The organism is Nocardia sp. NPDC059154 (assembly GCF_042755705.1).
Taxonomy (GTDB): domain Bacteria; phylum Actinomycetota; class Actinomycetes; order Mycobacteriales; family Mycobacteriaceae; genus Nocardia.
Map to the genome: position 1 here is coordinate 1 of NZ_JBHZCS010000052.1, position 55,283 is coordinate 55,283.

The window sequence follows — 55,283 nt, forward strand, 5'->3', positions numbered from 1 at the left end:
TGGACCCCGGGGTGACCCCCCCCTCCCCCCCCCCCACCACCCTTTGGTGGGGGGTTGTCCACCCCCAGGGAGACCCCCGGGGGCAGCCCACACCGTCATTTCTCGAAGTAGCGGCGGGGGTTCCGCACCAGGATGGTGTCGATATCGTCCTCGGTGAGGCCCTTGGCGAGGAGGGCGGGGAGGACATCCTCGCTGATGTGGCGGTAGTTCCACTTCGGGGCGATCTGGGCCTTGGCGGCCGGATCGAACCAGTCCATGAAACAGGCGGCGTCGTGGGCGATGACGATCTTGTCGCGGTAGCCGCGGCGGACGAGCTCCACGATGGTGTTCACGCGGTCCTCGAACGGCAGCAGCACGTCGATGCCGAAGCGGTCCATGCCGAGATAGGAGCCCGCATCGGCCAATTCGGCGAGGTAGTCCAGATCGGTGGAATCACCGGAGTGGCCGATCACCACTCGGGTCAGGTCCGCGCCCTCCTCCCGCAGCACCCGCTGGGCCACCAGCCCGGACCGGGTGTGCGGGTTGGTGTGCACGGTGATCGGCGCTCCCGTTCGCACCGCCGCCTGACCGACCGCCCGCATCACCCGCTCCACACCCGGAGTCAGCCCGGGTTCCTCGATGGCGCACTTGAGGAATCCCGCGCGCACCCCGGTCCCGGCGATGCCCTCGGTGAGGTCCTTGACGAACAGCTCCACCATGGGCTCGGGCATGTCCATCATCAAACCCGGTCCGTTGTAATGGAATTGGAACGGCAGGTCGTTGTAGGTGTAGATGCCGGTGGCAACGACGATATTCAGCTCGGTGCGGGCCGCGATCTGCTGGATGCGGGGGATGTAGCGGCCCAGCCCCAGCACGGTCGGGTCCAGGATGGTATCGATGCCAAGCGATTTCAGCTCGTCGAGCTGCTTCACGGCGTCGTCGACGCGGGCCTGCTCATCCCAGTCGGCGTAGTTCTGCCGGTACTCCTCGCCGAGCACGAAGACGTGCTCGTGCACCAGCACCCGGCCCAGCTCGCTGGAATCGACGGTGCCGGTGACGGCGGGGACGATGCTCATCGGGATGCCTTGTCTGTGAACAGGTTCGGGTCGATGGCGCGCTTGAGGATCTTGCCGGTCGCGCCCTTGGGCAGCTGGTCGGTGAAGGCGAAGCGGTGCGGCACCTTGTAGGCGGACAGGCGCTCCTTGGCCCAGGCGCGCAGCTCCCCGGCATCGAGTTGGACGCCGGGCGCGGTGGCCACCACCGCGCCCACCTCCTCGCCGTAGTGGTCGTCGGGCAGGCCGATCACCGCCACCTCGACAATGCCGGGGTGCTCGTAGAGCACCTCCTCGACCTCGCGTGGATACACGTTGTACCCGCCGCGAATGATGAGATCCTTTGCGCGGTCGACGATGTAGACGTAGCCGTCGGCGTCGACGCGGCCCAGATCGCCGGTGCGCAGCCAGCCGCCGGACAGATCGGCCGCCGTCGCGTCGGGCCGCTGCCAGTACCCCTTCATCACGCTGGGCCCGCGCATGAACAGCTCACCGACCGTGTCGGCGGGCAGCACCGTGCCCTCCGGATCTCGCACCTCGATCGACGTGCCGGGCAGTGCGGTACCCACCGACCCGGCCCGCTGCTCGCGATCCAGGGGGTTGTAGGTCGCGGCCCCGCTGGACTCGGTGAGCCCGTAGCCCTCGAGAATGGTGCAGCCGAAACGTTCCGTGAAGGACCGGATCACCTCCGCGGGCAGCGACGCGCCACCCGAGCAGGCCAGCCGCAGGCTCGCGAAATCCTCCGGACCGTAGTCGCCGGCGCTGTGCAGCATGGCATTCCACATGGTCGGCACGCCCGCCACCACGGTGAGCCGGTGATCGCGGATCGTCTCGATCATTGCCCCGGGGACGAACGGCGACACCATGGAGAACGAACTGCCCGCGTGCAGGGTGGTGATCAGGCACACCGCCTGCCCGAACACGTGGAACAGCGGCAGCCCGGTGCCGAAGCGTTCCTCGGGTGTGAGTCGCAGCTGATCGATGAAAATACGAGCGGTCTCGATCAGATTGGCGACGGTGAGCTCCACGCCCTTCGGTTTGCCCGTGGTGCCCGAGGTGTAGAGCAGGATCGCGGTGTCGTCGGGTTCGCGCCGGACCGGTTCGGCGGTCGGCTGGGCGGGGGAGGCGTGCGCACCGGGTTCGAGCACCTGCACCGGGATACCGCGCTCGGCGGCGGCCTGCTCGGCCGCGGTGCGGGCCAGATGCCAGGCGATGGCATACCGGGCGCCGGAATCATCGAGCACATAACCGATTTCGGGTGCGGTCGCCATGGTGTTCACCGGAATGGCGACGGCTCCGATCAGTTGGGCGCCCAGGTAGGCGATCACGAACTCCGGCACGGTCGGCGCCACCAGCAACACGCGATCTCCCACCGCGACACCGGATTCGGTGAGCCGGCCGCCGAAGGCCGCACTGCGGCGGGCCAGCTCGGCGTAGGAGAGGGTGTCGTCCAGGTGGCGCAACGCAATGGCGTCGGGGCGTTCGGACGCGTGCTGCCAGATACGGTCGGCGACATTTGTCATGGAACATCCAGTTATGTAGAGGTCGGATGAGACGGGGTCGGAGTGAGCGGCGTCACGACCCTGTGCGCGACCATATCTGAATCCGGTGTCAACTTCAATGACGGTCGGCCGTCGTTCCGGCCGCGCGAGCGAGCGGGTCGAAGGCCGTCGGCGTGGGACGATATGTGCTGGTATGCGCGGTGATACGGTGGCAATCGGCAGCCGTCCCCGTGACCGAGTGAGTGATCCGCCGTGACGTCCGAACCCATCGACCGCCAGGCCGCGCCTCGCCGGGTGCCCCCGCGCACCAAGCGCGGAGAGCGCACCCGTGCCGCCCTCATCGCCGGGGCGCGCGAGGTGTTCGAACGCGACGGCTACCTCGACGCCAGGATTGCCGACATCTCCAAGGCCGCGGGCGCTGCCGCCGGCTCGTTCTACACCTACTTCGACAGCAAGGAAGAGATCTTCACCGCCGTCGTCGAGGAGGTGCAGGAGGAAATGCTGCACCCGCACGTGCGGGCCCGCACCGGCGTCACCGACCCGCGCGAGCTCGTCGAGGCCGCCAACCGGGAATACCTGCTGGCCTACAAGCGCAATGCGCGCCTGATGGGGGTGTTCGAAGAGGTCACCCAGATCAACGAGAACTTCCGCGCGCTGCGCCTGGAACGCAACCGTGCCTTCATCCAGCGCAATGCCAGGATGATCCGCGAACTGCAGGAATCCGGGCAGGCCAGCGCGGATCTCGATCCGCTGATCACCGCTCAGGCGCTGTCGGTGATGGTCAGCCGTATGGCCTACATGGTCTTCGTCCAGCACCAGCGCATCGCCTTCGAGAAGCTGGTCGGCACCCTGACCCAGCTGTGGGTCAATGCCCTGCAGGTGAAGTCCGAATAGCTAGCGACCCGCCTGATAGCTCGCGACCCCGCCTGATGGCTCGCGACCCCGCCTGCGCGGATCGTGGCGGTAGCTGCCGCGAGGGTCCGACAATATGAATCCGGGTTCGAGTTCGTGTCGTTTTCTCCTGCATGACCTCGGCTTTCGAGCGCACTGTGTGCCGTATCACAGGAATTCGACCCCCTCGGCGGTATTGACCGCGACGGGAGTTTGGCGCAAGGTGGCGGAAGAAAATAAGCGCTTAGTAAGTTCCCCGCTCGGGGTCGGCCCCGGGTCGCGGCGCGAGACCGCCGTGGCCACGGGCGACCTGAAAGGACCTGTCCGTGAACAGATTCGAAGGCAAGACCGCCATTGTCACCGGCGCCAGCCGGGGTATCGGCCTCGGTATCGCGCAGCGCCTGGTGGACGAGGGCGCCAAGGTCGTGATCACCGCCCGCAAGCAGGAGGCGCTCGACGAGGCCGTCGCGGCGCTGGGCGGGCCGTCGAAGGCGCTGGCCGTGGCGGGGCGCGCCGACGATGCCGCGCATCAGGCCGAGACCCTCGAGCGGGCAGTCGAGACCTTCGGAAGTGCCGACCTGCTGGTGAACAACACCGGGATCAATCCGGTGTTCGGGCCGATGGTGGAGCTCGATCTCGACGCGGCCCGAAAGATCGTGGAGGTCAACTGCCTTGCCGCCCTGTCGTGGGTGCAGCACGCCTACCGGGCGTGGATGAAGGACCATGGCGGCGCGGTCGTGAACGTCTCCTCGGTCGCCGGGCTCAAGCCCGCGCCCGGCATCGGTTTCTACGGTTCCAGCAAGGCGATGCTGACCCACATCACCCAGGAACTCGCGGTCGAACTCGGCCCGGACATCCGCGTCAACGCCGTCGCGCCGGCGGTGGTGAAGACGAAGTTCGCCACCGCGCTCTACGAGGGCCGCGAGGAGCAGATCGCCGCCGCCTACCCGCTCAAGCGGCTGGGCGTGCCCGAGGACATCGGCAGCGTGGTCGCCTTCCTGCTCTCCGCGGACGCGGCCTGGCTCACCGGCCAGCTGCTCGTGGTGGACGGCGGCCTCACGCTGACCGGGGGCGTCTAGAGTGGCGGACATGCGGGCCTGGCGGGTCCACGAACTGGGCGAGCCTGCACAGGTGATGCGGCTCGACACCGTGGAGCGCCCCGAACCCGGCCCACGTCAGGTGGTCGTGCAGGTCACCGGCGCGGCGGCGAACTTCCCCGACGTGCTCATGTGCCGCGGCCTGTACCAGGTGAAGCCGCCGCTGCCGTTCACGCCCGGTGTCGAGCTGTGCGGGGAGGTCGTGGCCGCGGGTGGCGAGGTCACCGGGATCGCGGTCGGTGACCGCGTGCTCGGCGGCAGCTCGCTGCCGTACGGCGGTTTCGCCGAGTACGCGGTCCTGGAGGCGGCCCAGACCTTCACCGCGCCGACCGCTTTGGACGATGCGGAGGCCGCGTCACTGTTCATCGGTTACCAGACGGGATGGTTCGGACTGCATCGCCGTGCCGCGCTGCAGGCGGGGGAGACCCTGCTGGTGCACGCGGCCGCGGGCGGGGTCGGCAGTGCCGCCGTCCAGCTCGGCAAGGCGGCCGGGGCCCGCGTCATCGGCGTGGTGGGCGGGCCCGAGAAGGCCGAGTACGCCCGCGCGCTCGGCGCCGACATCGTGATCGACCGCAGGAGTGAGGATTTCGTCGAGGTCGTCAAGCGGGTCACGGACAATCGCGGCGCCGACGTCGTCTACGACCCGGTCGGCGGCGACACCTACACCCGCTCGACCAAGTGCATCGCCTTCGAGGGCCGCATCCTGGTCGTCGGCTTCGCGGGCGGCGACATCCAGAGCGCCGCACTGAATCACGCACTGGTCAAGAACTATTCGATCGTCGGCCTGCACTGGGGGCTCTACAACGCCTACGACCCGGCCGCGGTCGCCGACTGCCACCGCGAGCTGACCCGGCTGGCCACCGCGGGCGCGATCCGCCCCCTGGTCAGCGAACGACTCGACTTGGCGGACATCGCCGATGGCGTCCAGCGCCTCGCCGACGGCAAGACCGTCGGGCGCGTGGTCTGCACGCCCTCGGCCTGATCGACACCGACCTGATCGCACCACAGAGGAGAACATCGTGAGCACGCAGACACCGCGGGTAGCGGTCGTGACCGGCGCGGCGCGGGGCATCGGCGCCGCGATCGCACGGCGACTGGCGGACGACGGAATGGCCGTCGCCGTCCTGGATCTCGACGAGCAGGCCTGCAAACCGGTCGTCGCGGAGATCGAGGCGGCCGGCGGCCGCGCCCTCGCCGTCGGCGCGGACGTGTCCGACGAGCAGGCCGTGACCGCGGCCGTGGACCGGGTGGCCGCCGAGTTGGGCGCGCCCACGGTGCTGGTCAACAATGCGGGCATCCTGCGCGACAACCTGCTTTTCAAGATGAGCGTCGCGGATTGGGACGCGGTCATGGGCGTGCACCTGCGCGGCGCGTTCCTGTGCACGCGGGCGGTCCAGCGCCACATGATCGAGCAGGGCTTCGGCCGCATCGTCAGCCTGTCCAGCACCTCGGCGCTGGGCAATCGCGGCCAGGCCAACTACTCGGCCGCCAAGGCCGGATTGCAGGGCTTCACCAAGACCCTCGCCTTCGAGCTCGGCAAGTTCGGCGTCACCGCCAATGCCGTCGCACCGGGCTTCATCGAAACCGAGATGACCCAGGCCACCGCCGAGCGCATGGGCGTCTCGTTCGACGACTTCCGGCAGGCGGTCATCTCCACCATCCCGGTGGCCCGCTCCGGCAAGCCCGAGGACATCGCGCACACGGTGTCGTTCCTGGCCAGCGAGGGCGCGGGATTCGTGTCGGGACAGGTCATCTACGTGGCCGGCGGGCCGAAGAACTAGTCGCGCAACGGAATCGAACGGAAGGACGCGAACAATGCGGGTATTCCAGGGGCTGCCCGAACTGGAGAAGGCAGTCGGCACCCATCTCGGCTACAGCGACTGGCACACCGTGACCCAGGAGCAGATCGACCGGTTCGCCGACGCGACCGGCGATCACCAGTGGATCCACATCGATCCGGAACGGGCCGCCGCCGGTCCGTTCGGGACGACCATCGCGCACGGCTTCCTCACCCTGTCGCTGCTGCCCATGCTCACCGCGAGCGTGTACACCGTCGAGGGGCTGTCGATGGGAGTCAACTACGGGGCCAACAAGGTTCGCTTCCCGTCCCCGGTCCCGGTGGGCTCGCGGCTGCGCGCCGGGGTGGAACTGGTGTCGCTGACGCCGGCGAGCATGGGGTTCCAGGCGGTCAGCCGGGTCACCGTGGAGATCGACGGTGCGGCCAAACCGGCCTGCGTCGCCGAAGCCGTCTCCCTGCTGGTGCCCTGAGACGAAGGAGCACGACCGATGAGCGATACGGTTCGCGACGACCTGCGCCGGCGGGTGGAATCCCTGCTGGCCGAGCATGATCCGGCCACCACCGACCCGGTGACCTTCCACCGCGCCCGCTTCGACGCCGGCCTGGCCTGGGTGTACTTCCCTGTCGGGCTGGGCGGCCGCGGCGCCGACCGCGACCTCCAGCTGTTCGTCGACGAGCTGTTCGAACAGGCGGGAGCTCCGGGTCATCAGGCCGAACTCAACGGCATCGGCCTCGGGATGGCGGCGCCCACCATCGCCATCCACGGCACCCCGGAACAGCGGCAGCGCTACCTGCGTCCGCTGTGGACCGGCGAGGAGATCTGGTGCCAGCTGTTCAGTGAGCCGGGCGCCGGATCGGACCTGGCGGCGGTCGGCACCCGGGCCGTCCGCGACGGTGGGGACTGGATCGTCAACGGGCAGAAGGTGTGGACGTCGGTGGCCCACAAGGCCGATCTGGCGATCCTGCTCGCGCGCACCGACCCGGACCGCCCCAAGCACGCGGGCCTGTCCTTCTTCATCTGCGATATGCGCCATCCCGGCGTCGAGGTGCGGCCGCTGCGCCAGATCACCGGCGAGGCCGAGTTCAACGAGGTCTTCCTCACCGACGTCCGCATCCCCGACGCCCAGCGCCTCGGCGGGGTGGGGGAGGGCTGGCGCGTCGCCACCACCACCCTCAACAACGAGCGGGCGGCCATCGGCGGGCGCGCGGTGCCGCGGGAGAGCGGTGTGCTCGCCGCGGTCACCCGCACCTGGCGGGAGAATCCGGACCGGCACACGCCGGAACTGCACGACCGGCTGCTGCGGCTGTGGGTCGAGGCCGAAGCCGGGCGGCTGGCCGCCGCGCGCATGCGGCAGCGGACCTCCGCCGGTCAGCCGGGGCCCGAAAGTTCCGCGCTCAAACTGGCTTTCGCGCGGTCCAACCAGCAGCTGACCGGTCTCGAACTGGAGATCCTCGGCGAGGACGGCCTGCGCTACGACGACTGGACCATGGTGCGGCCCGACCGCGTCGACTTCGCCGGCCGCGGGCCCGGCTACCGCTACCTGCGCGCCAAGGGCAATTCGATCGAGGGCGGCACGTCCGAGATCCTGCGCAATATCGTCGCCGAACGGGTCCTCGGCCTGCCCGCCGAGGCGCGCGGGGACAAGGACACCGCCTGGAAGGACCTGGCCCGATGAGCGACGACATCCTGCTGCTCGATACCGACACCGAGGCGGCGCTGCGGCACGCGGTGCGCGATCTGCTTGCGGCCCAATGTGATCCGGCGGCGGTCGCGCGGGCCTATGCGGGCGATCGGTCGCTGACGCCGGGATTGTGGAAAGCGCTGGCGCGGGACCTGGGACTGGCCGGACTGCTCGTCCCCGAGGAGCGTGGCGGCGCGGGCGGCTCCGCTCGCGACGCGGCGGTGGTGCTCGAAGAACTGGGGCGGTCCGTCGCGCCCGTACCGTTTCTCACCAGCAGCGTCATCGCCGCCACCGTGCTGCTCGCCGGTGATTCCGACCTGGTCGGGCAGCTCGCCGACGGTGCGGCGACGGTCGCGCTGCTCGCGCCCTTCACCGCCGCCTCGCCGGACGCGGTCCCGTCCTTCCGGAAGGATGCCGACGGCCGCCTGTCCGGCAGCGTGACCAGCGTCGCGGGCGTCCTGGACGCCGATGTGCTGCTGGCCGCGGTCGACACCGCCTCCGGCACCGAGATTCACGCCGTGCCGCTGGCTGCGGCCACGGTGACGCCGGTGGTCTCGCTCGATATGACCCGGCCGCTGGCCGATGTCGTGGTCCACGCCGCGCCCGGTCAGCTCGTGGTCCCGGCCGACGGGGGAGCGGCCGCGCTGCGGACGGCGCTGGAGACCGGCGCGGCGCTGCTGGCCTCGGAGCAGGCGGGTATCGCGGCGTGGTGCCTCGAGGCGACCGTCGGCTATCTGAAGATGCGCCGCCAATTCGGCCGCGTGGTGGGCGGATTCCAGGCGCTCAAACACCGTCTCGCCGATCTGTTCGTGGAGGTCGAGGCGGCGGTCGCCAGTGCCCGCTACGCGGCGGGCGCGATCGCTGCGGGCGATCCCGACGCCGCCGTGGGTACCGCGGTCGCCGCGGCCTACTGCGCGGACGTCGCGGTGACATCCGCCGAAGAAGCGCTCCAATTACACGGCGGCATCGGCATGACGTGGGAGTATCCGGTGCATCTGTATCTCAAGCGCGCCAAGGCCGATCAGCTCGGGCTCGGCAGTCCCGGCCGGCACCGCGCGGTGCTGGCCGAACTGGCCGACCTCGGCTCGGCCGCCGGAAAACAAAGTTGAATCCGGGTTCAAGTATAGTTTCGCCTGCGCGGCACAGACTATTTCGAGGAGTGAGCATGTTCGACATGACCGATCGGGCCCAGCGCTACCGGGACGATCTACTCGCCTTCATGGACGAGCACGTCTACCCGGCCGAGGCGGTGTACGAGGAGCAGATGGCGGAGTCCGGGGACCCGCACTTCCAGCCGCCGATCGTCGAGGAGCTCAAGACCGAGGCCAAGAAGCGGGGGCTGTGGAACCTCTTCCACCCGCATCCGGAGTGGGGCCCGGGCCTGACCAACCTGGAGTACGCGCCGCTGGCCGAAATCATGGGCCGCAGTGCGCATCTCGCGCCGGAGGCCACCAACTGTGCCGCCCCCGACACCGGCAACATGGAGGTGCTCACCCTCTTCGGCACACCCGAGCACAAGGAGCAGTGGCTGCGCCCGCTGCTGGACGGTGAGATCCGGTCCGCGTTCGCCATGACCGAGCCCGCGGTCGCGAGTTCCGACGCCACCAATATCCAGCTGCGCATGGACCGCGACGGCGACGACTACGTGCTCAACGGCCGGAAGTGGTGGACCTCCAACGCCTTGCACAAGAACTGCAAGGTCCTCATCGTCATGGGCAAGACCGATACCAGCGCGGCCACACACCGCCAGCAGTCGATGATGGTGGTCCCGATCGACGCCCCGGGTGTGACCGTGCAGCGCGGCCTGCCGGTCTTCGGCTACCAGGACCGCGAGGGGCACGCCGAGGTGCTCTTCGAGAACGTGCGGGTGCCCAGGACCGCGCTGCTCGCCGGTGAGGGCGACGGGTTCATGATCAGCCAGGCCCGCCTGGGTCCGGGTCGCATCCACCACTGCATGCGCGCCATCGGCATGGCCGAGCGGGCCCTCGATCTGATGATCGACCGTGCGCAGTCGCGCGTGACCTTCGGTGAGCCGGTGGCGAATCGGGCCAATATCCAGGACTGGATCGCCGAGTCCCGCATCGAGATCGATATGGCCCGCCTGCTGACGCTCAAGGCCGCGCACCTGATGGACACCGTCGGCAACAAGGCCGCTCGCACCGAGATCGCGGCGATCAAGGTGGCGGCGCCCAATGTGGCGCTGAAGGTCGTGGACCGTGCCATCCAGGTGCACGGCGGCGGTGGCGTCTCCGACGACTTCCCGCTCGCCAGCATGTACGCCCACCTGCGCACCCTGCGCCTGGCCGATGGACCGGACGAGGTGCACAAGCGTTCCATCGCGCAGTGGGAACTGCGCCGCCGCGACCCCGAGTGGGGCAAACGCGGCTGACCGCAACGAGTTTCGACACCATCCATTCTCCGAGGAGGATCCCATGGCCGATCCCTGCGTCGTCGTCGCGACCATGATCGCCAAGCCCGGCCAGGAAGACCTGGTCGAGAAGACCCTGCGTGCGGCCGCTCCGGCCGTGCACGCCGAGCCCGGCTGCCTGCGCTACGCGCTGCACCGGCATGCCAAGAACCCCGGGCAGTTTGTCATGATCGAGAAGTGGGCGTCCCGGGACGCGCTGCGCGAACACGGCCAGGGCGCGGCTCTGCGCGAAGTCGGCACGGCCCTGGCCAATGCCCTCGCGGCACCGCCGGACGTGCAGGTCTTCGAACCGCTGCCCGCCGGCGACCCCGACCAGGGCGCGATCTGAGGAGATCCCCATGACGAAGACACAGCAGGTACGGCTGGCCCAGCGTCCCACCGGACTGCCCGGCGTGGGCACCTGGAAGGTGACCACCGAGGAACTGCCCCCGCTCGGCGCGGGGCAGATCCTGGTGAAGATCGACTTCATCTCGCTCGATCCGGCCATGCGCGGCTGGCTCAACGATGTGCGCTCCTACCTCCCACCGGTCGGGCTGGACGAAGTGATGCGGTCGCTGGACATCGCGACCGTCGTCGAATCCACCCACCCCGATTTCGCCGTCGGCGACAACGTGAGCGGCACCTTCGGAGTGACCGAGTACGCGATCAGTGACGGCCGCGGCGTGCAGCATGTCGACCTGGGCGTCGCGCCCGGGCCGACCTGGCTGGGTGCGCTCGGAATGCCCGGCATGACAGCGTATTTCGGGCTCCTGGAGGTCGGGAAGCTGAAAGCCGGTGAGACCGTGGTGGTCTCGGCGGCGGCGGGCGCGGTCGGCAGTGTGGTCGGCCAGATCGCGAAGGCCAAGGGCGCCACCGTCATCGGGATCGCCGGCGGGGCGGAGAAGTGCCGGCTGCTCACCGAGGAATTCGGTTTCGACGCCGCGATCGACTACCGCGGTGAGGACGTGCTGCAGCGGCTGCGGGAGCTCGCGCCGAAGGGCATCGACATCTACTTCGACAATGTCGGCGGTGAGATTCTCGATGCGGCGCTGGCCAATCTGCGTCGCGGGGCCCGCATCGTGCTGTGCGGGGCGATCGCGGCGTACAACGACGACCAGCTGCGGCCCGGGCCGTCGCGCTACATGTCGCTGCTGGTGTTCCGGGCGTCCATGACCGGCTTCGTGGTCTTCGACTACGCCGACCGCTACGGCGAGGCGGTGGCCGACATCGCGAAGTGGCTGACCGAGGGCATGATCAAGAGCCGGGAGCATGTCGTGCAGGGTGGGGTGGAGCATTTCGGTGAGACGCTGAATCTGCTGTTCACCGGCGGCAACACCGGAAAACTGGTGCTCGCGCTCTGATGTAAGACTGTCCAGGTGACCGAATCAGAGGATCGCTCGCGCGCGGACGAGACGCGGGCCCGACTACTGGACGCCGCGGTCGCCGCTTTCGCCGAGCGCGGCTTCCACGGCGCCACCACGCGCGACATCACCTCGATCGCGGGACTGAGCACGGCGGCCATCTACGTCCACCACCGCTCCAAGGAAGAGCTGCTCTACCAGGTTTCGCACACCGGGCACCTGGACACGCTCGAGCGGATGCGGGAGGCGGTGGCCGCTTCGGACGACCCGGTCGAGCAGTTGGTCGCGGTCATCCGGCAATTCGCGATTCACCACGCCCGCGCGCACACCGTCGCCCGGGTCATCAACTACGAACTCGCCGCGCTGAGCCCCGAGCATCAGCGCGAGATCAAAGAGATCCGCCACGTCATCGACACCGAGATGCGGCAGTTGATCGAGCGCGGGGTCGACGCGGGCGTGTTCGACAACCCGAATCCGCGCATGGCGGCGGTGGCGCTGCTCTCGCTGGGCATCGACCTCGCGCGCTGGTACCGGGAGGGCGGGCCGCTGTCGCCCGAGGAGATCGGCGACTACTACGTGGATCTGGCGCTGCGGATCGTCGGCGCACGCAAATAGCCTGCGCCACATGGTATTTTCTGTTCTTCGCCCGTTCCGCTCCACCCTTGAAGCCGACATCGGATTCGGGTAAGCATGTGATGACGCACGTCACATCCGGTCGTCGCGCGGCGAGCGCCACACGGCGACAGCCGGGTCCGGCGTCCTCCACGCAATGAGACATGGGAGCGATCTCGTGAGCACGCTTTCCCCCGCCACCGCCCGACTGACCTACCGCGCCCTGGAACCGGTGCACGGCATGATCTACTTCAGCCCGCACGGGCCGCAGGTGTATCGGGAGCTGGGTATCACCGATCCGCGCATGATGTATTTCGCGTCCCGCTCGGCCGCTTTCGGGCCGGTGCCGGCCGAGGTCACCATCGCGACCTTCTTCAATTTCAATCCGGCGGCGGTCCGCGCGGTGCTGCCCGCCGCATGGAACATCGCCGCTCCCACCGACATTCTCCATGCCCGGCTGGCAGCCGCCGACCGCTCACTGCGGCAGGCCTGGGGCGTGGACGTCGACGGGCCGGAAGTACGCGAGGCCGCCACCCTGGCGCGGCAGGCGGCCGAACGCGCCTGCGAACGCGCACACGGACGCCCCCTGTTCGCGGCACACGCGGCCCTCCCATGGCCCGCCGAACCGCATCTCGTGCTCTGGCACGCACAGACCCTGCTGCGAGAATTCCGCGGCGACGGCCACGTCGCCCTCCTCCTGACCGAGGGCCTCAGCGGCCTCGAAGCCCTGATCACCCACGCCGCCGCCGGCGAGATCCCGCCGGAAGTCCTGCGTATCAGCCGATCCTGGACCGAACAGGACTGGGCCCAGGGGGTGGCCGCACTGCGCGACCGCAACTGGCTGACCGATCGCGATCTCACCCTGAGCACCCACGGCTCCGCGCGCCGCGCAGCGATCGAGACCCGCACTGACGAACTATCGACCCACCCCTACGAGGCGATAGGGCCGGACGGCTGCGAACGCCTGCGAAAACTCGCCTCGGCCTTGACAATTCGCATCATGGACGCCGACCTCGCCTTCCCGCCCATGCTGTCACAACGCTACCGCGACACGGTTCGGTAAAGCCGGCGGTCCGGGTATCTGAAAGTCGGTCAGAGCGCCTTCAGCAGTTCTGCGGCCAGCGGGACCGAGGAGGCGGGGTTCTGACCGGTGCAGAGGTTGCGGTCCACCTCGATGTGCGGGGCGAACGGCTCGGCTTCGCGGTAGTCGACGCCGAGGGCGATGAGGCGGTCCTGGAGGAGCCATTGGGCCTTGTCGGCGAATCCGGCCTGTGTCTCTTCGGCATTGGTGAACGCTGCCACCCGGTATCCGGCGAACGGTGACCTGCCGCCGGCGTTCACCGCGAGGTCCTCCATCGGGCCGTGGCCGCCGCTATAGATTCTCCGATACTCGCCAAGATTCTCCGATACTCAGCGGCCGTGGGAGCGTTCGCCTCGCAGGGTGGTGACGACGCTGGTCACCGTGGCGACCGGCTTGCCGTCCGCGCGGGTGATATCGCACTGGTAGTGGGTGATGGTGCGGCCGGAGTGGGTGGGGAAGGCGGTGGCGCGCAGCGTGTCCTGCCATACCGGGCGGAGGAAGACCGCGCGGAGATCGATGCTGGTGAACGTTTCGCCGGGACCCACGACGGCGGAGTGGGCGGTGCCGATGGCGGCATCGGCCAGTTCGGTGAGCAGGCCGCCGTGGACGGTGCCCTGCTGGTTGCCGTGCCGGGCGGGATCGGTGTCCATCTCGACGGTGGCGCGGCCGGGGTCGATGGCCACCAGCCGGATGCCCAGGGTGCGGGAAATGGCGGTGGGGTAATGGAATTGGCAGGTCAGGCCGTCGGTTCCGGTGCCGTCGAGCTGCGCGCGCAGGTAGTCCAGCACGGGCACTTCGGTGGTCGCGATCGTCATGGGAACGGACGGTAGGACGCCGGGTCAGGACGATCAAGAAATTGTCCTAGGTACAGTCGGATGATGCGGACCTACACCGATGTCGCCGCCGCCCTCGCCGGGCAGATCCGGGACGGGCGCTGGGCGCCGGGACAGCGCCTGCCGACGCATCGGCAGCTGGCGGCCGAGCACGGTATCGGGGTGGCCACCGCGACCCGGGTGTTCGCGGAACTGAAGCGGGCGGGGCTGGTGGTCGGCGAACCGGGGCGGGGGAGCTTCGTGCGCGATCGGTCGGTGCGGCTGGCCGCGGTCGCGTACGGGCCGGGCGCGGAGACGGTGTGGGCGGATCTGGCCTTCACCCAGCCGCTGTCGCCGCGTCGGGAGGAATTGCTGCGCACGGGTTTACGCGAGCTGGCGGCCTCCGGCGATCTGGACGCCCTGCTGCGGCAGCAGCCGCCGGGCGGGCGGCCGCACGATCGCGCGACAGTCGCCGGGTTCCTCGGGCGGCGGGGAATCGAGGTCGATCCGGCGCGGGTGGTGGTGACCGCCGGGGCGCAGCACGGGCTGGATCTGATTGTGCGAGCGATGTTCTCACCCGGCGACGTGATCGCCGTGGACGAGCTCACCTACCCCGGATTCAAGCTGCTGGCCCAGGCGCACGGGCTCACACTCGCACCGGTTCCGGCGGCCGGGAACGGCCCGGACCCCGACGCCCTGGCACTGTTGTGTGCGAAAAGGCCGGTGCGCGCGGTCTATACGATGCCGACCCTGCACAATCCGCTCGGCTGGGTGATCGACAGCGACCGCCGGCGAGCGCTCGTTTCCGTTGCGCGCCAGCATGATCTGTTCCTGATCGAGGACGCCGCCTACGCCTTTCTCGCCGATCCGGCCCCGCCACCGCTGGCGGCGATCGCCCCGGAGCGCACCTTCTGGGTGTCGAGCCTGTCCAAGAGCGTCGCGGCCGGACTGCGTTTCGGCATGCTGGTCCACCCGCCCGTGGCCGCGCCCGCCCTGGCCCGCACCCTGCGCGCCACCATGGCCGGTCCGCCCGGGCTGACCAGCGCCCTGGCCACCCGCTGGCTTGCCGACGGCACCGTCGACACTCTCGAACAGGCGAGTCGCGTTGCCGCGCAGGAGCATCAGCGGATCCTGCACCGGGAGCTCGGCGATCGGAATCCGATCGCCCACCCGCGCTCGTTCTTCGCGTGGCTGCCCATCGATCCGGACCAGCGCATGGACCGGATCGCCGCCGAACTGTCCCGGCGCGGCATTCGCGTCTGCACCGCCGAGGCGTTCGCCACCACCGCGCACGTGCCGCACGGGCTGCGCATCGCGCTGGGATCGCCTGCCCCGGAAGGACTTCCGCTGGTGCTCGCGGAAATGCGCGCGGCCCTGGACAGCGTGCCACTGTGACACCAGGACCGCGCGAGATCCGGGCCGAGCCGGGTCAGGGCCGGATGACCGTGACCAGATTGATCAGCGACTGCTGTCGCGGATTGTCGGGCGGAGTGCCGCCGAGGTCGTGAATGTAGTCGGTGAGATTGACGCGCTCACCGGTCCAGCCGCGGGCGGTGAACCATTCGGTGGCGTCGCTGCGCGGCTCGTTGTAGATCATGTCCACCCAGTCCGCGCCGGTCTCGCCCTCCCCGGTCATCTCGGCGACCGACTCCGCGGGCAGCGGATCCATCTGCTCGATGGCGACCCGGCTGCCGTGCGCGCTGAGCCCCACGATGGCATCGAAGAGCTGGTCCTGCGCAGCCGGCGTCAGATAGATCAGCAGGCCCTCCACCAGCCACGCGGTCGGTGCGGCGGGATCGAATCCGCTGTCGCGCAGGGCCTTCGGCCAGTCTTCGCGCAGATCGACCGCCACCTCGTGCCGCTCGGCGCGGGGCCGGTGCCCGGCCGCGGCGAGCGTGTCCCGTTTGAAGTCGAGCACCTGCGGGCGGTCGAGCTCGTAGATCACGGTGCCGTCCGGCCACGCCAGCCGGTAGGCGCGCGAGTCCAGGCCGGCCGCCAGAATCACCACCTGACGCACCCCCGCATAGGAGGCGGCGGCCATGTAATCGTCGAAATATCGGGTGCGAGAGATCTGATGCTGCTGGAACTGCACCCCGAACTCGGGTGCCAGCAGCGGGTGTTCGGGCAAACGGCCCGCCAGCAGCTCGGCCCATTCCCCGCCCGCGGCCCGCACGAACAGCTCGGCGAACTCATCGTGCGCTGGCGCATCGATCGCGCGGCCACCCAGCACCCGGGCAGCCGCCACGAACAATGCCGTGGATCCAACACTGGTCTTGATATCCCAGGAATCACCTTCGGTGCGCATATCCGCCAACGTACTCACGCGGGCGCACAAGGTCATTCCGCCGCGCGAAGTCAGCCGGAATCCACCACGGATCCATCATCTGGCTGCAATTCACAGCGTCGAATATCCTGTCCGCGATCGATCTGATCATCCTGATCGGCTGGTACCTCGTAGATCCGCCGCGCACCGTGCACCTTTTCGAAGCGGAACCCTTACCGTTCCGGGGCGTCGGCATCAATGCCGGCGGTCCATACCTGTGCCGCGCCGGTCTCCGATCGGGGAGGGACGGTGGCGGGAATATCGGGCTGTGGCACGGTGGTTCCGGACGACGACAGAACGCACGCCCGGGACCCGGATCCGGCAGCTGTGCTCGGCAGGCAGCGGAGGAGGCCCGGTGAACGCCGGATTCGACCTGTTCGGTGAACACGTCCTCTGGACCGACGCCGTCGGCAATCTGTTGTCCCTCGCGGTGGTGTGGCTGGCCATGCGCAAGACCATGTGGACGTGGCCCGTGCAGCTGGCCGGTGCGGTCCTGCTGCTGGCGGCGTCGGTGCACGCCCACGTGCCCGGTAATGCGCTCAAGCAGCTGTTGTTCATCGGGCTCGCGGGCTACGGCTGGCTGGCCTGGCGGCGCGGCACCTCCGAGCACCGGGATCTGATGGTCCGGCCCGCCACCCGCCGCGAACGCCTGACGCTGCTGGCTCTGCTGGCGGTCGGCACGGTCGCGGTAGCCGAGGCGTTCGCCCACCTCGGCTGGCTGCACATCGCCTGGTCCCCGTGGGCCAATGCCTATGTCTTCGTCGGCAGCGCCATCGCGACCTTCGCACAGAGCCGGGCCCTGACCGACTTCTGGATCATCTGGATGCTCGTCGATCTGGTCGGTGTGCTGCTCGCGATGAAATCCGGCCTGTACGCCTCGGGCGCGGTCTACGGTCTGTTCTTCCTGCTCGTGGTGCTCGGGTTCCTGCGCTGGCGGGGCGAATATCGTTCGCGCCGAGACCTTCCCGCCGCCGCGGCGGCCGTCGCCGCGCCCGCGGGCGGCGAGTGAGTCGGTCCCGATACTGGTAATTCGCTGCTCTGCCCCTATTTCTTCCGGATTCTCGATTTGCCGACAGGAGAGCAGGCTGCTAGGCAGTAGCCACTGATCGAGGTCCATCCAGGCGGGTGGAATTTTTTACGGGGCGGGATATGGGTGACGTGACTTCCGGCGATTCCGGGTCGGTGTTCGGGCGGGTGGAACCGCCGAGCTTCGGCAGTACGCTGCGGCGGCTGCGGGAACAACGCGGCGTCTCGCGTGAGCGGCTGGCCTTCGGCTCGGGTGTCAGCGTCAGCTACATCACGCGCATGGAACGCGGCGACCGCGACCACCCGACCGAGCAGGTGCTGACGGCCATGGTGCGCTATCTGCACAAGGTCGGCCCGGTGACCCCGGTCGAATACCGGCATCTGCTCGAACTGTCCGCCCTGCCGCAGCACCCGGCCGCGGTCCGCGGCCCGATCGCCGTGGACGTGCCGGGCATTCTCGCCGCCCACCTCCCGCACCCCGCGGCCTACCTGGACCGGTATCTGAATCTGCTGGCCGCCAATACCGCTCATCTGCGCACCTTCCCGGGCGTCGGCGAGGACGGCAACTATCTGCGGTGGATGCTCACCAATCCGGCCGCGCGTGCGGTGCTTCCGGCCTGGGCGTCCGATCTGCGGCGTGCGATCGCCACGCTGCGCGGCGTGATGGCCATCGTCGGCGGGGCCGACGACGATGCCCGGCTGCTGACCGAGTTCGGCCGCTTCGAAATCTTCCGGCGCATGTGGACCGAGGAGCACTACAGCCTCACCGGGTCGCCGACGGTCATGCGCCTGCGCGATGCCGAGAGCGGTGAACCGTATGCGCTGCTGTGGCAGATCCTGCGGGATCAGTCCACCCAGATGTACCCCGATCAGCCGCTGTTCATCGTCGGACTGCCCACGGCGAGTCGACCTGGAGACCGTCCGGTCGGCTCGTAGGATCGCCCGCGGAAGGTACTTTCCACCCGGAGGGAGGCCGAACGCGGTGCCTGTCTACAGTCTCGACCGGCCGATCGTGGTCGGTGTCGACGCCTCCGAGTCCGCCCTGCACGCCGTGCGCTGGGCCGCCGTGGACGCGGCCCTGCGCGGCGCGGCCCTGCACCTGGTGTTCGCGGTGCCCGCGGGCGGCGAATCGCCCCTGGACGAGAGCCCGGTCCGGCTGCTGCACGATCGGCTGCGCGACACCGCCCAGGCCGCTCTCGACGCCGCCGCCGAGATCGCGCGGAAAGCCGCCGGGGACCGCGAGATTCGCGATATCCGCACCTTCCTCGTCGATGTCCCGGCCGTCATGGTGCTGGCGGAGCTCGCCGCCACCGCCTACTACGTGGTGGTCGGCGTGCGCGGGATGAGCGCCTATCACCGCAGCCTGCTCGGGTCGGTCAGCACCGGTGTGGCGCGGCATGCGCAGGGGCCGGTGGTGGTGGTTCCCGGTGAGACGGACGGGCTGTCGGACCGGGCCGTGGTGGCCGGCGTGGACGGGTCGCCGCACAGCGCCCGCGCACTCGAGATCGCCTTCGACGAGGCCTCCCGGCGTGGAGTGCCGCTGATCGCGGTCCAGGCGTGGGAGGTGTCCGGGGACAGCGACACCCGCTCGTACGACGACGCGGTCCAGCTGCTCACGCGCATGCTCGATCGCAATACCCGGGACTATCCGGGCGTCGAGGTGAAATCCGTTGTGAAGGAAGGGCGTCCCGCCCGCGTTCTGCTCGATGCCGCCGCCGGTGCGCAACTGCTGGTGGTCGGAAGTCACGGCACCCGTGGCTATCCCGGTATGGCGCTCGGCTCGACCGGTCACGCGCTGCTGCACGGCAGCGAGTGCCCTATCGCCTTGGTCCGCCTGCGCCACTGAGCCGGGCGGCACTGCCGATTTCGCGCAGCGCATCCTCGGCTACGGGAGTTTCGCACCGGCACACCGGATTCGGCCGCGACTTGCCCGCGTGCTGTCCGACTGATGGCCGAACGCCCACGCGTCAATGCCCGGCAAGCTCGCCGGGTCGTGCACACGCGGCCCGCTGACATCGCGGTACGGCCAAGAAGAACAGTGCGTGTGTAACTGTTTCGCCAGAAATCAAGAACCCCAGCAATTTCTGGGTACATCATGCGCAAGCCGGGCCCGACCCGGAGGTTACACAAATAAAGAAAGTTACGACCATGCGTAGAGCAACGGCGCTCTTCGCCGCATTACTGTTGGCCATCCTCTTTTCCATCACACACCTGGCGGCCCCGAAGGCCAATGCCGATGTCTGCACCGGTGATTGGGCGATCGGCATCGGCGGACTCGGCGACAACACCTCGTCCATCTTCATCCCGTACGTCGATCAGCCAGTCGGATACAACTCCGCCGACCCGATGTCGGGGTTGAACGAACTGGACCGACTGTTCTGGCAGCACCGCAACGAATGCCCGGGCGACCACATCCGGTTGATCGGGCACAGTGAGGGCGCCGGCATCGTGCACGCCTGGGTCACCGCACACCAGGACGTCGACAATGCCAATGCCATTCTGCTGTCGGATCCCAAGCGGGCCCCCGGCCCGGGTTGGGGCGGACTGTCCTCGACTCCCGGCAACGGGATCATCGGCTATCCGCTGGCCGGCGTCGACGACTGGTTCGGCGACTTCCCGGTTCTGACGGTGTGCAACCACGACGACCAGATCTGCGACACTTCGGCCGGCTGGTGGGGTTACCTCTTCGGGGGAGCACATGGTCGTTACGATTTCAATGTCTGGGACTACGGCGACTGGGATTCCGGCGTCTGGTACCGGTAATCACGTGATTCGAAGGGGATCAGTAGCCGAAAGGCACTGGTCCCCTTTGGCTGAACCCGTGCCCCATCGACGTGCACACGGCCGAGCCATTGAAGGTGATCTGACAGGTCGCGCCGGCATGGGTAATCGAGAACTGCGGATCGTGTCCGCTCACCTGCGCGATGGGGGCCAGACCCGGATTTCCGCCCGCGAGGGTGTGGCTGCCGTTGGAATTCCACTCGGGATGCGCGGGCAGCGTGGTCGAATCGATGGCAATGGCAGGAACATTCGAGAACGGCACCTGCGCCCCGGCATAGAGCACATTCATGGTGGCGGCCGGAACCGTCAGATCACACCCCACCGCGCCGGCCGCGCCGATCGAACAGTTCCACTCGCCCATGCTGAAATACACGGTGTCGCCGACCTGGGCGGGACCGCCCGCGTCGTCGGCGTACGCGCCGCCCGCCCCGAACAAACCGGCAACAATCCCGAGAATTCCCCCGCAAACCCATGCGGCGGTCGCTTTCACAGCTCTGGACACGGCATCTCCCTGATGCGCATTAAGTGTTATCGGCCGAACCGGCCATAGAGAAAACGTATCACTTTACGGCGCAAAGGCAGAAGTTCTGTCGAGGGGGCTGACACAATTTTCGGCCACCGCGCCGGTCAATTCGCCTCAGCGACCGGCAAATCCTTCCGTGTTTCAGACCTTCAGCCCGTTGCGGGTGACGTAGACGATGTGGAAGGTGATCAGCCCGGCGAGGACCACGAGCCATTGCAGCGTGGTGGCCAGGGGAACGGCGTCGAGGGGCAGTGCGTAGGCGAAGACCACCCGGATGACGGCGTCGAGGGTGAACACCGTGCCCCACAACGCGGTCAGCACGCGCAATTGATGGCGGAAGCGGGAGTCGTTGTCCCAGCGGGTATCCCATTCGCGATACCCCGCCTCGCCGATCTTCACCGTGACGATGGTGCGGGCGAAGCTGCGCATCATGGGCCGCTGGGTGAACAGCGTGCCCAGCGTCCACAGGCCCAGCGCCCCGAACAGCCAGCTGTCCCGGACCAGCAGGGTGCGCGGATCGCCGGTGACCAGGGACACCACCGTGCCCGCCACGATCAGGGTGAGGGTGAATGCGTCCACCGAGCCACGGATGGCCATCAGCGGCCGAGCAAGAGAATCGTCCGCTCCGCGACACTCATCGACCCGGACGTAAGCCGAAAGTGGTACCTCGCCGTGTGCTGTCGGCTGATGGCCGCGCCACGCCGCGCCGGAATCGTCGGAGCAGACACGGTGACGCAGCGGGCGTCGCCCTTCCGATACGAGGTGAACGAATGATTCAGGCGCGTGGGCTCGGCAAGCGCTACGGGGACGTACCGGCGGTGGACAACCTGTCCTTCGATGTCCGGCCCGGCGTGGTGACCGGCTTCCTCGGTCCGAACGGGGCCGGGAAGTCGACCACCATGCGGCTCATGCTGGGCCTCGATCACGGCAGCGGCCGCACCCTTTTCGACGGGCAGCCCTACGCCGAGCTGACCGATCCGCTGCGCTCGGTCGGCGTCATGCTCGATGCCCGCGCCGTGCATCCCAAGCGCACGGCCATCGGGCATCTGCGCATGATCGCCGCCGGAGCGGGCATCGGCGAGGGCCGGGTGGAGGAGGTGCTGGGCCTGGTCGGCCTGTGCAATGTGGCCGGGAAGCGGGCGGGCGGGTTCAGCCTCGGGATGCACCAGCGGCTGGGTCTGGCGGCCGCGCTGCTGGGTGATCCGGCCACCCTGATCCTGGACGAGCCCGCCAACGGGCTGGACCCCGAGGGTGTGCGCTGGCTGCGCGATCTGCTGAAAGAGCTTGCGCACCAGGGGCGCACTATCTTCGTCTCCTCTCATCTGCTGAACGAGATGGCGCACCTGGCGGATTCGCTGGTCGTCATCGGCGCCGGGCGGCTGCTGGCTGCGGAATCGGTGCGCGAGTTCGTCGCCCGCAACTCCGCGCCCCGCATCACGGCGCGCACCGATCGGCCCGCGGAACTCGCGAAGGCGTTGAACCGCCACGGGTTCCGCGCCCGGGTGGAGGCGGACGGCACGGTGGCCGTCGAAGGTCACGACCGGCAGGGTGTCGCCGCCCTGGCCCTGCGCACCGGGCTGCTGATCACCGAGCTGACCCAGGCGCGCACCAGCCTGGAGGACGCCTACTTCCAGGCCACCGCAGATTCCGCCCAGTACCGCGGCCACGTTGTCGCCTGACATCGAACAGGAATTCCGCTCATGTCCAATGCCATTCGCTACGAACTGACCCGGCTCGCCACCCTGCGCTCCACCTGGGCGCTGCTCGCGCTCGGCCTGGCCCTGCAGGCCTTCATCGCCTATCTGTCCGCGGCCCGCGACTACGCCACGCCGAGCGAGCAATTCGTCGCGTCGGTCTCGGGGCTGCCGTTGCTGCTGGCCACCCTGTTCGCCACCGCGGTGGCGGTCAATGCCTTCGGGCACGAATACCGTTACGGCACCATCACCACCACCGTGCTCACGGTGCGCCGGCCGGGCCGGGTTCTGGCGGCGAAGGCGCTCACGGTGGGCGTGCTCGCCGCCCTCTACGGCCTCGCGCTGGTGGGCGTGACCGTGCTCGTGCAGCTGCTGACCTCGACGCTATCGGCCGAAACCTCGCATCTGGCAAGGGCTTTCACCGCAGTGCCGGTGTACTTGACGCTCGCCGCCCTGGCCGGTATGGGCATCGCCGCCATCACCCGCAATGCGACCGTCGCCATGGTGGTGGCCATCGGCTTCCCGACCGTGGTGGAGACCGGCGCGGTGCTGGCCGGCGTCAGCCCGAAGGTGATGCCCTTCCTGTCCGCCGGGCAGTTGGTGCAGCCCGGTACCGGGCATCCCGCCCTGCTGGTATTGCCGCTGACGCTGGTGGCTGCCGGGTTGCTGGCACTCGGACGCGTACTGCTCGCGCGCCGTGACGTGTGAGAATGCCGGGCCCGACTAGGGTTGCCGGAATGAGCACGACGCGACGGATCGGCACGGCGATCCTCGATGTCGTGCTCGCCGCGCTGTTCGGCGCGACCGGTTTCGAGGAGGTGCACACCTCCGCGATCGGCCTGCTGCCCGCCGCCGCGGGCCCGCCGGTGGCCGTCGTGGCCGGTATCGCTCTGCTGGCGCGGCGCTTCCGGCCGCTGCCGGTGCTCGGGGTGGCGCTGTTCGGGCAGCTGCTGGTCGGCGCGTTCGCGCCCATGCTGCTGGCGATCTACACGGTCGCCCGGAGCTACGGCAACCGCCGCCCGACCTGGCTGGCGGCGCTCGCATCGGTGATCGTGGCGGTGGTGCCCTGGGGCGCGGGCAGCTGGTGGGAGCTGTTCGTCCACCGTGGCGTCCTCCTCACGGTCGGGCTCGCGCTGCCGCTGCTGCTGGGACTGTGGACCAACCAGCGTGCCGAAACCCTTGCGGCCCTGCGGGAACGCGCCGAGCAGGCCGAACGCGAACGCGACCTGCGCGCCGCGGCGGCCGTGGAGGCCGAGCGCCTGCGCATCGCGGGGGAGCTGCACGATATTGTGGCGCACCGGATTTCGCAGATCACCGTGCTGGCCGGGGCGCTCGAGGTGTCCGCCGACGGCAAGCCCGCCGAGATCGCCGGCACCATCCGCGCCACCGGATCGCGCGCCCTGACCGAGATGCGGGAGCTGCTCGGCGTGCTGCGCGCCCGCGACAGTGGGGAGGCAGCGCCGCTGCGGCCCGTGCCCGACCTCGGCGCCATTGCCGAGCTCGTCGCCGAGGCGGTCGCCGCCGGGCAACAGGTGGACCTGTCACTGCCGCCGGACCTGCCGCCGGTGCCGGGACCGGTCGGCCGGGCCGCGCATCGACTGGTCCGGGAGGCGCTGACCAATGCCGCCAAGCATGCGGCCGGGGCCGAGGTACGGGTGGCGCTCACCATCACCGACGATCGTCTCGACGTCGATGTCCGCAACGGCCCCGGTGAGCGAACCGCCCTGGCTGCCCAGGGTTCCGGCTTCGGTCTGCTCGGCATGCGCGAACGGGTCGAACTCGCCGGTGGGACCGTGCATTCCGGTCCGCTGGCCGGCGGCTACCGGGTGCACGCGACGTTCCCGCTGACGGCCGACGAATGACGATGTGGTGAAGGAGGTTTCGTGATCCGGGTGGTGCTGCTCGACGACGAGGAACTGGTGCGCTCCGGCATCGCCATGATCCTGGAGGCTGGTGGCGATATCGAGGTGGTCGCCCAGGACGGCGACGGCCGCGCCATCGTGGACCTGGTGCACCGGCACCGCCCGGATGTGGTGGTCACCGATATCCGCATGCCGCACGTGGACGGTCTCGAGGTGACCCGCCGGGTCCGCGGCCTCCCCACGCCGCCGGCGGTGGTCGTCCTGACCACCTTCGGACTGGACGAATACGTCTACGCCGCACTGGAATCCGGCGCGGCCGGCTTCCTGCTCAAGGACACTCCGCCCCGCGAACTCGCCCGCGCCGTCGAGGTGGTCGCCGCCGGTGACGCCATCCTCGCCCCCGCCATCACCAAACGGATGCTCACCGCCTTCACGCAGGGTCCGGGCGCACAGCAACCGGACGCGCTCGCCCAGCTTTCCCAGCTCACCGATCGGGAACGCGAGGTCGCGCGGGCCGTCGCCACGGGTGCGGGCAACGCCGAGATCGCCCGTACCCTCCACATGAGCGAGTCCACGGTCAAGGTGCACATCAGCCGCGTCATCGCCAAGCTGGGTCTCGAAAACCGCACGCAGATAGCGATTCTCGTGCTGCGCGCCGGATTGGCCTGAAGGCCGGTCAGTCCGGGTCCCGCCAGTCGACGGTGAGGGAGCCGCCGCCGAATCGGGTCAGGTCGCGGGTGAGGATGTCGCGGATGCGGCGCAGGGCCGTGGCGTCGGTCGCGTCGATGCGCACCACGAGTGCCTCGGGTTCGGCGGTGAGGGTGCAGTGGCCCCAGGGGTCGAAATGGGCTGTGGTGCGGGTATCGGTGCCTTCGACGCGCAGGTGGATCTCGCCGGCGGCCCGGGGATTGCCGGCGTGGACGCGGTGGCCGCGCGGGGAGGCCATGGCCTCGGCGTGGGTGCGGAACTGACGTAGGTAGCGGGCCGATCGGTCGGTGGGGACACGGGATTCGAGTGCGGGCATGGGAATCACTGCCGGGTGAGGGCGGCGAGCCAGGCTGCCACCGGGGTCGGGCTGGGAAGGATGTCGAGGGTGGCAGGTTCGAGGGAATCGAGTCGCCAGCCATCGGTGAAGGCGGACTCGATATCGGTGCGGCTCAGGCGATGCGGACCCCAGGTGCCGGGCTGGCGATCGCTGAAGCCGAGCAGGAAGTAGCGTCCGCCCGGCGCAAGGATCGTGGCCAGGCCGTCGACCAGGGCGATGCGGTCCGCACCGTCGAACAGGTGGAACAGGCCGCAGTCCAGCACGGTGTCGAAGGTCTCGCCGAGGGTGGCCAGGTCCAGCGCGCTGTGGCGCACGAACCGGGCCTGCAGGCCGCGTTCCGCCGCCTTGTGCCGGGCCAGTTCGAGCGCCTGCGCGGATTGGTCGATCCCGGTGGCGTCGAGACCCAGGCCGGCGGCGAGCAACGCGTGTTCGCCGGTGCCGCAACCGAGGTCGAGGACCCGGCCGCGCAGGGCACCGGCCTCTGCGAGGGCGGTGAAGGCAGGCTGGGGGCGGTCGATGTCCCACGGCGGTTTCGTCGCGTACAGGGTGTCGGGTGCGTTGGGGTCGTGGTATTCGGGGTGGGGGTCGTCGATGGGTGGGAACACGGAATTCTCCTGTCGGGAGGGCCGGCCGGGACCTGATGCCTCGAATTTATCGAGACACTGTGTCTATGGTCAAGAGTCGGTGTCTACAGGGGTGTCAGTCTGTATGGTTGAGCCGTGCCGAAGCTGTGGAACGAGACGATCGACGCCCATCGCCGCGAGGTGCGGGACGCGATCCTCGATGCCACCGCGGCCCTGGCCTTCGAACAGGGGCTGCGCGGGGTGACCATGTCGCAGATCGCCACTCGCGCCGGCATCGGACGGGCCACCCTCTACAAGTACTTCCCGGATGTCGAGACCATTCTGCGCACCTGGCACGCCCGCCGGATCGAGGCCCACCTCGGGGAGCTGGTCAAGGTCCGCGACGGTGAGGGCAGCGCGAGCGGCCGCCTCGACGCCGTCCTCACCGCCTACGCGCACATCACCCGCCAAACCGGTAGCCACGACCGGGAATTGGTGAGATTCCTCCATCCCGACGAGCACATCGTCGCCGCCCTGAACCAGCTGCGCGCCCTGCTCCGGCAGCTGATCGAGGAAGGTGCCGCCACCGGCGAACTGCGCACCGACGTCCCGCCCGACGAACTGGCCGCCTACTGCCTGCACGCCCTGTCGGCCGCGGCCGACGCGACGTCGGAGGCCGCGGTGGGACGGCTGGTATCGGTCACTGCGGCGGGACTTCGCGCGGTCTGATTCACCACCCTGCTCCCTGCGGCACGGATCGGCGCGCTTCGGGCGGGAGCTGGGATCTCAAGTTCGGTCGCGCGTAATTGTCGACCGCACAAGCGGTTCCAGCTGAGTGGCAATGCGATCCAAGGGCTCCGTGCTCTGCTGTGCGCGGCACATGGCCACGCTGCCCTCGACGGCGGCGACGATCAGGGTGGCCGTGCGCTCGGCCTCGGCGCGTTCGGCCCCGTGGGCGCACATCGAGTCGGTCAGCAGTTCGGTCCAGCGGCTGAAGGCCGCAGCGGCCGCCTCGCGTGGTGCGTCCTCGGCCTCGGGCAAGTCCTCGACGGCGACCGCCAGTACCGGGCACCCGGCCCGGAAGTCGGTGTCCACCACGACCTTCCGCCACATCCGCAGGAAGGCGCGCATCCCCTCGATCGGCCCCTGGTCCAGTTCGCCGGCGAGCAGGGTCGCCGCGAGATCCCCGGCGAAGGTGACCGCCTCGGTCGCGAGCTGGGTCTTGCCGCCGGGGAAGTAGTGGTACGTCGAACCCAGTGGCGCGCGAGCGTATTTGGCGAGCTCGCGCACACTGGTCGCGTTCAGGCCGCGCCGCCGGATCATGTCGGCCGCCCCGGCCACGAGTTTGCCGCGCGAATCCGCGGCCTCGCCCGGCGTCCCCGCCACCGCTCCTCCTTGTCTATAACAACTGTCATAGAGTATCGTCCATCGATTATAACGACTGTTATAGGCGGTCGGCCGGAAGCAAAGGAGCACGTAGATGCGGTCAGAGTGAGGCGCTGCGGGTGTGGGTGCCCCGCGCCGCGACTACGACATCGCGGTGGAGGGCACGTTCACGGCGGCGGGAGTCGATCTCGCGCTGCGTTCGCTCGGGCCGGGCGGATGCTGTCAGCCGGTCGGCTACTACCTGCCGGTGGGGACAAAGGTCCCGCTCATGCACATGTACGCCACCGACGCGACCGTGAAGATCGGCGTCTCGAATGTCCGGCCCATCCTGCCAGAGGTGCTGGATTTCGTTGCCCACCATGATATTCCGGCCGAGATCGTGACCACGATGACCGCCGCTCGGGAGGACGCGCCCGCGGCGTACACGGCGCACACCACCAAGCTGGTCCTGCGCCGCGAGCCCCTCGGGGTTTCCGAACCGGGCGACTAGTTTGCCCGTTGGCCTGCGGTTCGGCACTGGATTACCGCACACTGGGCTCCTGGCAAACGCCGTGTGAGGGCGGTGTTTTCACTCGGGAGCTAGCATGACCGCAACCCAGCCTCGATCCGATGATGAACGGCGGCTCGCCGAACTCGGTTACAAACAGGAATTGGCGCGATCCTGGTCCGGATTCTCCAATTTCGCGATCAGTTTCACCATTGTCTCGATTCTCACCGGCGGCCTGGCGAGCTATGGGATCGGCCTGTCCAATGGCGGGCCGATAACCATGGCATGGGGCTGGCCGCTGGTCTCGGTCATGGTGTTGTTCGTCGGGCTGGCCATGGCCGAATTGGCCTCGGCCTATCCGACATCGGGCGGACTGTACTGGTGGGCTTCGGAGCTGGGCGGGCCGGTGTGGGGCTGGTTCACCGGATGGTTCAACCTGATCGGGCAGATCGCGGTGACCGCGGCCATCGATTACGGCGCGGCCATCTTCACCACCGTGGTGCTGAATGTGATCGGATGGGATATCGGGACCGACCGCACTGCCATCTTCGCGGTGTTCTCCGGGATCCTGGTGCTGCACGCGGTGCTGAACATCATCGGCCCGCACCTGTCGGCGGTCATCAACAATGTGTCGGCCTGGTGGCATGTGGGCGGTGTGGCCATCTTCGTGGTGGTGCTGGGTTTCGGTGTGCGCCACCACCAGAGCATCGGCTTCGTGTTCACCAAGACCGTGGACAACAGCGCGATCGGGTTCGGCGGGGTGGCGTTCAGCTTCCTGCTCGGGCTGCTGCACGCGCAGTACACGTTCACCGGATACGACGCGTCGGCGCACATGTCGGAGGAGACGCACGACGCCTCGCGCATGGCGGCCAAGGGGATCATCAACACCATTGTGGTGTCGGCCGTCGCGGGTTATCTGCTCATCATGGCGGTGACGTTCGCGATCCCGAATCTCGACGATGCGCTGGATCCGGCCAAGAACAGCGGCTATCCGGTCATCTACATCCTGCAGAATTCGCTGAATTCGTTCTGGTCGGGGCTGCTGCTGATCATTGCCGCCGTCGCCCAATTGTTCTGCGGCTATGCCTCGGTCACCGCGGCCTCCCGCATGCTGTTCGCCTTCGCGCGCGACGGCGCGGTGCCGGGATCCAAGCTGTGGGCGAAGCTGTCGGCCCGCCGGGTGCCGGTGAACGCGGTCTTCTTCGTCTCGGTGTTCGCGTTCATCCTGCTGATTCCGTCGATGCTGGTGCCCGCCGCCAATGCCCCGACCGCGTACGCCGCCGCCACCTCGGTGGCCACCATCGGCCTGTACATCGCCTACGGGATTCCGGTGCTGCTGCGGCTGTTGCGCGGCAACCGATTCCAGGCCGGGCCGTGGCAGCTGGGCCGCTGGTATCGGCCGATCGGGATCATCGCGCTGGTCTGGATCGTGATCATCAGCGTGCTGTTCATCCTGCCGACCGACGATCACGGGTATCCGTGGGTGGACGGATTCACCTGGAACGCGGTGAATTACGCGCCCCTCACCCTGGTCGGGGTGGTGGGCGCGATCGCCGTCTGGTGGTTCGTCTCGGCCCGGCGCTGGTTCACCGGGCCCAGACGAACCGTGGAGGAGCCGCCGGAGGTCGACCAGGACCCCGTCGGCGCCTGAACCGCAGCGCCCGAAAACCGTTGCGCTACAGGGGTGTCACGTACGCGCCCGCAATACCGCCGTCGACCATGAACTGCGAGGCGGTGATGAAGGAGGAATCGTCGCTGGCGAGGAAGGCCACGGCGGCGGCGATCTCCTCCGGCTCGGCGAACCGCCCGACGGGAATGTGCACCAGGCGGCGCGCGGCGCGTTCGGGATCCTTGGCGAACAGCTCCTGCAACAGGGGAGTGTTGACCGGTCCGGGGCACAGCGCGTTCACGCGAATGCCCTGGCGCGCGAACTGGACTCCCAGCTCCCGGCTCATGGCCAGCACGCCGCCCTTGGAGGCGGTGTAGGAGATCTGGGAGGTGGCCGCGCCCATGACGGCCACGAAGGACGCGGTATTGATGACCGAGCCCCGGCCGCGTTCGAGCATGTGCTCGATGGCGTACTTGCTGCACAGGTAGACGGAGGTCAGATTGACCTCCTGCACCCGTTTCCAGGCGTCGATGCCGGTGGTGAGGATCGAATCGTCCTCCGGCGGTGAGATGCCCGCGTTGTTGAATGCGATGTCGAGGCCGCCGTAGCTGTCGACGGCGGCCTGGAACAGGTCCCGCACCTGCTCCTCGTCGGTGACGTCGACCTTCACGTAGAGCCCGCCGGCCTCGGCCGCGGCGGCCTCGCCGCTGGTGGCGTCGATATCGGCGACCACGACCTTCGCACCCTCCTGGGCGAAACGCCGGACGGTGGCCAGCCCGATGCCGCTGCCGCCGCCGGTGACGACCGCGACTCGATCCTGTAAGCGCTGCAACGTATCTCCTTCGATGAGGGGCGGGTTACTCGGTGGCGAGGAAGACGTTCTTGGTCTCGGTGAAGGCGCGGGCGGCGTCGGGGCCGAGTTCGCGGCCCAGCCCGGACTGCTTGAATCCGCCGAACGGCGTCCAATAGCGCACGGAGGAATGGGAATTCACCGACAGGTTCCCGGCCTCGACCCCGCGGGCCACCCGCAGTGCCCGCCCGACATCGCTGGTCCAGATGGAGCCGGACAGGCCGTAGGCGGTGTCGTTGGCGATGCGCAGGGCGTCGGCCTCGTCCTCGAAGGGCACCACCGCCACCACCGGGCCGAACACCTCCTCGGTGAGCACCCGGTCCTCGGGGCTCGACGGGAGGACGACGGTGGGGGCGAACCAGTATCCGGGGCCGTCGGGGCGGGCGCCGGTGAACGCCACCTTGGTCGACGGTTCGAGGAATCCGGCGACGCGGTCGCGGTGGGCGGCGGAGATGAGGGGGCCCATCTCGGTCGACTCGTCGGACGGATCGCCCACCCGCACGCCCTGGACCGCGGGTTCGAGCAGTCCCAGAAAACGGTCGAAAACGCTGCGCTGCACCAGGATCCGGGAGCGGGCGCAACAGTCCTGACCGGCATTGTCGAAGACGCCGTAGGGCGCGGTGGCGGCGGCGCGCTCGAGGTCCGCGTCGGCGAACACGATATTGGCGCTCTTGCCGCCCAATTCGAGGGTCACCCGCTTCACCTGCTCGGCGCAGCCGGCCATGATCTGCCTGCCCACCTCGGTGGAACCGGTGAACACCACCTTGCGCACGGCCGGATGGGTGACGAAGCGGGCCCCGACCACCGCGCCGCGACCCGGGATCACCTGGAAGACGTCCTCGGGCAGGCCCGCCTCCACGGCGAGCTCGCCGAGCCGGATGGCGGTGAGCGGGGTGAGCTCGGCCGGTTTGAGCACCACGGTGTTCCCGGCGGCCAGCGCGGGACCGAAGCCCCAGGCCGCGATGGGCATGGGGAAGTTCCAGGGCACGATGACGCCGACCACGCCCAGCGGCTCGCAGAAGGTGATGTTCACCCCTCCCGGGACCGGAATCTGATTGCCCAGCAGGCGTTCCGGCATGCCCGCGCTGTAGTGCAGGACGTCGCGGACATTGCCGGCCTCCCAGCGGGCATTGCCGATGGTGTGGCCGGCATTGCTGACCTCGAGCCGGGCCAGCTGCTCGATCTCGGCGTCCACCGCCTCGGCGAAGCGGCGCAGCAGCCGCGCCCGGTCGCCGGGGGTGACGGCGCGCCAGCTCGCCGTCGCCCGGTGCGCGCGTTCGATGGCGGCGTCGGTGGCGGCCGTGTCGGCCGCGGCGATGGTGGCCAGCACCTGCTCGGTGGCGGGATTGACGATGTCGGTGGTTGTCACGGGGTGCGCTCCTTTCGGTACTGTGCCGCATGGTCGACCAGGGCCCGCATGAGGCGGAGGTCGGTCGGGTTCTCCTCGGGATGCCATTGCACGCCCAGCAGGAACGGGCCGTCGCGGGTCTCCGCGGCCTCGATGATGCCGTCCGCTGAGTGCCCGGTGGCGGTGAGGCCGGGGGCGAGCGTGCCGATGGCCTGATGGTGGTGGCAGTGCGCCTTCGCCTCGGGGCCCACGATGGCGGCGAGGCGGCTGCCGGGAACAGTGCTGACGGTGTTGACCGTGAAGACGCCGGGGGAGCGGGAGTGGTCGGTGTGCCCCACGGCATCCGGGACGTGTTGCAGCAGGGTGCCGCCCAGGGCGACGTTCACCACTTGCAGTCCGCGGCAGACGGCCAGGACCGGCAGGCCCGCGGCGCGGGTGAGCGCGAAGAGCCCGAACTCGGACTCGTCGCGGTCGGGGCGCAGTCCGCGGGTGGCGGGATGCGGTGGCGCGCCGTAGCGGGCGGGATCGAGGTCCGCGCCGCCGGTGAGCACCAGGCCGTCGAGGCGGTCGACGAGCTCGGGGCGCGGAGTTCCGGTGGGCGGCAACAGGACCGGGATGCCGCCCGCGCGTTCGGTCAGGTCGACGTAGGTGCGGGCCAGCACCGCGGCGTCGACGTCCCAGTGGCCGAAGCGGGTGCGTTCGGAGTAGGTGGGCAGGCCGATGACGGGCCGGCGGCCGGGGTCAGAGTCGTTCGAAGCCACGAATCCGCTCCCAGTCGGTCACCGCCGCGTCGAAGGCGTCCAGCTCGACCTGCGCGGCATTGCGGTAGTGCCGCACCACCTCCGGACCGAACGCCTTCTGGGCGATCTTGCTGTCGCCGAACAGCTGCGCGGCCTCGCGCAGGGTGTGCGGGACGCGCGGGCGGTGCGAACGGTAGGCGTTGCCGTGGAACTCCGGCTCCAGCGGGAGCTGCTGCTCGATGCCGTGCAGACCGGCCGCGATGGCCGCGGCGACCGCCAGATACGGGTTCACATCGCCGCCCGGGATCCGGTTCTCCAGGCGCAGCGACGGGCCGTGGCCGACGACGCGCAGGGCGCAGGTGCGATTGTCGCGGCCCCAGGCCAGGGCGGTGGGCGCGAAGCTGCCGGCCTGGAATCGTTTGTAGGAGTTGATGTTCGGGGCCAGCAGGTAGGTGAGTTCGCGCAGGCAGTCCAGCTGGCCCGCGATGAAGTGGCGCATCAGGGCCGAGGGGTCGTCGCCGTCGGCGAAGACCGGCTCGCCCGCGCTGTTGCGCAGGCTCAGGTGGATGTGGCAGGAATTGCCTTCCCGCTCATTGTATTTCGCCATGAAGGTGATGCTGCGGCCCTCCTGGGCGGCGATCTCCTTGGCACCGGTCTTGTAGATGGTGTGGTTGTCGCAGGTGACCAGGGCTTCGTCGTAGCGGAAGGCGATCTCGTGCTGGCCGGGATTGCATTCGCCCTTGGCGGACTCGACATACATTCCCGCGCCGGACATGTCGGTGCGGATGCGGCGCAGCAGCGGTTCGATGCGGGCGGTGCCGAGCATCGAGTAGTCGACGTTGTACTGGTTGGCGGGGGTGAGATCGCGGTAGCCGCTGCGGAAGGCGGACTCGTAGGTGTCGTCGAAGACGAGAAATTCGAGTTCGGTGCCGACATAGGCGGACAGGCCGCGCTCGGCCAGGCGATCCAGCTGGGCGCGCAGCACCTGCCGTGGTGAGGCGGCCACGGGCTGCCCGGGCCGGCCGTGCGGGTCCACCTGCTCGACGTCGCAGAGCACCAGCGCGGTGCCCGGCCACCACGGCACCAGCCGCAGCGTGCCCAGGTCCGGGCGCAGCACGAAATCGCCGTAGCCGGTGTCCCAGGAGGACATCTCGTAGCCCTCGACCGTGGTCATCTCCACGTCGACGGCCAGCAGATAGTTGCACGCCTCCGTCGCCCGATCCAGCACCTCCTCCACGAAATACCGTGCCGAACAACGCTTTCCCTGTAATCGCCCCTGCATGTCGGTCATGGCCACCAGCACCGTGTCCAGCGTTCCCGCCTCGACCCGCGCCACCAGCTCCGCCACGCTCAGCATCCCGGCCCGCATTCTTGACCCCTCTCGACGTCAACCCCGCTCACGCTAGGCGAACCCGGGCTCCGTGTGTGCCCGAATACGGCAAGTGATCACCCGCGTGTCCGTACCGTTTCGGAGCTGGAGGCCGGTGCCGCGTGGGCGAACGGCTCGATGTGTCGCGCAGCGCCGGCCGGCGCTAGAGGCCGGCTTCGGTGAGAATCCGCCACGCGATCGGCGCGGCGAGACCCAGGACGATCAGCAGTGCGAGGACAGTGCTCGTCAAGCACCCGCCGCCGGCTCCGCCACCGCCCCCGCCGCGTGCCAGCCGTCCCGATTCCTGGGCTGCCCGAACCGCCCGTCGCGAGGCCTCGGACCCCTGCCAGTGCGGAGAGTTCATCGCCGTGCCGCCTTTCCTCCCGAATATGCCGACACCGCAACAGTATTGACCGACGCGGCACGCCGAATCCGCCGAAGTACTCAGCGCTGTTACTCACGGCCGGAGAGTCGGGCGACTCGCCGGGAGCGGAAATGTCGCTGCGGACGTGGCGGCCCGTCGGCTACCGTCCGGACCATGCCCGGTCCTGGTGAATCCGCCGCCGTCTATCTGATCACCGGTATTCAAGCCGCCGGGAAATCGACCGTGGCGCAGGCCCTCGCCGAGCGGCTGCCGCGCTCGGCCCATGTGCGCGGTGACATCTTCCGGCGTTTCCTGGTGGGCGGGCGCGCCGACATGACCCCCGATCCGAGTCCCGAAGCGCTCGAACAGCTCCGCCTGCGGCACCGCCTCGCCGCCGAGGTGGCCGACTCCTACGCGGCGGCGGGGTTCACGGCGGTGGTGCAGGATGTCGTGCTCGGCGACCTGCTGCCCTACCTGATCGGCCGGATCCGCACCGATCCGCTCTACGTCGTGGTGCTCGCGCCGAGTCCGGACGCGGTGGCGCGGCGCGAGGCCGCCCGCCCGAAGAACGCGTACGGAACCTTCACCGTAAACGACCTGGACAGCGTCCTGCGCGCCGAAACCCCGCCCCTCGGTCTGTGGCTCGACAGCTCCGACCTCACCGTCGGCGAAACGGTCGATGCGATCCTCGCGAACGCCCGGCCCTTGGCCCGCTGACGGATGCTGCTGGGAAGCCCAACTCTGGAAGGGCCCGTCCCAACATCCTCAGCGCCCTCAATGCCTGGGCTCGGACGCGATCACTCACTGTCACGAGGGTCCGTGCGGCACACCATCATTTGATCGGCGCCATCTGGAATTCGTACTCGACCTCGACGACGTCGCTGGTGATACCGAGTTCCAGAAGGTCGCCGCGCAGTTCATCCAACCGCGAATAGACCTCTGCCGATCCGGTGGGCACCAGAGGGAAGATCCGCACTTCGCCGCGGCTGACCCGGACCAGCTCGGTGATCGCGCGCACGTGGAAGTCGAATCCGAGCCCGTCGGCATAGGAGAAGAGCAGACGTGAGCTCAGCACCAAGTCGAAGGCGTTGTCAGGAAACGGAAGTCGAGGCAGCTCCGCAGGAACATATCGATCCGGATTTCGCTGCCGATCGGCGACGAAGAGTTCGACCGCCGAGCGCCGCCGCCGATGGTGATCATCCGGATCGGCGAAGAACGTCCAGCAGTAGTCGCCCGTACGGGCCCGGACGTACCGGTCGCCTAGATCGGTCTGGGCTCGGCAAACCTCCCCGACCTCGAGGCCATCGACCTCGAAATACGCTGCATCACAGGCGGTCACATCACCCCCGAACCCCGCCACCTCGGCGGCGAAGCTCGCCGCCCCAGCAGGGCAATCGAGGATCCGACCCCCGAGATCTGCTGCCCCGAGACCGAACATCGCCCGATACTCATCCAGCCCCCGCGAGGTGATCAGAAATCCGCCCACCTCATTGCCGAAGCCCGCGTCATCCCCGAAACCCATCCGCAATCTCTTCCTCTCGAATCAGCCACACCGACCGGAACAGGAAGCCGCAGAACACGAATCATGGCCGCCCGATGTGGCGGCCCAAACGCACAGTTCAAAGTCGCTGAGACAGCGGCCACCAGCCCTGCGCAAACATCATCACGCCCCGATTGGACCACACGCCCCCACCCGCCGCACGATCGAATTCCCAGCCGGCAGTGATCGCATCGGGAACCGGCGCACAAGGTGCTGCGGCGGCTGGCCTTCGCCTAACCGGACCGTGACTCGATGGCGTTGCGGATCAGCACTCGAGCCGGTTCGCCGGTTACCGATTGGCCGACAAGCCCTTTGAACGCCCGGCTGTAGGTCGCGATCTCTCGGGGCTGAGTAATCGTCAGCTCCGCCGCCGTTCCTTCCACCATGACGAGGCGGTTGTCGAACATGGCGAAGTTCGTCGAAACGACCAGCGCCTCAGCGGTTACCGGGATGATTCCGAGGGTGACGCGGGGCATCCCGAGGATGGTGGCCAACCGGTCGAGTTGGCCGATCATGATGGAGTTGGTGCCGACCGTGGTGTACAACGCTTGCTCAGCGATGAGGAAGTGGAACAGGTGGTGCCGCTGGTACAGGATGCGTTGGCGTTCCATGCGTTTCGATACTGCCTCGTCGACATCGTCGGGTATCTGATGGAACTCCATGCCGCGCCGTAGTTTCGCTTCTGCGTATTCCGCGGTCTGGAGAAGGCCGGGGATGATCTGTGGCTGGTAGTCGCGAATGTGGATTGCGTCGGCTTCGAGCTTCAGCGCTTTCTGTTGACGATGCTTCAATCCGGTGCCGAGGATGCGTCGCCATTCGAGGTAAGCGGTATCGATCGTGTGAAGGGTTGCCAGCAGATCCGCCACCTGATTGTCCGCGTCGGTGTGCAGGCAGTAGGCCCGGATGTCCGCATCGGTCGGTGTGATTCGCCCGTATTCGATTTTGCTGACCTTCGACTCATGCCAACCGCACAGCCGAGCCAACCTTCGCCCGGTGAGACTCGCCCTGAGGCGAAGCTCCCGCAGACGTAGCCCGAGAGCTTCCCTCGCATCTTGAACGCCGCTCGTCACTGTCGGGCGTGCTCGTTCTCGACGTATTCGGCGAAAGGCGTGCTCAGCTCCCACAGTCGGTTCTTCACGCCGCGGGAGTATGCGACGATTCCCGGATCGGTCGTCACCGCGAGTCCCGCCGGTTTCCCGTTCTCGTTCACCAGGTTGTAGACAACCCTCTCGTTGTCGATGAGCCACCAGTCGTCCGTCGGGACTGTTCCCGCGAGTTGCCTGGGAACATAACGGATGTCCTCACCGGCTGTCGTGTTGGTGTGGGTCACCGACAGCAGCCAGCGGTGGTAGTCGGTAATCGGTTCGGTGACTACGCGAATCCTGCTGACGACGACCCCTCGGCCGGTGGTCTCTCGGATCAGGTTGTTCCATCGGTCCTTGTGTTCATCCGGGAGAGCGGGCTCGCCGGCCAGGAAACGGCGGAACCGTTCGGACTCTTGCGGTACCGCATAGGCGTCCCTGACTTCCAGATGGAACGCGTCGTGCTTGCAGTCGCGGAACAGGCTCACCCAGTCGGGCGGATCATGCGGCAGTAGTAGCACCGTAGAAGCTCCTCTCCGCCACTGGGACCTCGATCGCTGTCTCGTTTGGTTCCATAGCGAGCTCGTCCACGATCTCTGGGTCGCACATCGGATTTCCGGTCAGCGTGAACGTTCCCCGGCCCGTGTCGGAAAGAGCCACGCCGATGAAAGTGTCGGGCGCGAGGAAACCGAGTAGAAGGTGTGGGATCTCCACGGTCTCGAGCCGATCGGTCATCCACCCCACGACGACATAGGTGCCGCAATCGGTGAGGTAGAGCGCTGGGCATTGCCCGACATCGGAACCGCCCCTACCAAGAAACGAAAGGCGCATGATGCTGCCCCCTGTCTAGCAGTGTGCGCAGGTTTTCCCGTGCATCAACCATAGTTCCCCGGTCAGCTCGGACGTGGGCCAACGTGAAAGATTTGCAGCAAAGTCGAGCACACTGATGGCTCCCGCCAGGCTCGTGTTCGTACCGTCGGGGCAGGCGCTCAGGTTCGGACGTGTATCTCCCGGTCCTGAGTTGCCAATCGAACGGCAGACGGGAGATCGAGATGTGGAGGAGTGCAAGGCTCTTCGAGTTCCCAGGTGGTCTGATCGAACTCCGGGACGCTGGGGGAGAGGACGACGACTGTGCCGGGTTCTATGTGGACTTCTACGGAACTATCGCGCTCGACGGACACCAGGAGTCAGGGGTGATCATGCGATACAAGCCAACATGTCTCGGCTATCTCCGGACGGATGTGTCCGGGATGGGCCAGCTTTGGGACGAGACCCAGGTGCGGAGGCTCGCCGAGCGCTACGGCTACGACCTGGCCGAGGTGGTCGTCTACGACCCGAAATCGGGCCGGCCGCCGCTGGCCCGGCTGAAGGCCCAGGCGACCCGCCTCGACGCGGAAGCGGTCATCGTTCCCGGACCGGAGCATTTCACCGACGGGCAGATACCCAGCTCACTGGTGCGGCGGCTGGACGTCATCACGATCCATCCCGAGGAAACCTATGCCCGCCGTGCGGTCCTGCCGCTGCCGGATCTGCCGCCGGTCAAGCCGAGGGAGCATGATCGCTGAGGCCTGGCTCCACCTCAGCTGAACTGGTGACCTCCCTCTGATGCGGAAGCGGCGCCGGGCTCGGCAGCGGGGCCAGGATTCCCAGATCAGCCCGGGCACACGCGTAAAAGCGGTCTCGCGCATCGGAAGTTCCCGCCAGCGCTTGCCGCACCGACTCCGCGGTGATCGACGTGTCATTGTGCAGCCGGCGGAGTTCCCACACCTTCTGCTGCCACTCACGAGCCGCAGCCACAGTCGGCCCATCGGCCAGCAGCAGAATCGACTCCAGCAACGCAGCCCGCTCGTCTTCCGCAGTCACCAAAAGTGGCCACCCTGTCGAAATATCCAGCACCTCATGGCCGGGCCAGAGCTCAGGATGCTTGGAAGCAGCCATCTTGACGTGGATCCGGACCTCACGTTTGACGGCTGCCGCATACGCGGAGTACGCCTCTCGCCGCGAGCCATCCCACCGCAGAGCCTGCTCCCGCTGCCAAGCGAAGAGCTCTTTCCGCGAGCCGAAATAGTAGCTCAACCACGCCGACGTAGCACCGGTGACAAGGGCGACCGCAGCACTGTAAAGCGCAAGCACCACACCAGGATACGGTTCACCGTGGTCGGTGATGATCCACGCCACCCGAGCCCGACCCTCGAGGTCCATGACCACCGAGACGGGCTAGGTCACTTGCTGAAGTCTTCGACCACGTCGCGGATGAACGGCCGGTCCAACCGTTCTGAACGTCCACTACGGCTGAGGAATTGGCGCGAAACTGCTGTTCGACAGCGGCTTGTGCGGGATTGCACCGGTCGCCCGCAACTCGGCAGCCGCGCTGGCAGGTCCGATCAGCGCGAAATGCGGCTCGGGCTTCATGGGGCACGGCATCACCGCGTGGATGATGATGTCGGCGTGGAGGTTTGAGTGCGAACCAGCTCACATGGCCGTGCCCCTCTGGTGGGTCGGGCGGGTCAGATGCAGGTCGATCGCGAGTTGCTCGACTGTTTCGGCGGCGCAGACGCGGTTCTCGCCGATTCCACCGTGCGCACCGCGTTTGGCCCATCCGACGACGTACAAGCCGCGCAAAGGATCCCTGGTTGTCGGAGAAATGACTCTGCCGTTTCGGTTGAGGATCTGACCGTTGTGTGTTTCGGGGAGTCCGTCGATAGGTGCCGTGCGGAACCCGATGGCACGAACCACCGTGCTGGCCAGGAACGTGTGCCCGCCGGTCGTATACACGGTCAATTCGCCGGTGCCCGTCGACTCGATGTTCGTCACGTGCTGTTCGAAGCAGAACACGACTGGCAGCCGGGTGTCGTCTCGGTCGTTCGGATTGGCCAGGTGGTCCATCGCCGGTCTCAGCGGCTGGTCGGCTGCGGAGCCGGGTTCATGTTCCAGGGTTCTGGTCGTGTGTATCGACAGATTGGGCAGGGCCAGGATGTCCTGCATGGCGGGGGTGGCAAATGCGGACCGGTCTGCGCAGGCACGGGACAGAACGGTCACCTGTGTCAGTGCGGCGATGCTCGGAGATGTGCTGTGTCGGTGGGCGAGGTGTCTGATCACTTCGAGGGCGACGTTTCCGCCGCCGACGATGAGGCAATGCGGCCCGAGGGTCGGCGGCGCGGTGGGGGATGGGTTGTTCACGCCGGCAAGGACATCGAGTGCGTCGCACACACCGGCGGGCATTGTCGAGTCGGATCGGGTGAGGGGGCGGGGAATCGAGGCGCCGTGGGCGAAGACCACCGCGTCGAACCGGCGGCGCAAGGCGTCGAGGGAGAGATCGCGGCCGATCTCGGTGTTGTAGACGACGTGGACCCGATCGTCGCCGAATGGCACATCGAACAGGCTCAGCATTTCGCGCAGGCCGGTGTCGGGTGCAATGGCCGTACGCAGCAGGCCGCCGAGGTGGGCGTGGCGTTCGTAGACGGTGACGTCGACGAAGCTGGACCGTCGCAGCAGCTCACGAATGGTGTACATGGCGGCGGGGCCGGCGCCGACGACTGCGATGCGGGGCCGTCGGTCACCGACGCCCGAAGGCCGTGGGAGCGGCGTTGCTGGTCGCCGGCCGGGTGTGGTTCGGGGCCTGGTGTTTGCGAAGTAGTCGCTGTTGCGGCGGAGATGGTGTTGTTCGGTCGCGGTGAGGGCGTGGTCGGCTTTGATCGCTGAGGTGGGGCAGGCGTCGACGCAGGCGGTGCAGTCGATGCAGGAGTTCGGGTCGATGTGCAGTGTCGGCGTGGTGGCGAAGTCGGTGTCGCCGGGTCGGGGGCGGATGCAGTCGCGCGGACACGCATTCAGGCAGGAGACGTCCTTGCAGCAGTGTCCCAGGATGACGTGGGCCATAATCGCTTTCGAGAGGTCAGAGCAGGTTCGAGGCGCGGTAGATGCGTCGAGCGACCCGGTTGAGCAGGCCTTCGCGGTGGAGGAACTCGATGAACGAGGCGGTGGCCGAGCGGAACATCATGCGGTGGTGCTCGTTGGCGTCGATCGCGGATTTCACCTCCGGCCAGCGCAGTCCGAGTTCTTCGTAGACGCGCCGGTTGATCAGGCTCTTCGCCACGACGTGGGTTCCGACGGCGATGGCGATCGTGCTCAGGAACCGTCGTGGCCGCGAGATGGTGGTGAGCTGGTCGCGAATGCGGCGGCGGGCGAAGGCCATGTGCCGTGATTCCTCGACGACGTGGATGTAGGAGGTGCGGCGTATCGCGTCGGCGACCGTGGCGTCTGTCATCCAGTCGCGTTGCATGGCGTCGAAGATTTCCTCCCCGGCCAGCACGATCCCATAGGCGACCTCGTGCCACGCGAACATTGCGAACAGCCGGCCCAACAGTTTCTGCAGCCGGTCGTGGGGATAGAAGTGTGCTCCGATGCTCTCGACGCCCTTGATGAACATCAGCGAATGCAGGTTCTCGTCGGCGCATTCGTTGAGCAGAAACGCGATGTCGGGGCGAGCGGGGTCGGCACCGTGATTGGCGCGCAACAGCGCGACTTGTAGTCCGACTTCGAGCCAGATCGCGATGCCGAGGAACTGCGCTACTTCGCATCGGGTCAACAGGATTCGTTGCTGCTCCGACATCGACGCCCAGATCGGGGTGTCGAACAGCGGCGACCACTGCGCGGTCATTCCATAGCACTGATCGGTGTCGGGCCCCGGCTCATACAGCTCCGGACATCGTGGGTCGAACGATAGTCGCTGGGCCGACTGGATCAGTGTGTGGAAGAACTGATCCTGCTCGGTCGCTACCATTGCTGAACTCCTCTGCTCGGTCATGTTCCACGCTGGTTGGCGCGCGGCCGGGCTTCCTTTTTCCTCCGCCGTGTTCTCGACGGCCTGGCGAACAGGGATGGCTGTCGGCGGACCTATGCCCGGAAAGGCGAGGCTCTGCGACTGCGCATCCCGCCGCGCTGACCGTCGCGCCTGGAATTCGCTGAAAGTGCCAACACTGCAAATCATTTTGGAGAGATCAGGCTCCCTCGGCTGTGCACGGTGAGCCGATGTGCGGACGTGACGCACCGCGCAGGCCGAGGATGGCTCAGGGAGTATAGGCGTTGGTGAGGGTGGCGACGTTGTCCAGGGCGTCGAGAGTGTCGCGGATGATCATTTGGCGCGGGCTCAGGCGCCGGCCTGCGGTGTCGAGGAATTCGCGTGCAGCAGACATGATCGAAATTGGGTACCCACTTTGAGCATTCGATGCCGACCAGCCTGTGCTGTCGGCCCGATCCCGTATCCACCATCGGGCGAATAGTGATGGCAGGCGGGCGGAGGCTGGAGGGGGTGGCACACCGGATCGAGGAAGGCATCGACCGCGTAGGTCACTGCGTTCACATTGTGCGGCGTAGTCTGCGGCGCATGAGAGTCGCGGCGGCACAGTTCACTTGCGCACCTACCGATGTCCGGGCCAATATCGGACAAATGGTCAGGCTCGCTGAACAGGCAGGCGCAGACTCAGCCGAGCTGATCGTGTTTCCGGAGCTGGCGGTGACCGGATACGAACTGGCCGCCATCGCGGCCGATGAGAGGTTGTGGCTCCGCGCCGATGACCCTCGCCTGGATCCGCTGCGCACCACCGGGATAGCGACCGTTGTGAACTGCGCTGCCCCCGATCTCGATGGTCACCGTCCCGTGATCGCCACTTACGTCTACAGCGCCGCCGGCGATCTGCTCACCACTTATCACAAACAGCATTTGTTTGAGGAAGAGCAGCAGTTCTTCACCTCCGTGGACAAAGACGGCCGCTTCGAACTCCAGGGTTTACGTTTCTCGCTTGCCACCTGCTTCGACAACCATTTCCCCGACTTGGTCGGCCGAATCGCCGACGATGGCTGTGACGTCCATCTGGCCAGCGCTCTGTACGGCACCGGTCGCGGCATTGCCGAACGTGCGTCGATATATCCAGGCATCGCAGACCGTGCGAACGTTTACGTGGTCCTTGCCAACCAGGTGGGGCCGGCGGGCCCGGTCACCGGGTGCGGCCGCGCCGCCCTGTGGGATACCTACGGAACCCTGGTGGCAGAGGCCGACGACCAGACACCGATGTTCGTCGTCGCCGATATCGGCTAGCAATGGCCACACGGCAGTGCTCCGGCGGAGGCCGAGACGCGGCGGTGCGTAACCCGCGAATAGGCCGTGACCCGTGAGAGGTCGGGCAATTACGCTGCTGGCCACAGAGATCCCCGACGGACTGCGCGCGGGTGTCTCGGGGCTTCTCTGGGTGCGCACCGTGGCGACGCCTACGTAGGGTGTTGGGGTTGTTCCGGCATCGACGAGGTGTGAGTGCATGGTGCCGGTCGGGTGATGAGAAGGGGCGCGATGACATCGCAGGCAGGGACCGCCGGACGTACCTATGTGGTTACCGGTTCGGCATCGGGAATCGGCGCGGCGACTGCTGCGCTGCTCCGTGAACGCGGTGCCAGGGTCATCGGATGCGATCTCGAAGACGCTGAGGTCCAAGCTGATCTGTCCACGCCTCGAGGTCGTCGCTCACTCGTCGACCAGGTGAGTGAGCTCGGGCCGATCGATGCGGTGCTGGCGATCGCGGGCGGCGGCAGGACCGGCATGCTGGAAACGAATTACTTCGGCGCTGTCGCGACGTTGGAGGGCCTTCGTCCGTTGCTGGCGCAAAGTCCCGCGCCGCGAGCGGTGGCTGTGTCGTCGACATCGTCGCTGGCACCTGCGGACGAACGCATCATGCAGGCATGCCTCGACGGCGACGAGGCTGCTGCCGTCGCGTATCTGGCCAACAATCCGGCTGCCGGTGGCGCGACCGCTGGTTACGGAGTTGCCAAGCGTGCCTTGAACCGCTGGGTGCGCAATGTCGCTCCGAGCGCCGAGTGGGCCGGAGTTGGCATAGCGCTCAATGCCGTTGCCTCGGGTGTCGTCGACACTCCGGCCGCAGCATGGATCTTCGCCGATGACAACGTGCGCAAGGCAGTCGAAACTGCAGCGCCACAACCCTTCGGCGGGTTCCCAGGCCGTCCGGAATGGGTTGCCGAGCTCATCTGCTGGCTTGCCGGTGAGGAAAACCGTTTCGTAACCGGTCAGGTCATCTTCGCTGACGGTGGGTCGGAAGCAGCGGCGCTCGGCGACCACCACTGGCGGTAGTCCACACCTTCCGACCTGGTCCGCACGGCAACAGCTGGACAACCTGCACTCGGCATTCCCGCGCACTGCCAGCGGTCGGTCAGCCGCCCGAGATGACGTCTGCCCGTTGACCTTCCGTAGCCACACCTGGCACCCCGGGGGCACCCATGACCCTACGACCGCCCCGAGCACCCCGGCAATCACCATAGGGATCTTTCGAGGGCCCGCGTCGGCCGGTTCGATCGGCGCGTCAGCGATATGAGAGTGGGCAGCCAGGTATGACGCATGGCGTCGGTGATGTGGATCAGCGTGGTGAATTCATGGGAGTGAACGCTGGTTGGGTGCCTGTGCGTCGGCGAGGTCGGTGGAGTGAGCCAGCGCGTTGTACAGCCAGTCGTGGGCTCGTCCGATAGTGACGCGAGGTCCGAAGAACCGTTCTGTCAGAGCCCAGTAACGGTGAATCCGGTGGTCGGCATCGGTTGCGTCGATCAGCAACTGCTCGCGGAAGCGCGGGGAATCACGTTCCCCTCGTGCCTCGGCATGGGCGTTGACGAATCGGTCGAGTTCGGTGCCGGCGTGCGGCCGAACGCCTTCCGCTACGAGTGGCACCACGTCCACTATTACGTTGCCCATGTTGATGTACAGCGCTCGAGGGTCGCGGATCAGCTCCGGTCGATTCCGCCAGTACTGCTGTCGCACAGCACTGTTCATGTCGGGGTCGGCCACGAGAGCGGCCAATTCGGCATACGCGACAACCTCGTCGACGGACGGATCAGCAGGTGGCTCCGGGACATTCCAGCACACCCACGTGTCGCTGTCGCACCGCGGTATCGGTGCGAGAATGCGCCGCCAGAATCGTACGAGGCATTCGTGCACCGCACCCCCGTCCTGCGCGGCGGCCAGCAACGCGAGTCGCTCGGCCCGCTGCACCGGGGCAACCGTCTCCATGGCCCGCAGTGACGCCCGCCGCCATGCCAGCGCCCGGAATTCGATATCGAGCCGGGCACTTTCGGCGGCGATGGCCTCTGCCATCGACCGCTCTTCCTGCAGCACGCCGGTGATCGAGTCCAGCCCGAGGCCGAGCGCGCGCAACCGCCGCACCAGCAGCAGTCGTTCGGTGGCGCTGTCGGAGTCGAACATCCGATGCCCGCCTGCGCTGCGCTGGGATTCCAGAATGCCTTCGTCGCAGTAGAACCGGATCGTTCGCACCGGAAGCCCGGTGCTGCGCGCCAACTCCCCGATGCTCACCAGCGCACCGGATTGTGTGTCGTCCGTCACAACCTGTTGAACCTCCACCCCACTGGAGCTTTTAGCGTACTGGGCACTCCCGTTCGACCCCGACAGCGGAAACCGAAGCGGTCGTGGAGGACGAGTGGAGTACTACGCATATGTCGTCACACCGAGGAGAGTGTTTCGTGGCTACCACGCAGGAAGAAATCGTCGCCGGCATCGCGGAGATCGTCGAGGAGGTGACGGGTATCGAGGCCGCCGAGGTCGCGATCGAGAAGTCTTTCGTCGACGACCTGGACATCGACTCGTTGTCACTGGTGGAGATCGCTGTACAGCTGGAGGACAAGTACAGCGTGAAGGTCCCCGACGAGGATCTTGCGAGCCTGAGAACCGTCGGCGACGCCGTTGCCTATGTCCAGAAGATGGAGGCCGAGAAGCCGCAGCTCGCTGCGGAAATGGAAGCGAAATACAAGGAAGGCCAGGCGAATTGAGCAGCCTGGAGGCCTCCTCGCCTGTCGTCGCGGTGGTGAGCCGGTGATTGCTGATCCACAGTTGAATCCCGCCGCAGTCGAGCTCGGCAGCTTCTTTCGACAGCCACCGGACGCGGTATGGCGCGCGTTGACGGAGCCGGATCTGCTGGAGCGGTGGCTGCTTCGACCGACCGGGTTCGCTGCCTCGGCTGGAACCCACTTCCGATTCACCATCGCGGACTCATCGCCCAACGAGATCATTTGCGAGGTGCTGGCGGCCCGGCCGTGCGAGCAGTTGACCTACAGCTGGATATATCGGCAGGCCGAGTACCCCGCTCGATGGATCGTCGACTGGACGCTGCAGCCGCAGGGGCGTGGCACACGACTTCTGCTGACGCAGACAGGTTTCGACATCGAAGACCGCCGACAGAAGATGGTGCGCAACGCCATGGAGCGCAGCTGGAAGCGACTCGTCCTGCCGCGGCTCGGTGAGGTGATCCACCACTGAAAGTGCCCCTGGGAGTCGGGGCTGCACACCGACGCGAAGGCGAACTACTGTGCCGGTTCTATTCATATTTCGAAAGGTCCGAAACCATGTATTTCATCTCGTTGGCGTTAGGGATGTTCGGCCCACTGCTCGTGCCCACTGGAAGCTCGAACTGTTGGATGGACAGCACCGCTCCCGCGTGCTGGCCCCACTAGATTGATTCTCGAGACTGGGTGGGCGGAATTGCCGCCCACCCAGCCGCACTCCAGAAGCACGGGAGCGCATCCGAATGCGCTGCACTGCAATATATTTCGCCTGTCGCGGCATCGGGTGTTTCTGCGGGCGAGGAGTATTCGGAACCGCGTGCGTCCGAGTGCTGGAGGCGATCAGTCGTGGGTGAGGTCCAGTCTGTCGAGCAGGCCGGTCAATCCGCTGTGGACGATGTCGTCATCGCCTCTGTCCAAGCCATAGGTCACTACGTGCCATGGCCCGAGCCGGTCGTCTGCCGCAGCTGGGACATGTGGCCTGGGTCATAGCGGGGCGATGTCACAAATCCGGGGTGGCCGGCACCTCATGGTCGTCCCACTGACGATGAAGGAGATGGACGCTATGAGTGCTCGGCTCGATATGTTCGCGAATGAGGTCGGTGCGAAGTTCGCCAAGCGGTTTGCGAATGCCAGTCTGGTGATCACGCAGTCGGAGGTGCCGAAAACGACTCAGGAGCTGGTGAGCTTGCGGGCCAGTCAGATCAATGGGTGTGGCTTTTGTACCGATGCGCACACCAAGGAGCTGGCGGCCGCGGGGGAGCCGCCGGTTCGGATCAATCTGGTGGCGACCTGGCGTGAGGCGTCGGTGTTCAGCGAGGCGGAACAGGCGGCGCTGGCCTTCGCCGAGGAGGGCACCAGGCTGGCGGATGCCCACCTCGGGGTCTCCGACGAGACCTGGGCGCAGGTTCGGAAGCACTACGACGACAACCAGACCGCGGCCCTGGTGGCGCTGGTGGCCATGATCAACGCCGCCAACCGGCTCGGTGTCATCCTGCATCAGCAGGGTGGGTCCTACGAGCCGGGCATGTTCGCCGGGGCCGCCGACTGACCGTCAGACGGGCTGCGGGGCTGTGACCGGGCGGCGGCTGCGGCGCCAGGCGTAGGCGAGGAAGGCGATCAGGCCGATCAGCGGAATCGTGCTGACGGCCCAGCTCACACCCAGTGGGGGACCGGGCTGCTGGAGAACCGGGAGGTTCGCCAGATCGCCTTCACCGCGGCCCTGGGGGCCGTCGATGACGAAGTGGAAGGTCCACGCGCCCTGCTCATCCAGGGAGCGCACGTCCAGGCCCCAGACGTCGCGCTTGCGCGGGTGCCGCGACAGCGGTTCGGCGCGTCGCACCTTGCCGTTGGGCTGGTACTCGGTGAGCGTGCCGGTCTTGTCCTCGATGCCGCCGTCGGGGATGAAGGTGAAGTCCAGCGATTGCATTGCGCGCAAAGGCCATTCGCTGAACCCCACGGTCAGCGAGTAGGGCCCGGCCTGCACGTGCTCGGTGTGCACGATATTGACGGGCTGATACGCCGACGCCGTCGCGGCGGTGCCGGCGGTCAGCCCGAGAATCGCGAGAATCGTTGCGGCGGTGGCGAGTAGACGGTTGATCATGCGCTGACCTTCTCGGACGGGGCGGACAGCCGCAGCATGTCGCCGAAGCGCCAGCCCAGGTAGCCGCCGAGCGCACCCAGCAGCGCGGCTGCGACCGTGGTGGCGATGATGACGGAGGCGTGCGAGAGGCGGGCGTCGTAGATGATCACCTGCTGCACGGGATTGAACCCGCCGATGATCGCCCCGCCGAGCCCACCGGCCAGCGCGGGCAGCAGGCGCGCCGGGCTGTCGGTGCGCCGCAGCAGCAGATCGATCACGATGCCCACCGGGATCAGGCAGAACGGAATGAGCGCCGGGGTCGCCGGAATACCCCGGATGTGTTCGCGCATGGGCAATCCCACGAAATCGGCGTAGGCGTGGGCCGCCCACGGAGCGAACCACCAGAACACGCCCTGGATCGCCGAGGAGAACACGGCGGTGACGGTCGCGCCCCACCGCTGGAATCCCGCACCCACGACCATCAGCAGAATCACCATGAACGCGGTGACCGCGACCGTCCATCGCACGGTCCCGGTGCTGAGCCGCTGCACCGCCAGCGCGGTGACGGTGCTCGAGGTCGCCAGGTGCGCCAGCGCGAACAGCGCGCCGATCCGCCCCCACCGATGGGCCCGCGCCGCCCCGAACACGATCACCGTGCCCACCGAGATCACCGTGCTGGACAGGAACAGCCCGATGTGCGGCGGCGAGTCGATGATCGCGTCGAATCCGTAGAGGCTGTGCCACCACAGATCCCACAGTCCGTACAGCAGGAACGACGCTGCGCCCAGCGCCGCCACCATGTACCCGAGCGGCGCGGTGAACGTCCGCCCGAACACGCTGATGCCGGGCCCGCCCAGCTCACCGTCCACCCGCCGCCCCGCCCGGCCCGCAGCCGAGGTGACGAGAATGACCGTGAGACCGGTGAATCCGGCGATCGCCGCACTGGCGTAGATGAACAGGTGCGGCAGCGTGAAGAAGGTGTCGGGCCCGACATCGGAGTGCCACTGGATGTCCCAGGTCGATCCGACGGCGAAGGTCATGCTGGCCGCGAACAGGATGGCCGCGGGCAGCCAGGGGCGGATGGTGATCGGTGCGGTCGCCTCGGCGGTGAGCCCGCGACCGTTGGCGGTGAGGTCCATGGTCTGCTCCTGATCCTCTTTCCTTCGATTCAGTTGGCCTGGACGGAGAAGGTGGCGCTGCCGGATCCCGGTGCGCCGGACACTTTCACGGCGATCTCCCACTGCCCCGGCATGGGCAGCGTCACGGTCGCCCGGTAGTGCCCGGGCGTGACGACCGCGGCGGTGCTCGGCGGGAGCGCGTGGCCCATCTGCGGCATGGCGGGCTCCACCGAGACGCGGTCCGGGGTGGCGGCGGTGCCGTGCTGGTCGGTGATGTCGAGGTCGACGGTGTTGTCGCCGGTGTGCGGCGATCCACCGGAGACGTTGAGCTGCACCTGGTAGGGCCCGGCGGCACTGCGCGGCACCGGTTTCGCGCTGCCGGACGGCCACAGCCACCAGGTCAGCAGCGCGGCCACCAGCACGACGATCGCCGCGATCAGTCCTGTGCGCCTGGTCATTGCGGAACCCCCGCTCGGACGTCGACCGTGGTCGGAATGGTCATGACGGAATAGCCGCGCTCGGCCTGCGCCCACACCAGGTATCGGCCGGGCAGCGGAAAAGTGAAGGTGAAGGCCACATTCGGGCCGTAGGCGGCGACGGTCTCGTCCGGCGGCTGGGCGCCGACGGCCGGCATCGGGGCCATGGCGTGCGCATGCGCCCAGATCGGCGCCTTCTCCGCGGACGTCCCGGCGGGCACGCCGTCCGGCAGCGGGCCGACCGCGATGAGATGGCCGATCATCCCCAGCCAGGGCTGTAGATCCGCGGCACCGCCGTAGGCCGCGTTGAGCGTGACGGGTTCGCCCGCGATCGCCTCCGTGGTCGTCAGCGTTGTCCCGCTCGGTGCGGGATCGACCGCGCCGGAACCGGATCGACCGCCGACATGCAGCGCGGACCGCAGCAACTGCACACCCCCGCCGCGCCGGGCGATCTCCGCCGCGACCGCGTAATCGCCGGACTCCCCGAGCCCCAGGCTGACCCGGTACTCCCCGGGCGCGGTGCGGACCGGATGGCGATGCCAGAACGTCCCGGACGGCCCGACCACCATGAGATGCAGCAGCGCGTCATCGGTGACCAGCAGATCGTCCACGGGCCGCCCCGTCGCCGAATCGGTCAGCGACAGCTGGACTTCCGTCGGTTGCCCGGCCGCCGCAGGCTGCGCACGCACGGTCAGATTCACCGGCGGCCGTGAATAATTCGTGGTCAGCGGCAGATCGCGTTCGGGGAACGGATTACCGATATTGCCGGACGTGGGATCGAGCAGGCTGCCTGCCGGCCGCGGCTGCGGCGCACTCGAGGACAGCACCGCCCCCGTGGTCCCGACGGTCAGCGCGGCGATGAGCGCGCCCACCGGAATCAATGTCGGCCAGCCTCTTTTCGAGAGGAGGGCGGTACCCAGCGCGACCAGTAGCAGCACACCCGCCGCGAAGAAGCCACCGTAAGCTGCCCGCTCCCACGGCGTCACCACGCGCGCGGCGACCAGTAACGGAATCCGGGCGGTCCGTTCACCGTCCGAGACCGACAGCTCCCACGGCCCGGCATGATCCACCTGCAGCGTCGTGGCATACAGCCCCGGTCGATCCGCGAGTTCGACCGTGCCCGAGGAGGTCTCGCCACCCTGATCGACCGGCGCGGCGCTGACCGTCAGCGCCCCGGCCGCCGAGCCCGCATGGCTCACCACCTCGACGCGCAGCGGTCCCGGCTCGGCCCGCCGGATTACCACCGTGAGCTCGCGCGTTCCCAGCGATTGCGCCACCGTCAGATCACCCCCGCTCGCCGCGCCATCGGCCCGGGCGTCGGGCGCGGACGCGAAATTCCACCCCAGCAGGAACGCGCAGAGCACGCCCACCACCAGGCATGCGCCGCGCAGGCGAACGATCAACGGCGGCTGCACTGTTCCGAAGCTACCGAAAAACCGCCGCCCGGAAATCCCACCCGCGGGGGATGTGTCCTCAGGGTGCGGTCAGGGTAGGGTCCCCGGGTCCGCTGGGACGGGTTGTACCGTGGCGGGAGTCGTTTTCCGGCTAGGCCAAGGCGTTCCGGAGCCAGCTGGGCCCGGCCGTCGTCGCGCCGAGCGCCTCGACCCGAGCCCGCAAACCACGATCGGCCGTCACCACGAGCACCGAACCCGCCCGGGCCCCGGCCTTTCCGGCCTCGGCCGCGACTACCTCGACAATGGCGTCGTCCCCGGAACCGTCCGCGAGTACCACCCGCAGTTCGGCCCCCGCGCTGCCGGCAGCGGCCTTGGCGGCCCCTTCGAGCACCACGACCACGTCCGTCACCCCGGGCAGCCGCTCCCGCAGCGGACCCAGCTCCCCGAGCAACCGCCGCGCCGCCCCGGCCCGATCCCGCCACCACCCGTCCGGCCGCGAACCCACCACATTGGCCGCGTCCACCACAACCACCAGCCCGGCATCCTCCACCGCCTCAGTCTCCACCGCCCGCGCCGAACCGCCGCGACCAGGTGCACAGGTCGCAAGCCGCGGCCGAGGCGGCGCTCCACGGCCCTCGGTCACCTCGGCACCCGCCGGGAAGGATTCCGTGAGTGTGAACCTGTTCCGGGGACGAGGCTCTCGGCCCGGTTCGCGCTGTTGCGCGTGGCCCGGACCGAGCTGGTGGGGAAAAGTCAGAGGTCGAGTTCGACGTCGGTGAGGGGGTAGGCGACGCAGGAGTGGGTGTAGCCGGTGGCGGGGTCGGAGAGGCGGAGTTTGGCTTCGGCGGCGGTGTGGACTTCGCCCTTCAGGACGCGGATGCGGCAGAGGCTGCATTCGCCGGAGCGGCAGGCGGCTTCGGGGCGGATGCCGTTGTCTTCGAGGGCGTCGAGGAGAGGGCGGGTGCGTGGGGTGCGGAAGGTGGTGTCGCGGACGGTGACCGTGACCTCCTCGGCGGGGTCGGCGGTGGTGGGCCAGTGCGGCTGGGCGGTCGGGTCGGTGGGAGCGCCGTTGGCTTCGAAGCGGATTCGCTTGCGGGGGTGGCCCAGGGCGGTCAGCTGCTCGAGCGCGTAGGGGTAGAGAGCCTGGGGGCCGCAGACGTAGACCATGCGATTGCCGAGGGGGCCGGTCAGGTCGGAAATGGTGTCGGCGGACAGGAATCCCGTGCGGCCCGTCCAGTCGGGGGAGGGGTCGGCGATGACATGATCGACGGTGATGCCGGGCTGGGTGGCAAAGGTGTCGAGTTCCGCGCGGAAGAGGATGTCGGAGGCGTCCCGCGAACCGTAGATCAGATGGAATTCGCGCACCGGCCCGCGGTCGGTGAGCTCGCGGATCATGCTCATGGCCGGTGCGACGCCCGAACCGCCCGCCAGGAACACCACGCGGTCACCGTGGAAGAGTGGATTGTGGTGGAAGGTCCCCATCGGCCCGGTGGTGGTGAGCACCTGGCCCGCCTCGACGGTGTCGAGGAGGAGATTGCTGATCCGGCCGCCCGGCACCCGCCGCACGGTCAGGTCGTAGAAGCCGAGCTCCGTGGGGCTGGAGGAGATGGCGAACGGCCGGCTGGTGCCGTCGAAGAAGACGTTCACGTACTGGCCCGCCAGAAATGGCGGCAGGGTCGTGCCGTCGAGGCCGCGCAGCCGGAATGTCTTGGCGGACACGGCTTCTTCGAGCACGGCGTCCACCCGCAGCAGCAGCCGCCTTGGGTGATGGGCGTCCACGGTGGCGCGGGCTTCCGCACTGTGGTCGCGGGTTTCGGGCAGTCGGGCCTCGATCTCGTCGAGAATGCTTGCCGCGCCGTCGAATCGGGTGGCGAGGGGGTGTCGTTTCACGATGTGCTCCGTTCAGGCGGCCTGGGTGCGCAGCAGGCGGCGCGCGACGCGGGCCCCGGCCTCGAGTGTGGGTTGGAATCCGCCCATGCCGGACCAGGACCCGGCGACATGCAGTCCGGGGACATGGGTTTCGCGTTCGCTGTTGCGGAACAGCCAGCCCTCGGTGGCGTCCTGGTCGTAGCCGTAGATGGACCCGCCCGGATGCCCCAGATACCGCATCATGGTCAAAGGCGTTGCCACATCGACCTCTTCGATGGCGTCGCGGATGCCCGGCGTCACCGCCTCGCACAGATCCAGCAGCGTCTCGGCGAAGGCGAACTTGGTGCGCGCGTACTCCGCCGGCGCCACGTTCTTCCAGATGTCGGCGTACTGCAACGTCATCAGGCTGACATGGGTGGTCCCCGCCGGTGCGAACCCGATGGGCGCGACATCGTAGGAGCTGACGCAGATTCCGCGGGCCGGCTCGAACGACTTCCACGCCTGGTAGGTGCGGTCGTCGTCGGTGTCCCGGTTGACGAACGTCGTGCTGGTGGTGAAGCCCAGCTCCGCGGGCGTCGCGTCCAGGCCCATGTGCAGCACGAACCCGGACACCCCGATCCGCCTGGTGGCCAGATCGTTTCGCACCGCCGCCGGCACCTCGATCCCGTCCAGCATGGCGTAGGTGGTGGGCAGCGAGGCATTCGACACCACCTCGGGCGCGGTCACCTCGGCCCCGCCCTCGAGCCGGACCCCGAGCACCCGCCCGCCCACGGTGAGAATCGCCTCGACCCCGGTATTGAACCGCACCTGCCCGCCCGCCTGCAGGAACGAGTCGAGTATCGCCGCCGACATGGCCTGCGACCCGCCGCGCACATGCCACGGTTTGAACTCGAGGTAGGCGAACAGCGTCAGCGCCAGATCCTGGAACCGCAGCTTGGACGGCGGCTGGCCGAGATAGGTCCAGTACATGGCGAGCGCGACCTTGATCCGGTCATCGTCGAAGTATTCGTCGAGCACCTGCTGCAGCGGCCGCAGCCCGTACCGGAACAGCACCGGATCGATCTGCTCGGCGGGCATCCCGCGCATGGCCGCGATCTGCCAGAACGTCACCTGCTTGATCAGCTCGAAGAACCGCGCCACCCGATCCCGGCTGCCCGGGAACTCGGCGTCGAGGACGTCGATCGCCGCATCCCAGTCGGCCGGAATCGTCACATCCAGCCGGCCCGGCACCACCGCCCGGTACAGATCGTGCTCCTGCACGAACTCCAGCCGATCCGCGATCCCCAGCTGCTGGAACAGCCCCTCGCGCAAGGAGATCGGCTGTCCTTCCACACCCACCCCGGAGAGCTGATGCAGCGCCACCTCGAACTCGAATCGCCCACGCCGGAACGAGGTTCCGCAGCCGCCGGGCACATTGTGCCGCTCCACCAGCAGCGTCCGCGCCCCCGCGCGCTGCAGCGTGGCCGCGGCGGTCAGTCCGGCATTGCCCGCGCCGATGACAATGGCGTCGTAGTCGTGCATGCCCACCTCCGATAGTCAATTAATTGAGTATGGAATTCACACCGTAGCGGCCAAAGGCTGATGTGTCTACGGGAAATTAGACAAGAAATTGAATAATCGCCGATGGTGGTAGCCTGGGCGGATGGCGCTACGCAACGCGGTTCTGGCCACCCTGCTGGAGGGAGAGGCATCGGGCTACGACCTGGCCAAGGGCTTCGACGCCTCGGTCGCCAACTTCTGGCTGGCCACCCCGCAGCAGCTCTACAAGGAGCTCGAGCGCATGGCCGCCGAGGGTCTCATCGAGACCCGCGTCGTTGAGCAGGAGCGCCGGCCCAACAAGCGCCTGCACTCCATCACCCCGGCCGGGCGGGCGGCGCTGCACGCGTTCACCGCCGAGCCCTCCAAACCGACCGCCATTCGCGACGAGATGATGGTGAAGGTCCAGGCCATGGAGGCCGAGGACGCCCCCGCGGTGCGGGCGGCCGTCGCCGAGAAACTGGAGTGGTCGAAGGCGAAACTGGCCCGCTACGAACGACTGCGCGGCCGCCTGCTGGACGGGCGCAGCGAGCAGGCCTACCTCGCCGAGGCCGACCGCATCGGCCCGTACCTGAGCCTGCTGCGCGGAATCGCCTTCGAGCAGGAGAACATTCGCTGGGCCGAGTTCGCGCTGCCGGTCATCGACCGGCGCATCGCCGCACACTCGCGGTAACCGGTCACCCGCCGTCGGGGCCGTGCCGGTTGATACGGTGTCCGCCTGGAAAGTTGTCCGCGAAACGACAGGTAGTGATCAGCGTTGGCGTCCGAATCGATGACAGGCGAGGGCGAATCCCGCCGTACCGCCCCGCCCACCCGGCGCGGTCAGCGCACGCGCAGCGCCCTAATCGCCGCCGCGCGCGAGGTCTTCGAACGCGACGGCTACCTCGACGCCAAGATCGCCGACATCTCCAAGACCGCCGGCATGGCGTCGGGCTCCTTCTACACCTACTTCGACAGCAAGGACGAGATCTTCGCGGCCCTGGTCGAACAGGTCTCGGAGGAGATGCTGCACCCGCACGTGCGCGAGCGCAGCGGGATCACCGGCACCCGCGCGCTCATCGAGGCCGCCAATCGCGACTACCTGCTGTCCTACAAGC

At 68.0% G+C, this 55,283-nt stretch carries 64 protein-coding genes (1 of these 64 running past the window's edge); 33 read left to right on the top strand and 31 right to left on the bottom strand.

From position 1 onward, the window contains the following. Positions 1-95: 95 nt before the first annotated feature. Together ACFXN1_RS34995 and ACFXN1_RS35000 are read right to left on the bottom strand one after the other, a co-directional pair. A complete protein-coding gene (locus tag ACFXN1_RS34995; protein WP_379438362.1) occupies positions 96-1,055 on the bottom strand; it encodes a phosphotriesterase in 960 nt (319 codons plus the stop codon). Then, positions 1,052-2,554, bottom strand: coding sequence for a long-chain fatty acid--CoA ligase (locus tag ACFXN1_RS35000; RefSeq protein WP_379438360.1), 1,503 nt, complete (start codon positions 2,552-2,554; stop codon positions 1,052-1,054). Before ACFXN1_RS35000 ends, ACFXN1_RS34995 begins: the two co-directional genes overlap by 4 nt. 231 nt (positions 2,555-2,785) lie before the next feature. On the opposite strand from ACFXN1_RS35000, the gene ACFXN1_RS35005 reads away from it, so the two are divergent. From ACFXN1_RS35005 to ACFXN1_RS35060, 12 genes are all read left to right on the top strand, one after another. Beyond that, positions 2,786-3,427, top strand: coding sequence for a TetR/AcrR family transcriptional regulator (locus tag ACFXN1_RS35005; RefSeq protein ID WP_379395350.1), 642 nt, complete (start codon positions 2,786-2,788; stop codon positions 3,425-3,427). Between the two features lie 323 nt (positions 3,428-3,750). Next, positions 3,751-4,503: an SDR family oxidoreductase gene (locus ACFXN1_RS35010; RefSeq protein WP_379395348.1), complete on the top strand. Its 753-nt coding sequence runs from the start codon at positions 3,751-3,753 to the stop codon at positions 4,501-4,503. A gap of 10 nt (positions 4,504-4,513) precedes the next feature. Beyond that, a complete protein-coding gene (locus ACFXN1_RS35015) occupies positions 4,514-5,503 on the top strand; it encodes an NADPH:quinone oxidoreductase family protein (protein WP_379438359.1) in 990 nt (329 codons plus the stop codon). 37 nt (positions 5,504-5,540) lie between these two features. Then, positions 5,541-6,302: a 3-oxoacyl-ACP reductase FabG gene (gene fabG / locus ACFXN1_RS35020; RefSeq protein ID WP_379395345.1), complete on the top strand. Its 762-nt coding sequence runs from the start codon at positions 5,541-5,543 to the stop codon at positions 6,300-6,302. Positions 6,303-6,336: 34 nt separating this feature from the next. Beyond that, on the top strand, positions 6,337-6,789 hold the full coding sequence (locus tag ACFXN1_RS35025) for a MaoC family dehydratase (protein ID WP_379385610.1): 453 nt from the start codon (positions 6,337-6,339) through the stop codon (positions 6,787-6,789). A gap of 18 nt (positions 6,790-6,807) precedes the next feature. Further along, complete coding sequence (locus ACFXN1_RS35030; RefSeq protein ID WP_379438357.1) at positions 6,808-7,995, top strand: acyl-CoA dehydrogenase family protein; 1,188 nt, start codon at positions 6,808-6,810, stop codon at positions 7,993-7,995. Next, positions 7,992-9,110 carry an acyl-CoA dehydrogenase family protein gene (locus tag ACFXN1_RS35035; RefSeq protein WP_379438356.1) on the top strand — a complete coding sequence of 373 codons (1,119 nt, stop codon included), beginning with the start codon at positions 7,992-7,994 and terminating at the stop codon, positions 9,108-9,110. Before ACFXN1_RS35030 ends, ACFXN1_RS35035 begins: the two co-directional genes overlap by 4 nt. A gap of 50 nt (positions 9,111-9,160) precedes the next feature. After that, positions 9,161-10,390, top strand: coding sequence for an acyl-CoA dehydrogenase family protein (locus tag ACFXN1_RS35040; protein ID WP_379395339.1), 1,230 nt, complete (start codon positions 9,161-9,163; stop codon positions 10,388-10,390). Between the two features lie 43 nt (positions 10,391-10,433). Next, positions 10,434-10,757 (top strand): putative quinol monooxygenase, encoded by a 324-nt coding sequence (locus ACFXN1_RS35045; protein WP_379385604.1) that lies wholly within the window; start codon positions 10,434-10,436, stop codon positions 10,755-10,757. Positions 10,758-10,767: 10 nt separating this feature from the next. Then, positions 10,768-11,769: an NADP-dependent oxidoreductase gene (locus ACFXN1_RS35050; RefSeq protein WP_379438354.1), complete on the top strand. Its 1,002-nt coding sequence runs from the start codon at positions 10,768-10,770 to the stop codon at positions 11,767-11,769. A 15-nt stretch (positions 11,770-11,784) separates the two neighbouring features. Continuing rightward, positions 11,785-12,384: a TetR family transcriptional regulator gene (locus ACFXN1_RS35055; RefSeq protein ID WP_379385909.1), complete on the top strand. Its 600-nt coding sequence runs from the start codon at positions 11,785-11,787 to the stop codon at positions 12,382-12,384. A 175-nt stretch (positions 12,385-12,559) separates the two neighbouring features. Beyond that, on the top strand, positions 12,560-13,444 hold the full coding sequence (locus ACFXN1_RS35060; protein WP_379438353.1) for a hypothetical protein: 885 nt from the start codon (positions 12,560-12,562) through the stop codon (positions 13,442-13,444). 29 nt (positions 13,445-13,473) lie between these two features. Here the strand turns inward: ACFXN1_RS35060 and ACFXN1_RS35065 are convergent, their stop codons facing one another. After that, positions 13,474-13,722, bottom strand: coding sequence for a hypothetical protein (locus ACFXN1_RS35065; protein WP_379438351.1), 249 nt, complete (start codon positions 13,720-13,722; stop codon positions 13,474-13,476). A gap of 69 nt (positions 13,723-13,791) precedes the next feature. After that, positions 13,792-14,277: a PaaI family thioesterase gene (locus ACFXN1_RS35070; protein WP_379438350.1), complete on the bottom strand. Its 486-nt coding sequence runs from the start codon at positions 14,275-14,277 to the stop codon at positions 13,792-13,794. Between the two features lie 63 nt (positions 14,278-14,340). On the opposite strand from ACFXN1_RS35070, the gene ACFXN1_RS35075 reads away from it, so the two are divergent. Then, complete coding sequence (locus tag ACFXN1_RS35075) at positions 14,341-15,669, top strand: PLP-dependent aminotransferase family protein (RefSeq protein WP_379463771.1); 1,329 nt, start codon at positions 14,341-14,343, stop codon at positions 15,667-15,669. A gap of 34 nt (positions 15,670-15,703) precedes the next feature. Here ACFXN1_RS35075 and ACFXN1_RS35080 read toward each other — a convergent pair whose 3' ends face one another. Beyond that, positions 15,704-16,579 carry an SAM-dependent methyltransferase gene (locus ACFXN1_RS35080; protein WP_379395327.1) on the bottom strand — a complete coding sequence of 292 codons (876 nt, stop codon included), beginning with the start codon at positions 16,577-16,579 and terminating at the stop codon, positions 15,704-15,706. 373 nt (positions 16,580-16,952) lie between these two features. On the opposite strand from ACFXN1_RS35080, the gene pnuC reads away from it, so the two are divergent. The 4 genes from pnuC to ACFXN1_RS35100 all read left to right on the top strand — a co-directional run bounded on the left by pnuC (position 16,953) and on the right by ACFXN1_RS35100 (position 20,386). Continuing rightward, the gene (gene pnuC, locus ACFXN1_RS35085) at positions 16,953-17,606 is read left to right on the top strand and encodes a nicotinamide riboside transporter PnuC (protein WP_379438347.1); all 654 of its coding nucleotides are present in this window, start codon (positions 16,953-16,955) and stop codon (positions 17,604-17,606) included. Between the two features lie 140 nt (positions 17,607-17,746). Beyond that, a complete protein-coding gene (locus tag ACFXN1_RS35090; protein WP_379438346.1) occupies positions 17,747-18,559 on the top strand; it encodes a helix-turn-helix transcriptional regulator in 813 nt (270 codons plus the stop codon). Between the two features lie 46 nt (positions 18,560-18,605). Then, positions 18,606-19,469, top strand: coding sequence for a universal stress protein (locus tag ACFXN1_RS35095; RefSeq protein WP_379438344.1), 864 nt, complete (start codon positions 18,606-18,608; stop codon positions 19,467-19,469). Positions 19,470-19,771: 302 nt separating this feature from the next. After that, positions 19,772-20,386 (top strand): cutinase family protein, encoded by a 615-nt coding sequence (locus tag ACFXN1_RS35100; RefSeq protein ID WP_364624593.1) that lies wholly within the window; start codon positions 19,772-19,774, stop codon positions 20,384-20,386. Between the two features lie 19 nt (positions 20,387-20,405). On the opposite strand, the gene ACFXN1_RS35105 is transcribed toward ACFXN1_RS35100, so the two are convergent. Together ACFXN1_RS35105 and ACFXN1_RS35110 are read right to left on the bottom strand one after the other, a co-directional pair. Then, complete coding sequence (locus ACFXN1_RS35105) at positions 20,406-20,906, bottom strand: hypothetical protein (RefSeq protein ID WP_379438343.1); 501 nt, start codon at positions 20,904-20,906, stop codon at positions 20,406-20,408. Positions 20,907-21,068: 162 nt separating this feature from the next. Continuing rightward, positions 21,069-21,506: a VC0807 family protein gene (locus ACFXN1_RS35110; RefSeq protein ID WP_379438341.1), complete on the bottom strand. Its 438-nt coding sequence runs from the start codon at positions 21,504-21,506 to the stop codon at positions 21,069-21,071. Positions 21,507-21,697: 191 nt separating this feature from the next. Here ACFXN1_RS35110 and ACFXN1_RS35115 point away from each other — a divergent pair, with 191 nt between their 5' ends. From ACFXN1_RS35115 to ACFXN1_RS35130, 4 genes are read left to right on the top strand one after another with little or no spacing between them, the layout of a single operon-like run. Next, positions 21,698-22,606 carry an ATP-binding cassette domain-containing protein gene (locus ACFXN1_RS35115; protein WP_379438340.1) on the top strand — a complete coding sequence of 303 codons (909 nt, stop codon included), beginning with the start codon at positions 21,698-21,700 and terminating at the stop codon, positions 22,604-22,606. 21 nt (positions 22,607-22,627) lie between these two features. Continuing rightward, entirely contained in the window at positions 22,628-23,329 is a 702-nt protein-coding gene (locus tag ACFXN1_RS35120; RefSeq protein ID WP_379438338.1) for an ABC transporter permease, read from the top strand. Positions 23,330-23,358: 29 nt separating this feature from the next. Next, on the top strand, positions 23,359-24,483 hold the full coding sequence (locus tag ACFXN1_RS35125; RefSeq protein WP_379463772.1) for a sensor histidine kinase: 1,125 nt from the start codon (positions 23,359-23,361) through the stop codon (positions 24,481-24,483). A 21-nt stretch (positions 24,484-24,504) separates the two neighbouring features. Further along, positions 24,505-25,152 carry a response regulator gene (locus tag ACFXN1_RS35130; RefSeq protein WP_379395307.1) on the top strand — a complete coding sequence of 216 codons (648 nt, stop codon included), beginning with the start codon at positions 24,505-24,507 and terminating at the stop codon, positions 25,150-25,152. A gap of 7 nt (positions 25,153-25,159) precedes the next feature. Here the strand turns inward: ACFXN1_RS35130 and ACFXN1_RS35135 are convergent, their stop codons facing one another. Further along, positions 25,160-25,507: a DUF2218 domain-containing protein gene (locus ACFXN1_RS35135; protein ID WP_379438335.1), complete on the bottom strand. Its 348-nt coding sequence runs from the start codon at positions 25,505-25,507 to the stop codon at positions 25,160-25,162. Positions 25,508-25,512: 5 nt separating this feature from the next. Further along, positions 25,513-26,133 (bottom strand): class I SAM-dependent methyltransferase, encoded by a 621-nt coding sequence (locus tag ACFXN1_RS35140; protein ID WP_379438333.1) that lies wholly within the window; start codon positions 26,131-26,133, stop codon positions 25,513-25,515. 114 nt (positions 26,134-26,247) lie between these two features. Between ACFXN1_RS35140 and ACFXN1_RS35145 the strand changes: the two genes are divergently transcribed. Further along, positions 26,248-26,820: a TetR/AcrR family transcriptional regulator gene (locus ACFXN1_RS35145; RefSeq protein ID WP_379438331.1), complete on the top strand. Its 573-nt coding sequence runs from the start codon at positions 26,248-26,250 to the stop codon at positions 26,818-26,820. 57 nt (positions 26,821-26,877) lie between these two features. Here ACFXN1_RS35145 and ACFXN1_RS35150 read toward each other — a convergent pair whose 3' ends face one another. Further along, positions 26,878-27,477, bottom strand: coding sequence for a TetR/AcrR family transcriptional regulator (locus ACFXN1_RS35150; protein WP_379438329.1), 600 nt, complete (start codon positions 27,475-27,477; stop codon positions 26,878-26,880). A gap of 121 nt (positions 27,478-27,598) precedes the next feature. Between ACFXN1_RS35150 and ACFXN1_RS35155 the strand changes: the two genes are divergently transcribed. Both ACFXN1_RS35155 and ACFXN1_RS35160 read left to right on the top strand, forming a co-directional pair. Beyond that, the gene (locus ACFXN1_RS35155) at positions 27,599-27,967 is read left to right on the top strand and encodes a hypothetical protein (protein ID WP_379438327.1); all 369 of its coding nucleotides are present in this window, start codon (positions 27,599-27,601) and stop codon (positions 27,965-27,967) included. A gap of 94 nt (positions 27,968-28,061) precedes the next feature. Continuing rightward, complete coding sequence (locus ACFXN1_RS35160) at positions 28,062-29,615, top strand: amino acid permease (RefSeq protein ID WP_379438325.1); 1,554 nt, start codon at positions 28,062-28,064, stop codon at positions 29,613-29,615. 25 nt (positions 29,616-29,640) lie between these two features. On the opposite strand, the gene ACFXN1_RS35165 is transcribed toward ACFXN1_RS35160, so the two are convergent. The 5 genes from ACFXN1_RS35165 to ACFXN1_RS35185 form a co-directional block, all read right to left on the bottom strand. Beyond that, positions 29,641-30,420: a 3-oxoacyl-ACP reductase gene (locus tag ACFXN1_RS35165; protein ID WP_379438397.1), complete on the bottom strand. Its 780-nt coding sequence runs from the start codon at positions 30,418-30,420 to the stop codon at positions 29,641-29,643. Positions 30,421-30,430: 10 nt separating this feature from the next. Beyond that, positions 30,431-31,792, bottom strand: coding sequence for an aldehyde dehydrogenase family protein (locus ACFXN1_RS35170; RefSeq protein ID WP_379438323.1), 1,362 nt, complete (start codon positions 31,790-31,792; stop codon positions 30,431-30,433). Further along, a complete protein-coding gene (locus tag ACFXN1_RS35175) occupies positions 31,789-32,532 on the bottom strand; it encodes a gamma-glutamyl-gamma-aminobutyrate hydrolase family protein (RefSeq protein ID WP_379438322.1) in 744 nt (247 codons plus the stop codon). The genes ACFXN1_RS35170 and ACFXN1_RS35175 overlap by 4 nt, the downstream gene beginning before the upstream one ends. After that, entirely contained in the window at positions 32,513-33,880 is a 1,368-nt protein-coding gene (locus ACFXN1_RS35180; RefSeq protein WP_379438320.1) for a glutamine synthetase family protein, read from the bottom strand. Before ACFXN1_RS35180 ends, ACFXN1_RS35175 begins: the two co-directional genes overlap by 20 nt. A 163-nt stretch (positions 33,881-34,043) precedes the next feature. Beyond that, complete coding sequence (locus tag ACFXN1_RS35185; RefSeq protein ID WP_379438319.1) at positions 34,044-34,244, bottom strand: hypothetical protein; 201 nt, start codon at positions 34,242-34,244, stop codon at positions 34,044-34,046. A gap of 174 nt (positions 34,245-34,418) precedes the next feature. Between ACFXN1_RS35185 and ACFXN1_RS35190 the strand changes: the two genes are divergently transcribed. Beyond that, positions 34,419-34,961, top strand: a complete 543-nt coding sequence (locus ACFXN1_RS35190) for an AAA family ATPase (protein WP_379438317.1) — start codon at positions 34,419-34,421, stop codon at positions 34,959-34,961. 115 nt (positions 34,962-35,076) lie between these two features. Here the strand turns inward: ACFXN1_RS35190 and ACFXN1_RS35195 are convergent, their stop codons facing one another. From ACFXN1_RS35195 to ACFXN1_RS35210, 4 genes are all read right to left on the bottom strand, one after another. Next, positions 35,077-35,766: a methyltransferase domain-containing protein gene (locus ACFXN1_RS35195; RefSeq protein ID WP_379438316.1), complete on the bottom strand. Its 690-nt coding sequence runs from the start codon at positions 35,764-35,766 to the stop codon at positions 35,077-35,079. 251 nt (positions 35,767-36,017) lie between these two features. Then, a complete protein-coding gene (locus ACFXN1_RS35200; RefSeq protein ID WP_379438314.1) occupies positions 36,018-36,854 on the bottom strand; it encodes a DUF5753 domain-containing protein in 837 nt (278 codons plus the stop codon). Continuing rightward, positions 36,851-37,387, bottom strand: a complete 537-nt coding sequence (locus ACFXN1_RS35205) for a DUF6879 family protein (RefSeq protein WP_379438313.1) — start codon at positions 37,385-37,387, stop codon at positions 36,851-36,853. The genes ACFXN1_RS35200 and ACFXN1_RS35205 overlap by 4 nt, the downstream gene beginning before the upstream one ends. After that, positions 37,368-37,601 carry a hypothetical protein gene (locus ACFXN1_RS35210; protein ID WP_379438311.1) on the bottom strand — a complete coding sequence of 78 codons (234 nt, stop codon included), beginning with the start codon at positions 37,599-37,601 and terminating at the stop codon, positions 37,368-37,370. Before ACFXN1_RS35210 ends, ACFXN1_RS35205 begins: the two co-directional genes overlap by 20 nt. A gap of 515 nt (positions 37,602-38,116) precedes the next feature. Between ACFXN1_RS35210 and ACFXN1_RS35215 the strand changes: the two genes are divergently transcribed. Then, positions 38,117-38,431: a hypothetical protein gene (locus tag ACFXN1_RS35215; RefSeq protein ID WP_379463773.1), complete on the top strand. Its 315-nt coding sequence runs from the start codon at positions 38,117-38,119 to the stop codon at positions 38,429-38,431. Here ACFXN1_RS35215 and ACFXN1_RS35220 read toward each other — a convergent pair. The 4 genes from ACFXN1_RS35220 to ACFXN1_RS35235 form a co-directional block, all read right to left on the bottom strand. After that, a complete protein-coding gene (locus ACFXN1_RS35220; protein WP_379438308.1) occupies positions 38,406-39,044 on the bottom strand; it encodes a hypothetical protein in 639 nt (212 codons plus the stop codon). The genes ACFXN1_RS35215 and ACFXN1_RS35220 overlap by 26 nt on opposite strands. A 294-nt stretch (positions 39,045-39,338) precedes the next feature. Further along, a complete protein-coding gene (locus ACFXN1_RS35225) occupies positions 39,339-40,742 on the bottom strand; it encodes an FAD-dependent oxidoreductase (protein WP_379463774.1) in 1,404 nt (467 codons plus the stop codon). A gap of 16 nt (positions 40,743-40,758) precedes the next feature. Beyond that, positions 40,759-41,913 carry a diiron oxygenase gene (locus ACFXN1_RS35230; protein ID WP_379445687.1) on the bottom strand — a complete coding sequence of 385 codons (1,155 nt, stop codon included), beginning with the start codon at positions 41,911-41,913 and terminating at the stop codon, positions 40,759-40,761. 19 nt (positions 41,914-41,932) lie between these two features. Further along, on the bottom strand, positions 41,933-42,058 hold the full coding sequence (locus tag ACFXN1_RS35235) for a hypothetical protein (protein ID WP_379445688.1): 126 nt from the start codon (positions 42,056-42,058) through the stop codon (positions 41,933-41,935). A 191-nt stretch (positions 42,059-42,249) separates the two neighbouring features. Here ACFXN1_RS35235 and ACFXN1_RS35240 point away from each other — a divergent pair, with 191 nt between their 5' ends. Next, the gene (locus ACFXN1_RS35240) at positions 42,250-42,960 is read left to right on the top strand and encodes a carbon-nitrogen hydrolase family protein (protein WP_379445689.1); all 711 of its coding nucleotides are present in this window, start codon (positions 42,250-42,252) and stop codon (positions 42,958-42,960) included. A gap of 249 nt (positions 42,961-43,209) precedes the next feature. Further along, complete coding sequence (locus ACFXN1_RS35245) at positions 43,210-44,001, top strand: SDR family oxidoreductase (protein ID WP_379463778.1); 792 nt, start codon at positions 43,210-43,212, stop codon at positions 43,999-44,001. 297 nt (positions 44,002-44,298) lie between these two features. On the opposite strand, the gene ACFXN1_RS35250 is transcribed toward ACFXN1_RS35245, so the two are convergent. Then, the gene (locus tag ACFXN1_RS35250; RefSeq protein WP_379445691.1) at positions 44,299-45,258 is read right to left on the bottom strand and encodes a MerR family transcriptional regulator; all 960 of its coding nucleotides are present in this window, start codon (positions 45,256-45,258) and stop codon (positions 44,299-44,301) included. A gap of 137 nt (positions 45,259-45,395) precedes the next feature. Between ACFXN1_RS35250 and acpM the strand changes: the two genes are divergently transcribed. The 3 genes from acpM (at position 45,396) to ACFXN1_RS35265 (ending at position 47,262) form a co-directional block, all read left to right on the top strand. Then, positions 45,396-45,701 carry a meromycolate extension acyl carrier protein AcpM gene (acpM, locus tag ACFXN1_RS35255; RefSeq protein ID WP_379445692.1) on the top strand — a complete coding sequence of 102 codons (306 nt, stop codon included), beginning with the start codon at positions 45,396-45,398 and terminating at the stop codon, positions 45,699-45,701. Between the two features lie 43 nt (positions 45,702-45,744). Further along, the gene (locus tag ACFXN1_RS35260; protein WP_379445694.1) at positions 45,745-46,188 is read left to right on the top strand and encodes an SRPBCC domain-containing protein; all 444 of its coding nucleotides are present in this window, start codon (positions 45,745-45,747) and stop codon (positions 46,186-46,188) included. A 588-nt stretch (positions 46,189-46,776) separates the two neighbouring features. Beyond that, positions 46,777-47,262, top strand: coding sequence for a carboxymuconolactone decarboxylase family protein (locus ACFXN1_RS35265; protein WP_379445695.1), 486 nt, complete (start codon positions 46,777-46,779; stop codon positions 47,260-47,262). Positions 47,263-47,265: 3 nt separating this feature from the next. Here ACFXN1_RS35265 and ACFXN1_RS35270 read toward each other — a convergent pair whose 3' ends face one another. The 7 genes from ACFXN1_RS35270 to ACFXN1_RS35300 form a co-directional block, all read right to left on the bottom strand. Further along, positions 47,266-47,814 carry a hypothetical protein gene (locus tag ACFXN1_RS35270; RefSeq protein ID WP_379395265.1) on the bottom strand — a complete coding sequence of 183 codons (549 nt, stop codon included), beginning with the start codon at positions 47,812-47,814 and terminating at the stop codon, positions 47,266-47,268. Continuing rightward, positions 47,811-48,932: a hypothetical protein gene (locus tag ACFXN1_RS35275; RefSeq protein ID WP_379445696.1), complete on the bottom strand. Its 1,122-nt coding sequence runs from the start codon at positions 48,930-48,932 to the stop codon at positions 47,811-47,813. The genes ACFXN1_RS35270 and ACFXN1_RS35275 overlap by 4 nt, the downstream gene beginning before the upstream one ends. Before the next feature lie 29 nt (positions 48,933-48,961). After that, a complete protein-coding gene (locus ACFXN1_RS35280; RefSeq protein WP_379445697.1) occupies positions 48,962-49,369 on the bottom strand; it encodes a FixH family protein in 408 nt (135 codons plus the stop codon). Further along, the gene (locus ACFXN1_RS35285; RefSeq protein WP_379445698.1) at positions 49,366-50,802 is read right to left on the bottom strand and encodes a hypothetical protein; all 1,437 of its coding nucleotides are present in this window, start codon (positions 50,800-50,802) and stop codon (positions 49,366-49,368) included. Before ACFXN1_RS35285 ends, ACFXN1_RS35280 begins: the two co-directional genes overlap by 4 nt. 130 nt (positions 50,803-50,932) lie before the next feature. Continuing rightward, the gene (locus tag ACFXN1_RS35290) at positions 50,933-51,346 is read right to left on the bottom strand and encodes a hypothetical protein (RefSeq protein WP_379445700.1); all 414 of its coding nucleotides are present in this window, start codon (positions 51,344-51,346) and stop codon (positions 50,933-50,935) included. Between the two features lie 188 nt (positions 51,347-51,534). Then, positions 51,535-52,671: a 2Fe-2S iron-sulfur cluster-binding protein gene (locus tag ACFXN1_RS35295; RefSeq protein WP_379445701.1), complete on the bottom strand. Its 1,137-nt coding sequence runs from the start codon at positions 52,669-52,671 to the stop codon at positions 51,535-51,537. Positions 52,672-52,683: 12 nt separating this feature from the next. Beyond that, positions 52,684-54,171 (bottom strand): phytoene desaturase family protein, encoded by a 1,488-nt coding sequence (locus tag ACFXN1_RS35300; RefSeq protein WP_379445702.1) that lies wholly within the window; start codon positions 54,169-54,171, stop codon positions 52,684-52,686. A 121-nt stretch (positions 54,172-54,292) separates the two neighbouring features. Between ACFXN1_RS35300 and ACFXN1_RS35305 the strand changes: the two genes are divergently transcribed. Together ACFXN1_RS35305 and ACFXN1_RS35310 are read left to right on the top strand one after the other, a co-directional pair. Continuing rightward, the gene (locus tag ACFXN1_RS35305; protein WP_379395251.1) at positions 54,293-54,859 is read left to right on the top strand and encodes a PadR family transcriptional regulator; all 567 of its coding nucleotides are present in this window, start codon (positions 54,293-54,295) and stop codon (positions 54,857-54,859) included. A 99-nt stretch (positions 54,860-54,958) separates the two neighbouring features. After that, positions 54,959-55,283 carry the 5' portion of a TetR/AcrR family transcriptional regulator gene (locus ACFXN1_RS35310; protein ID WP_379395249.1) on the top strand. The gene runs 302 nt beyond the window's last position, so the window shows 325 of its 627 coding nt (coding positions 1-325); the start codon lies at positions 54,959-54,961; the stop codon falls past the right edge of the window.

Coding starts and splice junctions, on each gene's coding strand:
- ACFXN1_RS34995 (WP_379438362.1), bottom strand. CDS start 1,055: ATGAGCATCGTCCCCGCCGTCACCGGCACCGTCGATTCCAGCGAGCTG.
- ACFXN1_RS35000 (WP_379438360.1), bottom strand. CDS start 2,554: ATGACAAATGTCGCCGACCGTATCTGGCAGCACGCGTCCGAACGCCCC.
- ACFXN1_RS35015 (WP_379438359.1), top strand. CDS start 4,514: ATGCGGGCCTGGCGGGTCCACGAACTGGGCGAGCCTGCACAGGTGATG.
- ACFXN1_RS35025 (WP_379385610.1), top strand. CDS start 6,337: ATGCGGGTATTCCAGGGGCTGCCCGAACTGGAGAAGGCAGTCGGCACC.
- ACFXN1_RS35030 (WP_379438357.1), top strand. CDS start 6,808: ATGAGCGATACGGTTCGCGACGACCTGCGCCGGCGGGTGGAATCCCTG.
- ACFXN1_RS35035 (WP_379438356.1), top strand. CDS start 7,992: ATGAGCGACGACATCCTGCTGCTCGATACCGACACCGAGGCGGCGCTG.
- ACFXN1_RS35045 (WP_379385604.1), top strand. CDS start 10,434: ATGGCCGATCCCTGCGTCGTCGTCGCGACCATGATCGCCAAGCCCGGC.
- ACFXN1_RS35050 (WP_379438354.1), top strand. CDS start 10,768: ATGACGAAGACACAGCAGGTACGGCTGGCCCAGCGTCCCACCGGACTG.
- ACFXN1_RS35070 (WP_379438350.1), bottom strand. CDS start 14,277: ATGACGATCGCGACCACCGAAGTGCCCGTGCTGGACTACCTGCGCGCG.
- ACFXN1_RS35075 (WP_379463771.1), top strand. CDS start 14,341: ATGCGGACCTACACCGATGTCGCCGCCGCCCTCGCCGGGCAGATCCGG.
- ACFXN1_RS35080 (WP_379395327.1), bottom strand. CDS start 16,579: ATGCGCACCGAAGGTGATTCCTGGGATATCAAGACCAGTGTTGGATCC.
- ACFXN1_RS35090 (WP_379438346.1), top strand. CDS start 17,747: ATGGGTGACGTGACTTCCGGCGATTCCGGGTCGGTGTTCGGGCGGGTG.
- ACFXN1_RS35100 (WP_364624593.1), top strand. CDS start 19,772: ATGCGTAGAGCAACGGCGCTCTTCGCCGCATTACTGTTGGCCATCCTC.
- ACFXN1_RS35115 (WP_379438340.1), top strand. CDS start 21,698: ATGATTCAGGCGCGTGGGCTCGGCAAGCGCTACGGGGACGTACCGGCG.
- ACFXN1_RS35120 (WP_379438338.1), top strand. CDS start 22,628: ATGTCCAATGCCATTCGCTACGAACTGACCCGGCTCGCCACCCTGCGC.
- ACFXN1_RS35125 (WP_379463772.1), top strand. CDS start 23,359: ATGAGCACGACGCGACGGATCGGCACGGCGATCCTCGATGTCGTGCTC.
- ACFXN1_RS35135 (WP_379438335.1), bottom strand. CDS start 25,507: ATGCCCGCACTCGAATCCCGTGTCCCCACCGACCGATCGGCCCGCTAC.
- ACFXN1_RS35160 (WP_379438325.1), top strand. CDS start 28,062: ATGACCGCAACCCAGCCTCGATCCGATGATGAACGGCGGCTCGCCGAA.
- ACFXN1_RS35180 (WP_379438320.1), bottom strand. CDS start 33,880: ATGCGGGCCGGGATGCTGAGCGTGGCGGAGCTGGTGGCGCGGGTCGAG.
- ACFXN1_RS35185 (WP_379438319.1), bottom strand. CDS start 34,244: ATGAACTCTCCGCACTGGCAGGGGTCCGAGGCCTCGCGACGGGCGGTT.
- ACFXN1_RS35190 (WP_379438317.1), top strand. CDS start 34,419: ATGCCCGGTCCTGGTGAATCCGCCGCCGTCTATCTGATCACCGGTATT.
- ACFXN1_RS35195 (WP_379438316.1), bottom strand. CDS start 35,766: ATGGGTTTCGGGGATGACGCGGGCTTCGGCAATGAGGTGGGCGGATTT.
- ACFXN1_RS35210 (WP_379438311.1), bottom strand. CDS start 37,601: ATGACCGATCGGCTCGAGACCGTGGAGATCCCACACCTTCTACTCGGT.
- ACFXN1_RS35215 (WP_379463773.1), top strand. CDS start 38,117: ATGGGCCAGCTTTGGGACGAGACCCAGGTGCGGAGGCTCGCCGAGCGC.
- ACFXN1_RS35225 (WP_379463774.1), bottom strand. CDS start 40,742: ATGGCCCACGTCATCCTGGGACACTGCTGCAAGGACGTCTCCTGCCTG.
- ACFXN1_RS35235 (WP_379445688.1), bottom strand. CDS start 42,058: ATGTCTGCTGCACGCGAATTCCTCGACACCGCAGGCCGGCGCCTGAGC.
- ACFXN1_RS35240 (WP_379445689.1), top strand. CDS start 42,250: ATGAGAGTCGCGGCGGCACAGTTCACTTGCGCACCTACCGATGTCCGG.
- ACFXN1_RS35245 (WP_379463778.1), top strand. CDS start 43,210: ATGACATCGCAGGCAGGGACCGCCGGACGTACCTATGTGGTTACCGGT.
- ACFXN1_RS35265 (WP_379445695.1), top strand. CDS start 46,777: ATGAGTGCTCGGCTCGATATGTTCGCGAATGAGGTCGGTGCGAAGTTC.
- ACFXN1_RS35270 (WP_379395265.1), bottom strand. CDS start 47,814: ATGATCAACCGTCTACTCGCCACCGCCGCAACGATTCTCGCGATTCTC.
- ACFXN1_RS35275 (WP_379445696.1), bottom strand. CDS start 48,932: ATGGACCTCACCGCCAACGGTCGCGGGCTCACCGCCGAGGCGACCGCA.
- ACFXN1_RS35280 (WP_379445697.1), bottom strand. CDS start 49,369: ATGACCAGGCGCACAGGACTGATCGCGGCGATCGTCGTGCTGGTGGCC.
- ACFXN1_RS35300 (WP_379445702.1), bottom strand. CDS start 54,171: ATGCACGACTACGACGCCATTGTCATCGGCGCGGGCAATGCCGGACTG.
- ACFXN1_RS35305 (WP_379395251.1), top strand. CDS start 54,293: ATGGCGCTACGCAACGCGGTTCTGGCCACCCTGCTGGAGGGAGAGGCA.